This window comes from Pseudomonas sp. GW823-FHT02F05, assembly GCF_058797315.1.
The window spans coordinates 1-57671 of the sequence record NZ_JBXAJM010000002.1 but is presented as its reverse complement, the minus strand read 5'-3'; the positions used below and the strand labels follow the sequence as shown (position 1 = coordinate 57671).

41 protein-coding genes and 2 pseudogenes (1 of these 43 running past the window's edge) are annotated in these 57671 nt (G+C 60.4%); 24 read left to right on the top strand and 19 right to left on the bottom strand.

Features of this window, described 5'->3' with window-relative positions; translation table 11 throughout:
* Positions 1–607, bottom strand: partial view of an ABC transporter ATP-binding protein gene (locus AC1RAC_RS02850; protein ID WP_492616142.1) — the 5' portion only. The gene continues 1160 nt to the left of window position 1, outside the view; 607 of the gene's 1767 nt are visible here — the first part of the coding sequence; its start codon is at positions 605–607; the stop codon falls past the left edge of the window.
* 56 nt (positions 608–663) lie between these two features.
* Positions 664–1896: an acyl-CoA dehydrogenase family protein gene (locus AC1RAC_RS02845; RefSeq protein WP_492616141.1), complete on the bottom strand. Its 1233-nt coding sequence runs from the start codon at positions 1894–1896 to the stop codon at positions 664–666.
* A 343-nt stretch (positions 1897–2239) separates the two neighbouring features.
* Here AC1RAC_RS02845 and AC1RAC_RS02840 point away from each other — a divergent pair, with 343 nt between their 5' ends.
* The 7 genes from AC1RAC_RS02840 to AC1RAC_RS02810 are packed head-to-tail and all read left to right on the top strand — an operon-like array spanning position 2240 to position 10471.
* On the top strand, positions 2240–3283 hold the full coding sequence (locus tag AC1RAC_RS02840; RefSeq protein WP_492616140.1) for an ABC transporter substrate-binding protein: 1044 nt from the start codon (positions 2240–2242) through the stop codon (positions 3281–3283).
* A gap of 15 nt (positions 3284–3298) precedes the next feature.
* Positions 3299–4027 carry a class II aldolase/adducin family protein gene (locus AC1RAC_RS02835; RefSeq protein WP_492616139.1) on the top strand — a complete coding sequence of 243 codons (729 nt, stop codon included), beginning with the start codon at positions 3299–3301 and terminating at the stop codon, positions 4025–4027.
* Positions 4028–4073: 46 nt separating this feature from the next.
* Entirely contained in the window at positions 4074–5261 is a 1188-nt protein-coding gene (locus tag AC1RAC_RS02830) for an LLM class flavin-dependent oxidoreductase (protein WP_492616138.1), read from the top strand.
* Positions 5262–5264: 3 nt separating this feature from the next.
* Positions 5265–6821, top strand: coding sequence for an ABC transporter substrate-binding protein (locus AC1RAC_RS02825; RefSeq protein ID WP_492616137.1), 1557 nt, complete (start codon positions 5265–5267; stop codon positions 6819–6821).
* The gene (locus AC1RAC_RS02820; RefSeq protein WP_492616136.1) at positions 6814–7872 is read left to right on the top strand and encodes an ABC transporter permease; all 1059 of its coding nucleotides are present in this window, start codon (positions 6814–6816) and stop codon (positions 7870–7872) included. Before AC1RAC_RS02825 ends, AC1RAC_RS02820 begins: the two co-directional genes overlap by 8 nt.
* Positions 7869–8696 carry an ABC transporter permease gene (locus AC1RAC_RS02815; RefSeq protein WP_492616135.1) on the top strand — a complete coding sequence of 276 codons (828 nt, stop codon included), beginning with the start codon at positions 7869–7871 and terminating at the stop codon, positions 8694–8696. Before AC1RAC_RS02820 ends, AC1RAC_RS02815 begins: the two co-directional genes overlap by 4 nt.
* Complete coding sequence (locus tag AC1RAC_RS02810; RefSeq protein WP_492616134.1) at positions 8693–10471, top strand: dipeptide ABC transporter ATP-binding protein; 1779 nt, start codon at positions 8693–8695, stop codon at positions 10469–10471. The genes AC1RAC_RS02815 and AC1RAC_RS02810 overlap by 4 nt, the downstream gene beginning before the upstream one ends.
* A gap of 96 nt (positions 10472–10567) precedes the next feature.
* Here the strand turns inward: AC1RAC_RS02810 and AC1RAC_RS02805 are convergent, their stop codons facing one another.
* From AC1RAC_RS02805 to AC1RAC_RS02780, 6 genes are all read right to left on the bottom strand, one after another.
* Positions 10568–11653, bottom strand: a complete 1086-nt coding sequence (locus tag AC1RAC_RS02805) for an LLM class flavin-dependent oxidoreductase (RefSeq protein ID WP_492616133.1) — start codon at positions 11651–11653, stop codon at positions 10568–10570.
* 19 nt (positions 11654–11672) lie between these two features.
* Positions 11673–14234, bottom strand: coding sequence for a TonB-dependent receptor plug domain-containing protein (locus AC1RAC_RS02800; protein WP_492616132.1), 2562 nt, complete (start codon positions 14232–14234; stop codon positions 11673–11675).
* Positions 14235–14354: 120 nt separating this feature from the next.
* Complete coding sequence (locus AC1RAC_RS02795; protein WP_492616131.1) at positions 14355–15911, bottom strand: ABC transporter substrate-binding protein; 1557 nt, start codon at positions 15909–15911, stop codon at positions 14355–14357.
* Between the two features lie 4 nt (positions 15912–15915).
* Positions 15916–17121, bottom strand: a complete 1206-nt coding sequence (locus AC1RAC_RS02790; RefSeq protein ID WP_115488690.1) for an LLM class flavin-dependent oxidoreductase — start codon at positions 17119–17121, stop codon at positions 15916–15918.
* Positions 17122–17134: 13 nt separating this feature from the next.
* Positions 17135–18361 (bottom strand): alpha/beta hydrolase family protein, encoded by a 1227-nt coding sequence (locus AC1RAC_RS02785; RefSeq protein ID WP_150054155.1) that lies wholly within the window; start codon positions 18359–18361, stop codon positions 17135–17137.
* A 14-nt stretch (positions 18362–18375) separates the two neighbouring features.
* A complete protein-coding gene (locus tag AC1RAC_RS02780; RefSeq protein ID WP_492616130.1) occupies positions 18376–19452 on the bottom strand; it encodes an ABC transporter substrate-binding protein in 1077 nt (358 codons plus the stop codon).
* Positions 19453–19797: 345 nt separating this feature from the next.
* Between AC1RAC_RS02780 and AC1RAC_RS02775 the strand changes: the two genes are divergently transcribed.
* On the top strand, positions 19798–20865 hold the full coding sequence (locus AC1RAC_RS02775; protein WP_065941407.1) for a sigma-54 interaction domain-containing protein: 1068 nt from the start codon (positions 19798–19800) through the stop codon (positions 20863–20865).
* A gap of 187 nt (positions 20866–21052) precedes the next feature.
* Positions 21053–22132, top strand: coding sequence for a sigma-54 interaction domain-containing protein (locus tag AC1RAC_RS02770; RefSeq protein WP_492616129.1), 1080 nt, complete (start codon positions 21053–21055; stop codon positions 22130–22132).
* A 7-nt stretch (positions 22133–22139) separates the two neighbouring features.
* Here the strand turns inward: AC1RAC_RS02770 and AC1RAC_RS02765 are convergent, their stop codons facing one another.
* From AC1RAC_RS02765 to AC1RAC_RS02735, 7 genes are read right to left on the bottom strand one after another with little or no spacing between them, the layout of a single operon-like run.
* Entirely contained in the window at positions 22140–23276 is a 1137-nt protein-coding gene (locus AC1RAC_RS02765) for an LLM class flavin-dependent oxidoreductase (RefSeq protein WP_150054153.1), read from the bottom strand.
* A complete protein-coding gene (locus tag AC1RAC_RS02760) occupies positions 23269–24246 on the bottom strand; it encodes an LLM class flavin-dependent oxidoreductase (protein ID WP_492616128.1) in 978 nt (325 codons plus the stop codon). Before AC1RAC_RS02760 ends, AC1RAC_RS02765 begins: the two co-directional genes overlap by 8 nt.
* 16 nt (positions 24247–24262) lie before the next feature.
* Positions 24263–25240, bottom strand: coding sequence for an LLM class flavin-dependent oxidoreductase (locus AC1RAC_RS02755; protein ID WP_492616127.1), 978 nt, complete (start codon positions 25238–25240; stop codon positions 24263–24265).
* A complete protein-coding gene (locus AC1RAC_RS02750) occupies positions 25237–26217 on the bottom strand; it encodes an LLM class flavin-dependent oxidoreductase (RefSeq protein WP_492616126.1) in 981 nt (326 codons plus the stop codon). Before AC1RAC_RS02750 ends, AC1RAC_RS02755 begins: the two co-directional genes overlap by 4 nt.
* A complete protein-coding gene (locus AC1RAC_RS02745; RefSeq protein ID WP_492616125.1) occupies positions 26214–27128 on the bottom strand; it encodes a 5'/3'-nucleotidase SurE in 915 nt (304 codons plus the stop codon). Before AC1RAC_RS02745 ends, AC1RAC_RS02750 begins: the two co-directional genes overlap by 4 nt.
* Complete coding sequence (locus AC1RAC_RS02740) at positions 27125–28459, bottom strand: LLM class flavin-dependent oxidoreductase (RefSeq protein WP_492616124.1); 1335 nt, start codon at positions 28457–28459, stop codon at positions 27125–27127. Before AC1RAC_RS02740 ends, AC1RAC_RS02745 begins: the two co-directional genes overlap by 4 nt.
* A gap of 57 nt (positions 28460–28516) precedes the next feature.
* Entirely contained in the window at positions 28517–30952 is a 2436-nt protein-coding gene (locus tag AC1RAC_RS02735) for a TonB-dependent receptor plug domain-containing protein (protein ID WP_492616123.1), read from the bottom strand.
* A gap of 310 nt (positions 30953–31262) precedes the next feature.
* Here AC1RAC_RS02735 and AC1RAC_RS02730 point away from each other — a divergent pair, with 310 nt between their 5' ends.
* A complete protein-coding gene (locus tag AC1RAC_RS02730) occupies positions 31263–32255 on the top strand; it encodes a P1 family peptidase (RefSeq protein ID WP_492616122.1) in 993 nt (330 codons plus the stop codon).
* Positions 32256–32358: 103 nt separating this feature from the next.
* Here AC1RAC_RS02730 and AC1RAC_RS02725 read toward each other — a convergent pair whose 3' ends face one another.
* The gene (locus tag AC1RAC_RS02725; RefSeq protein WP_492616121.1) at positions 32359–33699 is read right to left on the bottom strand and encodes a tetratricopeptide repeat protein; all 1341 of its coding nucleotides are present in this window, start codon (positions 33697–33699) and stop codon (positions 32359–32361) included.
* A gap of 317 nt (positions 33700–34016) precedes the next feature.
* On the opposite strand from AC1RAC_RS02725, the gene AC1RAC_RS02720 reads away from it, so the two are divergent.
* The 9 genes and pseudogenes from AC1RAC_RS02720 to AC1RAC_RS02680 form a co-directional block, all read left to right on the top strand.
* Positions 34017–35600 carry an ABC transporter substrate-binding protein gene (locus AC1RAC_RS02720; RefSeq protein WP_492616120.1) on the top strand — a complete coding sequence of 528 codons (1584 nt, stop codon included), beginning with the start codon at positions 34017–34019 and terminating at the stop codon, positions 35598–35600.
* Positions 35597–36574: an ABC transporter permease gene (locus AC1RAC_RS02715; protein ID WP_492616119.1), complete on the top strand. Its 978-nt coding sequence runs from the start codon at positions 35597–35599 to the stop codon at positions 36572–36574. Before AC1RAC_RS02720 ends, AC1RAC_RS02715 begins: the two co-directional genes overlap by 4 nt.
* The gene (locus tag AC1RAC_RS02710) at positions 36574–37401 is read left to right on the top strand and encodes an ABC transporter permease (protein ID WP_492616118.1); all 828 of its coding nucleotides are present in this window, start codon (positions 36574–36576) and stop codon (positions 37399–37401) included. Before AC1RAC_RS02715 ends, AC1RAC_RS02710 begins: the two co-directional genes overlap by 1 nt.
* Positions 37398–39044, top strand: coding sequence for a dipeptide ABC transporter ATP-binding protein (locus tag AC1RAC_RS02705; RefSeq protein ID WP_492616117.1), 1647 nt, complete (start codon positions 37398–37400; stop codon positions 39042–39044). The genes AC1RAC_RS02710 and AC1RAC_RS02705 overlap by 4 nt, the downstream gene beginning before the upstream one ends.
* Positions 39037–39912, top strand: coding sequence for an alpha/beta fold hydrolase (locus AC1RAC_RS02700; protein ID WP_492616116.1), 876 nt, complete (start codon positions 39037–39039; stop codon positions 39910–39912). Before AC1RAC_RS02705 ends, AC1RAC_RS02700 begins: the two co-directional genes overlap by 8 nt.
* A 459-nt stretch (positions 39913–40371) precedes the next feature.
* On the top strand, positions 40372–42432 hold the full coding sequence (locus tag AC1RAC_RS02695) for an ATP-binding cassette domain-containing protein (RefSeq protein ID WP_492616320.1): 2061 nt from the start codon (positions 40372–40374) through the stop codon (positions 42430–42432).
* Positions 42433–42446: 14 nt separating this feature from the next.
* Positions 42447–43496 carry an ABC transporter substrate-binding protein gene (locus AC1RAC_RS02690; protein ID WP_492616115.1) on the top strand — a complete coding sequence of 350 codons (1050 nt, stop codon included), beginning with the start codon at positions 42447–42449 and terminating at the stop codon, positions 43494–43496.
* Complete coding sequence (locus AC1RAC_RS02685; protein ID WP_492616114.1) at positions 43493–44413, top strand: homocysteine S-methyltransferase family protein; 921 nt, start codon at positions 43493–43495, stop codon at positions 44411–44413. Before AC1RAC_RS02690 ends, AC1RAC_RS02685 begins: the two co-directional genes overlap by 4 nt.
* A pseudogene (locus AC1RAC_RS02680) lies at positions 44410–44591 on the top strand (peptide-methionine (S)-S-oxide reductase); the annotation flags it as partial. The gene AC1RAC_RS02685 and the pseudogene AC1RAC_RS02680, both read left to right, overlap by 4 nt.
* Before the next feature lie 304 nt (positions 44592–44895).
* Here the strand turns inward: AC1RAC_RS02680 and AC1RAC_RS02675 are convergent.
* A complete protein-coding gene (locus tag AC1RAC_RS02675) occupies positions 44896–46164 on the bottom strand; it encodes a tyrosine-type recombinase/integrase (RefSeq protein WP_492616113.1) in 1269 nt (422 codons plus the stop codon).
* 153 nt (positions 46165–46317) lie between these two features.
* Entirely contained in the window at positions 46318–47232 is a 915-nt protein-coding gene (locus AC1RAC_RS02670) for a LysR family transcriptional regulator (RefSeq protein WP_014718389.1), read from the bottom strand.
* 269 nt (positions 47233–47501) lie between these two features.
* On the opposite strand from AC1RAC_RS02670, the gene AC1RAC_RS02665 reads away from it, so the two are divergent.
* From AC1RAC_RS02665 to pgm, 4 genes and pseudogenes are all read left to right on the top strand, one after another.
* Entirely contained in the window at positions 47502–48524 is a 1023-nt protein-coding gene (locus AC1RAC_RS02665) for a zinc-dependent alcohol dehydrogenase family protein (RefSeq protein ID WP_032891964.1), read from the top strand.
* Positions 48525–49230: 706 nt separating this feature from the next.
* Positions 49231–50655 carry a hypothetical protein gene (locus tag AC1RAC_RS02660; RefSeq protein ID WP_492616112.1) on the top strand — a complete coding sequence of 475 codons (1425 nt, stop codon included), beginning with the start codon at positions 49231–49233 and terminating at the stop codon, positions 50653–50655.
* Positions 50656–50691: 36 nt separating this feature from the next.
* A pseudogene (locus AC1RAC_RS02655) lies at positions 50692–52095 on the top strand (aminotransferase-like domain-containing protein).
* A gap of 260 nt (positions 52096–52355) precedes the next feature.
* Positions 52356–53999 (top strand): phosphoglucomutase (alpha-D-glucose-1,6-bisphosphate-dependent), encoded by a 1644-nt coding sequence (pgm, locus tag AC1RAC_RS02650; RefSeq protein WP_054922183.1) that lies wholly within the window; start codon positions 52356–52358, stop codon positions 53997–53999.
* Between the two features lie 72 nt (positions 54000–54071).
* On the opposite strand, the gene AC1RAC_RS02645 is transcribed toward pgm, so the two are convergent.
* Positions 54072–54767 carry a pirin family protein gene (locus AC1RAC_RS02645; RefSeq protein WP_492616111.1) on the bottom strand — a complete coding sequence of 232 codons (696 nt, stop codon included), beginning with the start codon at positions 54765–54767 and terminating at the stop codon, positions 54072–54074.
* 217 nt (positions 54768–54984) lie between these two features.
* On the opposite strand from AC1RAC_RS02645, the gene AC1RAC_RS02640 reads away from it, so the two are divergent.
* Positions 54985–57447 (top strand): UvrD-helicase domain-containing protein, encoded by a 2463-nt coding sequence (locus AC1RAC_RS02640; protein ID WP_492616110.1) that lies wholly within the window; start codon positions 54985–54987, stop codon positions 57445–57447.
* Positions 57448–57671 lie beyond the last annotated feature (224 nt).

The following is a 57671-nucleotide window of genomic DNA, read 5'->3' as shown; positions in this document are numbered from 1 at the left end:
CACTACCGACCGCGCGATCCAGGCTCACCAGCTGTTCGGTCTGACGCACGAAAATCGCTAAGCCGGTCACCGTCAGCAACAGCGGCACCAGCCCTAGCAGCGGGTTGTACCAGCTCAGCAGGCCAACCGTGGCCAGCACCACCAGCGGTGTCTCTACCAACTGCCGCCAGAAGGTGATCAATGCGTCGCGCACTTTGTCGGCATCACGGGTGGTGCGGGTGATCATTTCACCCATGCCGTGCTGCCAGTGATAGCCCAGGTGCAGGCTTTGCACCTGGGCCAGGATGCGTGAGCGCAGGCGCGTCAGCAGTTCCTGGCTGATCACCAGCGACAACACGCTGGCGATGTATTGCAGCACGCCACGGCCCAGGGCCACGGCAAGCATCAGGCCCAGCCAGCACCAGCCAAGGCCGGCATCCAGGCTGCCGTCGCCGAGGCGTACCACGGCAAGCCCGGCGCTCACGTCATTGACTGCATGGCCGATCAGCCATTGCTGCCAGACCAGGCCCAGGTTGATGGCCACGTACAGCGCCGCCACCAGGGTGAATCGCCAGGGCATTTCCCTATAGATCGCCAGGCTGCGTAGAAGAGGGTGTCGTTCGATCATGAAAAGCTCATTGGCATAAACGGCGTATAAGGGCACACACAAAACCCTACGGTGATTTATTTGCGTGTAGCGCCCTGGGTTTCCTTGGCGTTGAGGATCGCGGTGTATTCACCGGGGTCCACGCCATTGAGGTAGTAGTTGCCCACATGGTGCAGGCGCCAGCGGATCGGGTCGTGGGTGGTGTGCACCCGGGCATTGCGCCAGAAGCGGTCGAGGTTCCATTTGCTCAGCGATGAACTGGCCCCCAGCAGCGAGAAGATATCGCTGGAGATCTTCAGCGAGGCGCTGTCCGAATGGGCGCGGGCAGTGGCCACCGAAAGGATCAGCTCGTCTTGCAGCTCCTTGTTTTCCGGGTCTTGCTCATGGCGGTCAAATATCCGTGCCGCATCGCGCAGCAGGGATTCGGCGGCGCGCAGGGCCACGGCGTATTCGCCAATCTGTTTGATGATGTGCGGCTCTTCATTGGCATGGTCTACGCCGCTCTCCACCCAAGGCCGAGCGTTGTGCTTGAGGTAGTCGACGGCCGCCGACAACGCGCCGGCCGCGATACCGGTATCAATGGCCGCGTGAAGGATCTGCGGGAAGGTCAACCCCGTACGCTTCATTGGGCCCTTGCGGCGTGAAACAAAATCCTCATCCAGCACGATATTGTCGAAGTTCACCGTGCCACTCACCGAGTTGTTCTGGCCGAAGGCGTCCCAGTCGTCCACCAGGGTCAGGCCTGGCGTGTTGCGGTTGAGCAATACGCCGGCACCGCCGTCATCCGAGGCGGCCGTGAGAGAGATCCATTCGGCCAGGTAGGAGCCCGTTGAGTAGAACTTGCTGCCATTGAGCACCAGGGCGCCGTCCTCGCGGCGTTCGACGCGGGTCTTGAGGGCGAACTTGTTCTTGCCGCCTACCTCGGCCAAGGCGTTGCCGAAACGCTTGCCAGCCAGGACATCGCTGACCAGTCGATCGCGTACTGCGTCCGGGTAACCGTTGAAAATCCCGCGCAGCATCACATTGTGGATTTGCAGCAATTGCCCGACGCCGCCGTCGGCCATCGAAATAATGCGCACGGTTTCGACGATGGTCTGCACCGATGCGCCCAGGCCGCCGAAGGCCTTAGGTACACCGATGGCGGTGATGCCGCTTTCGGACAGCAATTGCGCCTGGCGCCAGGGCAGTTGGCCATTTTGCTGGGTGTCGGCGGCAATGCTGGCGATCTCCACGGCGATTTCTCTGGCGGCGTCGATGGCCTCGGTTTCGCTGTGCAGGTGGCGGGCGGGCGCCTGTTCATACGTTGTCATTCATTCATCCTTTGGTTTGCCCCGTTTCCCCTATGGTTGTGCGTCATCGTTGACGAGCATCGCCGGCAAGCCGGCTCCTATGGGGAGGTTGGTGTTGGGAGGGCTTGAGCAAGTTCTGCGCCAACGAGCAAACCCCTGCTGTACGGGGGAGGGGGGCGTGCCGGTTTGCTGCTGGGGAAGCAGCGTCGTGAAACAGCTGCTGGAAGAGCAGCAGTGCTGTTGGCAGGCCAGCAGTCGCGTTTGGATGTTTGTTTCCATGTCCTTGTAAACCGGGGCTTTGAGCAATTGGCACGCCCTCTGCAATACCCCCTCCACTGACTTGCCCAATTTAATGGAGCTGCCCATGACGCTTTCCGCTGTCCTGCCCACGCCTGAGCTTGAGCAGATCTGGTTTACCCGTTGTCCAGTGCCGACTGCGTCCGGCATCGCATATAAGCTGGGCTGGTTGACCGAGGAGTTCGCACCCGACGGCCTGCCGGTGTCCACCTTGCAGGAGGCGCGTCAGTTGGGCCGGCACCACTATGATCACGATTTGCCGGGGCTGTTTCGCGAAGGCGGCAACGTCCCTGCATTGGCCGCACGTGCTGCGGGTGCGCCGAGCCGCTTGATCGGGCTGACCTGGATCGAGGAATGGCAGACCATCCTGGTCCGCCCGGACTCCGGCATCACCCGTCCCGCAGACCTCAAAGGCAAGCGCCTGGCCCTGCCGGCCTGGGGTGAAAACCGTCCCGGCAGCATCGCCCGCGCCATGAGCCTGCATGGCTATAAGGGCGCATTGAGCCTGGCCGGACTGGGGTTTGATGATGTGGAACTGGTGGAAGTGGCATTGCAGGACCAGGAACAAGCGCCTGACCCGCAGCAAGGTTTGCAGCGCTTGTGGTCCGGTCTGGATTACCTGGTGCGTGGAGAGGTGGATGCGGTTTACGTCAAGGGTGCTTCGGCGGCCGACGCCGCACGCCGCCTGGGGCTGGTGGTGGGGATCGACTTGGACCTGATCGCCGAGCCGCGCTACCGCATCAACAACGGCACGCCGCGTCCGATCACCGTTCACCAGAGCCTGCTGGACAACCACTTTGACCTGGTGGTGCGCTTTCTCGCGCAAACCCTCAGCGCCGCCGATTGGGCGGCCAACAACCGCGACAGCCTGAACGCCATTCTAGAAGAAGAAACTCGCGCCGGCAGTGCCGGTGTGGCCGAGGCTTATCGCGGTGATTTCCACACCACCCTGGCGCCGGACCTGTCTGCCCAGCGCCTGGAATTCCTCGATATCCAGAAAAATTTCCTCTACCTGCACGGCTTCCTGGAGCGCGATTTTGTGATCGCCGACTGGGTCGACCCGCGCCCCCTGCAAGCTGCCCATGAACTGTTGGCCAAGCGTCGCGCCTGAATCCGGAGAATCCCCATGACTGCCATTGCCCACGCACAACCGATCAGCCAGGAACTGCAAACCTTTATCGATAGGGTCCTGCTGGAAGCCGAAGAAGCCTTCACCGTATTCCGTGAAACAAACACTATCACCGCTGCTGGGACCGTCGGCTTTATCGAACGCGTACCTGGCCAGGAACTGTTGGTATCGGTGAACTACGGAGGCCCGTGGAACTACCGCAAACCGCTGCAAGCCACGGTTACCGACTTTGCCGGTAACGTGGTTTTTGGCAAAGGCAAGGGTGGTCTGGGGCGCTACACCAAGCTGTTCCAGCAACACCCGGATGTGACTACCGTGTCCCACGTGCATTCGCCGTACCTGGGCGCCTGGGCCCAGACCCACCGCACCTTGCCATTCCATTACGTGCCGGTGCAGCGCTACCAGTTGGCCCGTGAACTGCCGGTGTATATCGACCGTCGCCAACAGGAAGTGGACTTTATCCTCGACAAGATCGCCGAGAACCCCTTCAACCTGGCGATCCTGGAGGCCAATGGCGGCTCCACCGTGTGGGGCAAGCAAGGCCTGCGCGCTACCGCCGAATTCATCCTGTTGCTCGAGGAGGGTGCACAACTGCAATTGCTTGCCGATGCGCTAGGTGGCTCACGGGCCTACGGGCCGGGCGTGTTGACCCAGCAATGGAAAATGAGCGGCCTGTTCGAACAAGCCACGGCACTGGGCCTGGTTCCGGCCATCGACCGCCGCTAACGCCTTATCAGCTCCCACAGGGTTCTCTATTTCAAGGATGTTTTTTATGGCTGTAAAAATTCTTTGGTACTTGACCACGCCCGATGGCCCGTACCCATGGGAGCCGGAAGGCCGTTGGAACACTGATTTCCAGCACCTCAAGCAGCTCGCCGTGGCCAGTGATCGCCTGGGCTACTACGGTTCGCTGCTCGGTTCCAGCCCCAATGAAAGCCTGGTGGTGGCCGCGTCGTTGATCGACGCTACCCAGCGCCTGCGTTTTCTGGTGGCGCAGCACCCGGGCGAGTTATCGCCAGCGGTGTTGGCCAAGTGGGCGCTGACCTTCGACCAGTTCTCCAATGGCCGCCTGCTGTTCAACGTGGTTAATGGCAATGACGCAGGCCTGGCGACACTTGGGGTACACTACCCGCATGACGAGCGATACGCCTTCAGCCTGGAATACTGGCGGGCGTTCCAGGGTTTCTACGCCGGCGACACGCGTGGCTATGACGGTGAGTACGTCAAGCTCGCACCGCGTTCGCCGGGCGCAGCCAACCATCCGCTGGGCGGCTGGCATCCGCCTTACCAGAAGCCGGGCATCCCGTTGTGGGGCGCCGGAACCTCAGGGCCTGGCGTCGAGCATTCGGTGCAATTGCTCGACGTGTATTTGAGCTTCGCCAATACTCCGCCAAAACTCGGCGACAAGTTTCGCAAAGTCGCCGCTGAAGCGGCGAAGATCGGTCGCGAACTGACCTTCGGCACACGCTTACAAATCATCGTGCGCGAGACCGAGGAAGAAGCCTGGGCCCACGCCGAAAGACTCCTGCAACGCACCTCGCTGCAAACTGCGCGCAACGCCATCGAGCGCCAGTTGCCGGCCGGTGTGAGCCTGGAAGATTTCCACAGCGACGACCCGCAGACCCAGCGTAACGTCGAGACCATTCGCGCCGGGCGTTTGCCGACCGCGCGTGAGCTGGAGATCTATCCTAACGTATGGCTTGGCCCGAGCCTGTTCGGTTTCAATATCCTCGGGCCGGCCGCTGGTACCTACTTGGTGGGCAGCGCGGAACAGGTCGCCGAGCGCATCCGCGAATACGAAGCCCAGGGCACTTCCTCGTTCATTCTGTCTGGCTTCCCGCTGATCGATGAAGGCCACCGCGTGGCCGACCTGCTGTTCCCGCTTTTGGACCTGGACCACGGCTTTGAAGCGCCGCGTCTGGGTGTCAGCCAAAAGTCGCCGCAGCGCCAAGAGGCTTGAACCATGAGTGATGGATTTTCTCGCCGGGTGTTTCTCGGCAACAGCTTGGCCATCGGCGGTGGTTTGCTGTTGGGCGGCTGCGACAGCGGCGCGACGACTCAGGGTGCCGCCGTACTGAGCGGTAAGCCCGTCAGCGGTGGGCGCCTGCGCATTGGCATTATCGATGGCGATCAGTCAGGCAACCTGGATGCCCATAAACCGGTGGGCGGCGGGATCATTCGTGGCTGGGCGCTGTACAGCAAGTTCTGGGAATGGAACACCGATGTCAGCACGCGCCTGGCCCTGGCCGAGTTCGCCGAACCGAATGCCGATGCGAGTGCCTGGACCATCCGCATCAAGCCGGACCTGGAGTTTCACCATGGCAAGACCATCGGCGTTGACGACATGCTGTTTTCGTTGTTGCGCCTTACCGATCCCAAGCTGGCATCGCCGTTTGCCGGCCTGGTCGGTGCCATTGATCGCAATGCCTTACGCAAGCTGGATGAACGCACCATCGAAATCCGCTTCAAGCAAGGCCAGAGCTTCTTCCCTCTGGATGAAACCCTGATCAGCTTTGGCGGCATCGTCCCCACCGACTATGACCCCATCACCAATCCGGTAGGTGCCGGCCCTTATAGGCTCAAGCGTTTCGTACCCGGCCAGCGCTCGTTGTACACGCGGTTTGAGAATTACTACAAACCCGGCCAGCCTTATGCCGATGAGCTGGAAATCATCGAGTTCAAGGACCAGGTCTCCCGTGTTGCCGCGTTGCGCGCCGGACAGATCGATGTGGCCAGCGGTGTGCAGGCCGAGCACAGTGCCTTGCTCAAGGCCGACTCACGCTTGTCGTTGTGCGTGTCGCCAAGCACTTCGTTTACCGGTTTCAATCTCAACCTGGCCAAGCCGCCCTTCGATGATGTGCGGGTGCGCCAGGCGTTTCGCTTGCTGGCGGATCGGCAGGAGCTGGTGGACCGTGGCCTCAACGGTTTCGGTCGCATTGCCAATGACCTGTATTCACCTCACGATCCCACCTACAACCATGCGATTGCCCAGCGGCCGTATGATCTGGAGCAGGCCCGCTCGCTGCTGCGTCAGGCCGGGCAGACGGATTTGCGCGTGGAACTGACCACCATGCCTGGGCCCGGTGTGAACGCCGCGCTGGTGTTGGCCCAGCAAGCGAAAAAGGCCGGTGTCGAGATACGCGTGACCCAAGTGGATGGCGCTGTGTTCAACGGCCCGCAGCGTGAGCAGTGGCAAGTGTCGCCGGGTTCCACGCCGGCCCGGGGTTTCCTGGCCTCGGCACTGCACAACGACGCACCGCTGGCGATCTACAACCGCAGCAACTTCCATGACCCGCGTTTTGATGACCTCTACCGTAAAGCCCTTGCGCAGCCAGACCTGGAACTGCGTAAAGGCCTGGTACACGAGGCCCAGCAGATTCAACACGAGCGCGGCGGATTGCTGATTTGGGGCTTCAACGATGTGCTGGACGCCGCCTCGGTCAAGGTCGGCGGTTTGGCGCCAGAGCAGACCACCTTCGCTTCCTGGCGGTTTGACGAACTGTGGTTGAAGCATGCTTGAGCCGTCTGCCAATCCTCCACGCACGCCGGCTTGGTTGCCATGGTTTATCGGGCGCCTGGGTTACGGCCTGCTGACGGCCTGGGTAATCAGCCTGGTGGTATTCATCGCCACCCAGGCACTGCCATCCGACCCCGCGCGTGTGATCCTCGGCCCGGACGCGCCGCTGGAAAGCATCCTGACCCTGCAACACCAGTTGGGGCTCGACCAGCCAATCCTGTGGCAATACCTGCGCTGGCTCGGCAGCGTCTTGTGCGGGGACCTCGGGGTTTCCCTGGACTCCAACGCGCCGGTCAGCCATGTCCTGTGGGGGCGTTTGGGCTACACACTGGCGTTGCTAGTCGGAGTGATCACCGTAGTAGTGCCTGGCGCACTGGCCCTTGGCGTGGCCCTGGCATTGCGACGCGACAGCTGGCTGGATCGCTGGAGCCTTTCGTTGCTGATCTTTCTGAAAGCCACGCCGGGGTTTCTGTTGGCGATTTGCCTGGTATTGCTGTTTTCCATGCCGCACATGGATTTCTTACCCGCGGTATCGATCCTGGATCCCGACCTGTCGCTGCTGTGCCAACTCAAGTCTCTGGTATTGCCGATATTCACCTTGAGCCTCACTGCATTGCCGTACCTCACGCGCATGGTAAGGGCCGCCGTGATCGAGGCCCAGGAGTCCGATTACGTGATTGCCGTCAGGCTACGCGGCATTCCGCAGCGGCGGATTGTCTGGTACCACACTTTGCCCAATGCGCTGGTACCGGCGATCCAGGGTGTGGCGCTGACCTTGCGTACGTTGATCGGAGGCGCAGTGCTGGCGGAAGTCATCTTCAGCTATCCCGGTATCGGCACCGCGCTGAACGCCGCGATCCAGATGCGCGACCTGCCGATGATCCAGGCGATTGTGCTGGTGATCACCCTCGCGGTGGTGCTGATCAACCTACTGGCCGACCTATTGACCGTACTACTTACACCCAAGCTGCGCACCGCACGGCGGGTGACCCTGATTCAACGCAACCGAAGGGGAATAACCCCGTGGTGGCGCCGCTCCCGAGGTGATGCATGAGTGCCCGTCGATGGTTGGCCGAACCACAAACACGTAAGGGCGCGTTGATCACTTTGCTGGTGGTGGTCGTGGCGCTGTTCGGGCCTTGGTTGGCACCTCACGGGTCGACGGACATGGTCGGTCCTGTCTACGGCGCGCCTGCAGGTGATGCGTGGCTAGGGTATGACTTCCTGGGGCATGACGTGCTGTCGCGGTTGCTCAGCGGTGGTTTTTCGGTGCTGTGGATGTCGATCGCAGCCGCTAGTATTGCACTGGCGGTGGGTACTACGTTGGGGTTGCTGGCGGGTTTGTCGCGTCGGCGCCTGGATCAGTTTATTACCTGGTCGGCGGATGTGTCCCTGGCGTTCCCCGACCTGATTCTGGTGCTGCTGATTGTGTCCATGTTGGGGCGCGCACCGTGGTTGATCGTGCTGACAGTCTCCATCGCCTTTATACCGGGCGTTATCCGTTTGGCGCGGGCGAGTGCGGTAGCAGTGGCAGGTCAGGAGTTCGTTGAAGCGGCGCAAATGATGGGCTATTCGCGACGCCGAATTCTGTTCAAGGAGATCCTGCCGAACATCCTCACGCCCCTGCTGGTGCATTTCGGCAACATGCTGACCTGGGGTGTGGGCATGCTGTCGGGCCTGAGTTTTCTTGGCTACGGCGTGGCGCCACCCACCGCTGACTGGGGGCTGATGATCAATGAAAACCAGGCCGGCCTGCTGGTGCAACCCTGGGCCGTATTGGCTCCGGCGGTGCTGATCGGTGTGTTTGCCTACGGCACCAATATTTTGGCTGAAGGCATCGGCCGCAGCAGCGCAAGGCTGGGAGACAGACAAGCATGAATGCGATTACCGAAATCGAAGCCGGGGTGTTGCAGGTCCGCGACCTGCGGGTGGAATTGCCGGGGCATGTAGATGTGGTGTCGGGCATCTCGTTCAGCCTGGCTGCCGGGGAAATTCTCGGTTTGGTGGGGGAGTCGGGCTCGGGCAAGACCACCTTGGCGACTGCGTTGCTGGCACATGCCCGGCGCGGTGCACGGATTGTCGGCGGACAGGTGCACGTAGGTGACCAGGCATTGTTGAGCCTGGAAGGCGAAGCCTTGCGCCGTGCCCGTGGCAGCCTGATCGGTTATGTCGCCCAGGACCCGGCCACCGCGCTCAATCCGGCACTGCGCATCGGTCACCTGTTGCGTGAGACCTTAGCGGCGCATCCTTCTGGGCTTGACCGCGAGGCGCAACAGCAGCGCCTCATCGAGACCCTGCGTGATGTCGGCTTGCCGGACGATCACGGGTTTCTGCGGCGCTTTCCCCATCAACTGTCCGGCGGCCAGCAACAACGGGTGATGCTGGCGCTGGCTTTTGTGCTGCGCCCGCGCCTGATCGTGCTGGACGAGCCGACCACTGCGCTGGACGTCAGCACCCAGGCGCATATCCTCGCCACGCTGCGTCGGCTTTGCAAAAGCCAGGGCGTAGCGGCGGTGTATGTGTCCCACGACCTGGCGGTGATCAAGGACCTGGTGGACCGGGTGATGGTGATGTACGCCGGGCGCATCGTTGAAACGGCGACGCGGGATGAGTTGTTCAGTCGACCGTCCCATCCCTATACCCGAGGGTTGCTGGCGGCGATTCCGGATGTGGCGGGACGGCGCGAATTGACGGCGATTGCCGGGCATGCACCGGAGCCGGGGCGTCGGCCCCAGGGGTGCAGTTTCGGGCCGCGTTGTGAGCGGTTTACGGCTGGGTGCGCGGTGGCTGAGCCGTTATTGCAGATGAACGCGGCCGGTCGTGGGGTGGCTTGCCTGGCGCCTCACGATCAGGCGTTACAGGTCAAGGCACTCGCGCCAATTGCGGCCTTGAAGGGCCGGGTAGAGCGGTCACTGTTGTCGGTCAGAGGCTTGAACGTCGCCTATGACCGGCAGGTGTTGTTCGATGTCTCGCTTCAGGTGCGACCGGGTGAATGCCTGGCGATTGTGGGTGAGTCGGGCTCGGGCAAGACCAGCCTGGCGCGGGCTATTGCTGGCCTTGGGGAGAATGCCGAGGGGGCACTGGACTACGCCGGCCGGCATTTACCGTTGCACGCCCGCCAGCGCGATGCAGGCCTGCGCCACCAGATTCAATACATCTTCCAGAATCCATATCGCGCGTTGAACCCACGGCAAACCGTGTACCAGACTCTGAGTGCGCCACTGGCGCATTTCTTCGGCGTGCAAGGGGCGCAAGCACGGGAGCGAGTGGAAGCCGTGCTCAAGCGTGTGTCACTGCCGGGATCAGTCGCCGGCCTCTTTCCCCACAGCCTGTCAGGTGGTGAACGCCAGCGAGTGGCTATCGCCCGTGCGCTGTTGTGCGAGCCCAGGTTGCTGATTTGCGATGAAATCACCTCGGCATTGGACGTATCGGTACAGGCGTCGATCCTGGACCTGCTGCGCCAGCTACAGCGTGAAGGATTGACGATGTTATTCGTCACCCACGACCTGGGCGTGGTGCGCGCGATTGCTGATCGGGTGCTGGTGTTGAAGATCGGAAGGGTGGTGGAGCAGGGGGCCGTTGATGATGTTTTGGATCAACCACAGGCGGCATATACGCGCACGTTGCTGGAGCATTCGCCGTCGTTGGGGTGAATGGCTCCGCTGCACAGTGATCGCCGGCAAGCAGGCCCCTACAGGTACACAAACCCCTTGAAGGAACCGGCTTGCCGGCGATGGCTTCAGCCGTCGTTAAGCAATTTTCGCCTTGCGCCGCAACGCCTCTTCACGCACTGCGGGGATAATCCACCGCCCATAATCCACGGTGTCGTACAGCGGGTCATAACCGCGATTCAAGAACGTGGTAACGCCCAGGTCCACATAATCCAGCAGTGCCTGCGCCACCATTTCCAGTGTACCCACCAGCGCGGTGGTATCGCCATAAGCGCCCACTGCTGTCGCCGTCGGCATCCATAGCGCGCGATCATGACGATCACCCAACGCCGCCGCCGCTAACAGACGTTCGGAGCCGGTGCCCTTGAGCCGCTTCTGCCACGGACTGCCCGCCGCAAACTGTGGATTGGCCTTGATCTGCTCCAGGATCTGCTCGGCGCGTTGCCAGGCTAATTCCTCTGTTGCCCCCAAAATCAGCCGCACCGACAAACTGACCCGTGGCGCTTCAACACCCGCTGTTAATGCTGCCGCCTTCAGCTTGGCAATTTGCTCAGCCACGCCGCTTAATGGCTCGCCCCACAGCGCATACAGGTCCGCATGCTTCACCGCGATCTGATAGGCAATGTCGGAAGAGCCGCCAAACGAGATTGGAATATGCGGCTGTTGCAACGGTTTGATCGGTGAAAACGCACCCTTGATGTTGAAGTACTCACCCTCGAAATCGAACGGCTCTTCGGCCGTCCAGGTGCGTCGCACAATCTCCAGATATTCATCGGTGCGCCTGTAGCGTTCGGTCTTGTCCAGCAGAAAGTCGCCTTCCTGTGGCTCGGCGGTAATGCCGGTAATCGCGTGCAAGCGAATACGCCCGCCGCCAGTGGTATGGTCCAGCGTGGCAAACGAGCGGGCAGCGACGGTCGGCGCGGTGAGGCCGGGGCGATGGGCGATCATGAAGCCCAATCGCTCAGTGTGCGCCGCCGCATACGCGGCAATTTGCAGGCTGTCGGCACTGCCGGGGCCGCTGGCGATCAGCACACGGTCGAAGCCTGCATGCTCATGGGCGCGGGCATGGTGACGGATAAAGTCGAGGTCGAAATCCGGGCTGCGAACGCCACGGGTTTCGGACCACTGCCGAGGGAAAATCATGCCGACAAATTCGATAGACATAACGTGCTCCTGGTGCGGATCAGAATTGATAGTCGACCTGGGCCAACAAGGTGCGGCCAGGCATGGGTTGCAAAAAAGTGTTGGTGGAACCGGCCAGTCCGCTGACGAAGTTCAGTTCATTGGTCAGGTTGAGCACCCGTAACGTGGTGCTCCATTGCGGTTGGCGGTAGTACACGGCGAGATCGAGGTTGTATTCGTTCGGGATCTTTACGGTCTTGCTGAGGTTCAGGTACCAACTGCTGGTCCACCAGCCTGAAAGTTCGGCGCCAAAGCCTGAGTCGAAGCGGTATTCGACATACCCGTTGGCGGTGTATTCAGGAATCTGCACCGCGTCGAAACGCCCGGACGGCCGCTGGTTGAGGCTATTGTTATCGCCGAACACTGTGCCGTTGTCGGGAATGAACCCCGCTGAGGCAAATCCGGCCTGGGAGGTGAACTCGTTATAGGCGTTGAGCTTGGACAGGTTCAGACCGCTGCGAAGGTGGCCGTCCGGTTGATAGCGCACGGTGGCTTCCACACCCTTGATCATCAGCCGCGCGATGTTGTTATTGCTGTCAGGTGCCTGGTCGCGGGCTTGCTTGAACGCCGCCAACGTCATGAACAGCTGGTTAGGCACTGCTTCGACCTTTACCCCGACTTCATGCAGCACGCTCAAGCTCTGGAACGCCAGCGGGTTGAGCTGGTTGGCGCCACTGCCGCTGCCCCAGCCAAGGCCGTTGGAAAAGAACCCGGTGTTGACCGCCAACGAGCGGTCGAAGGTGTAGTACAGCGTGGTGTTTTCAGTCGGCTTTACATACGGGCTGACCTGGAAAGCAAACAGCCGGTAATTGTCGCTGTCCTTGCGCCGGTTGCCACCGGCGAGTACGAACGGGTTGTCGATCTCGGCCTCGATCCAGCTGCGGCTGGCGCCAATATTCAAGCCGAAATACTCGCCGTACTTGAGGTTGTGCTGGCTGAACAGGGTTTTGGTGGTCCAGGTGCTTTCAGCGGTGTAGGGCGCCACCGATTCGGCGTACAGGCCGTGCCCAGCTTCATACATGGGCGGCAGGTTGAGCCAGCCGTAGTAGTTGGAGTATTGCGGCACGCCGGGTTGTCCGATCCAAGCGCCGTTGCCGTCGGCAGGGTTGCTGGCGTTGAGGCCGAGTAAGTCACCAGGGTTTTTGCCGGAAGGGTCTTGGGTCAGGTCATAGGCATTAATGGTCGAGCCAAAGCTGTTGTTCCCAGCAATCGACTGGTTGAATTCGCGGCGGTAAATCAGGCCGCTGTTGCTGTCATCGCGCAGGGTCCAGCCGCCCAGCTGGGTCTCGTTGCGCGACCGGAACTCGAAGCGGTTATCGAAAATGTTGTCCTTCGATTGCACCTGGAATGCGCCCACGGCATCGGTGATGTCTTTGGAACGTTCATAAAACATGCTGTTGGCTACGGTGATAGTCGGCGACAGGTCGGCCTCGATACGCAGTTGCGTGGTGAAGCGCCGCGAGCTGCTTTCGTCCTCTTTGCGCTGCCCGGTCTGTGATGACAGCGACTGCTCGCCATTGCCCGCCAGCGTCGGGTCATACACCCAGCCACGCAGGCTGCCGGGGTTGGCCTGGGTATTCGGTGAGGCAGTCTGGAAGCTGCCGTCGACCACACTGTATTGGCCCTGGGCGTTGCGTTGGCGTTTTACCCAACCGAGTGTTGGCGCATCGGCGGCGCCCGAAGCCAGCACCGGCGACCACAGGGTACTGCCGTTCTGGATAATCGGTGTGGCGCGCCCGGCGTAGTATTTGCCGTCGTCTACCAGGCCCTGAGTAGCGCGGTTCCAACCGTGGGTGATGTTGTAGTCGTAGTAATTGTCGTAGCTGGCGTTCCAGTCGACGCGCACGTTGTCGTTGCGCCAGGCCAACGCGCCATAGAAGGCGTCAAAATTGTTCTCGACATTGTCATAGAAGTCCTCCTGGCGCTGCTTGGTGATGCTCACGCGGTAGGCCAGGTTGTCACTCAGAGGCCCGGTGTTGTCGATGCTGAATTTATTGGAACTGCGTGAGGTGCCGTTCGGAATCCACGAACCCAGTTCGCCGCTGAGTTTGGTCTTGAACGCGTTGAAGTCGGGTTTCTTGCTCAGGTAGTTGACGTAGCCGCCGCTGCCGGATACCGAGCCGTAGGTCACCGAGGACGGGCCGGCAACGATGTCCGCACCTTCATAGGCGTTGAAGTTGGCGGGGTGGCGCACGGCGTAACCACGCTGGCCGTCCTGGAAAATCTCCGAACCCTGGCCACGAAACTGCGGTGCGATACCCGCGTTTTGCCCGCCGCCCCGAGTGATGCCGGGCGCATATTTGACCAGGTCGTCGGCGCTATGGATCGCGCCGCTCGCCAATTGCTCGGCGTTGATTTGCACCACGGAGCGCGGCGTGTCCAGCACTTTGGTTTCCGTGCCACCGTACACTGAGGTCGGCGGGCGGGTGGGCAGTGCGTCGTCATCCGACTTGCTGGGACTTGCCTGCACGGTCACGGTTTGCAGTTGGGTATCGGTGGCAAAAGCCTGCAGCGGCAGGGTGACTGCCAGCAGCAGGGGTAAACGCAAGGCGATAGCGTGCATGGCAGAAATGACTCCTGTCGAAAATTGTTATCAATGTGATGCCCCGTAGGCGTCCCGTTGATCGGCGCAAGGCTTGAGGCCTCATCGCCGGCAAACCGGGTTCCTACGGGGAATGAGGTGTCAGGCCGTGTCTTTGAGCCAGAGCTTCTCGAAGCGCCAGGTGCTGAACAGCGACTCTTCTGCCTGGGCCCCACCGACGCGCGTGGAAATGCTGTCCAGAAGGTCGGCATACCCCCAGATCAACATGCCGCCGCGTTCGTACTGGATCTGCTGCACCTGATGCACCAGAACCTTGCGTTTTTCCAGGTCGGGCTGGGCCATGGCGGCGAAGAGCAGTTCGCTGAATTGCGCGTCGTTGAAGTGGGTCTTGTTGGATACCGCAAAGGGTGCGTCGGTGTGGATTGCACTGGCGAGGAACGGTGCACCGATGCTGCCCCCGGTGCTCAGGGTCCAATCGTTTTTCAGCGGGCCCTGGAAAGTGGCGAGGTCTACTTGCTTAACCTTAAGGGTGACGCCGATGCGCTTGGCCTGCTCAGCCAGCACTAATGCTGAACTCAAGCCTGGGCCCGGGGTGGTGATCAGTTCCACCTCTAGGTTTTCCTGGCCGGCGTCCTTGAGCAATTGCGCTGCGCGCTGAGGGGCGTACGGTCGCGGGCCAAGGCTGTGGTTGAAGGTGGGGTCACTGGGCGCATACAAATCATTAGCCACTCGGCCCTGGCCATTCAGTGCGCGACGTACCAGTTCTTCGCGGTCGGCCAGCAAGCGAAACGCCTCGCGCACCCGCGGGTCGTTGAAGGGCGGCTTGTCCAGATTCATATCGAAGGACAGCCAGTTGCCGGTCACCGACTTGATGACCTTCAACCTAGGGTCCTTCTCCAGGATCGGCAGCTGTTCGGTGGGCATCGAGTTGGCCATGTCGATCTGCCTGGCGCGCAGTGCGGCGAGGCGTGAGACCTGATTCTTGAAATCGATGATTTCGAGCTCGTCGGCGTACGGCTTACCCTCCTTATAGTAATTCTCGAAACGCGTGAACAGCGATCGCTGGCCGGGGGTGAAACTTTTCAGTTTGTAGGGGCCGGCGCCCACCGGATTGGTGACCGGGTGGTAATCCACTGGCACGATACCCCCGAAGTTGACCCAGGTTTCGGCCAGCGGCATATAGCTGCGGCCGTCGCGGAAGTTCAGGCGCACGGTGCGGTTGTCGAGTTTGATCAGGTTGTCGCGGTCTACCCAGTGCAACAGTGCCGCATACGGCGAAGCCAGTTGCGGATCGGTGAGACGGCGGATCGAGAACATCAGGTCGTCGGCGTCAATGGTCTTACCGTTGTGGAACTCCAGGCCCGGACGCAAGCGCAGGGTCCAGGTGCTGGCATCCGCGTTGGGCTCGGCAAACTCTGCCAGTGCCAAGCGCGGCTGCATTTGCTCATCCCACTCCCACAACTTGCTATACAGCGCAAAGCCGCGAACGATGCCGCTACCCACCGGTTTATGCGCGTCCAGATTGCCGCTCTGGTTGCCGTCGAGAATCCCCAAGCGCAGGCGGCCGCCGTAGCGTGGCTGGTCGCTGCCGGTGGCGGCAGCCGGTGCGTCATTCGGGCCGCAACCCACCAGCAGCAGTGCGCCGCCGGCGGTCGCGCTGTAGCCGAGAAAGTCTCGACGGCTCAGCAGTAAGGTCATGGTTTCAGGCTCCGCCGTTGGCCGAGTGCAGTTCGCGCACCGGCTCCAGCGGACGGCTCAACACCGAGCGCTCGCTGCGAAAGTGCGGCAGGATATGCTCGCCGAGTCGGTAGGCTTCTTCCAGGTGCGGATAGCCGGCGAGGAAGAACAGGTCGATGCCGAGGTTGTTGTATTCGCGAATCCGCGCCACCACGTTTTCATAACTGCCTACTAGCGCGCAGCCCGGTGGGATACCGATATAGCCGAAGCCAGCCCACACGTTCGGGTGGATAAAAAAGTCTTCGAAACCCTGCGCCTCGTTTTTCTCGGCAAAACCGTGCTCGTAGCTCAGTTTGCGCGCGGTACGCAGCCCGGCGTGGGCGGCGACGGCCTTGACCGCGCCACGGGCGATGCCTTCGTCGAAGAAACGCTTGGCTTCAGTGCGCGCCAGTTCTTCGGTTTCTCGGGTGATCACATCAATCGACAGGCCGAAGCGAATATCGGTGCGCCCCCATTTCAACGCACGTTGGCGCAGGTCGGCGATCAGAGCGGTGATTTCATCCGGGTGCTCGGCACGCATCAAGTAGAAATCCGCGTGCTTGGCGGCGAACTCCCGTGCAGCGATGGATGAGCCAGCCGTGCAGATAAGCGGCAACTGCGCCTTTTTCAGCGGCGCGCGCAAGCCCCCACCGTCGGCCTTGTAAAATTTGCCATCGTAGTGAAACGACTCGTTGTGCCAATAGCCCTTGACCACGTCCATGAATTCGGTGGCGCGCTCGTAGCGTGCATCGTGGTCGCTGTAGTCGCCGACCTGGCGCTGGATCGCGTCCGAGCCGCCGTTGATGATGTTCCATACCAGGCGGTTGCCGGTGGCGCGTTGGTAGGTCGCCGCCTGCTGCACGGCCACCCATGGGGTGTAGTGGTAGGGTTGGAACGCGGTGACAAATTGCAGGGTACGAGTTTCGCGGGCCAGCAGCGAGCACACCGTCCACGGCTCTTCGCCGCTGGGCGCGTTGACCATCAACACACCGCCGAACTTATTGATCTCGGCGGCCTTGGCGATCTGGCCCAGGTAGTCGATGTAAGTGAAGTGGTCGCCCACGCTGAACCCGGACACAGCCCCGGTGCTGTCGGGACCGCCCCGATGCCAGTCGCCACGGTTACGCGGGTCGCCCGGCAGGAACTGGGTTTCGCCGTGCAGCGGCAGGCGAGTAAAAAATTCGATGCTCATGCAAGCCTCCTGCTTACTGCGCGGTTGGGGCGCAGACTGGGGTGATCGGCTGGTCATTGATGACTTTGTGGGCGAATGGGATCGAGTCCTTGAGCGAGGCATTGACCGTCGCGCTGTGGCCCAGGCCTTTGTACAGGTGGCCTTCGACTACGGAACCGGCGTTGCAGGCGTCCTGCATCAGCTTGACCTGGGTCGCGGCGGCTGGGGTGACGTCTTCGGCACCGGTACCGATGAACACCGGTTTGGACGTTTTCAGGGTGGGGTAGGCGACTTGCGCGAGCCACGGCGCGAGCTGTTTGCCTTTGTAATCTTTCTTGGTGTTGGCAATGCTCAGGCCCAGGCCCTCCACGTCGCCTTCTAGAGCGAACAGACAGCTAGTGCGAGCCTGTTCGAAGATGGGCAGCGCCTTGTCGGTGTAGAAGTCCGCCGGGTTGATGCTCGGGTCGTATTGCTGGGCGGCGAGCAAGGTGTAGAAGCCGTAGGCCAGGGTCGGGTCGACTTTATTGCGCACTTCCTCGCTGGGGTTTTTCGCGTAGTCGAGGGTGTAGATCACGCCGGTGCCGATGCTGCCCTTGACGCCAAGGTCCGGGGCGTAAGTGGCGGCATAGGCCGCTGCGGCAAACGCGCCTGCCCCGCCTTGGGACTGGCCGACGATCAACACCTTGTCAGCCAACCCAGGTACGCCTGCAACTACAGCCTTGGCTGCGTCGAGGATGCCGTAGGCGGCCATGCGGCTGTTCAGCAACGGGTGGCCGCCGGGTACGCCGAGCCCTTGGTAGTCGGTGGCGACCACCGCAAACCCTTCTGCCAGCCAGCGGTTGAGGTACGCCACATCGCGGTAGGAGCGACCTTGCCAGGACGGCGCACACACATCTGCGACGCCAACAGTGCCATGTCCCCAGGTTACGACCGGCCAACCGCCGGCCGGCGGTGTGCCCTTGGGCAGGAACAACGCGCCGGAAACCACTACTGGGGTTTTATTATCGATGCCATCGGTGGAGGTGTAGAGGATGCGTTGCGCGCTGGCGGCGTTTGCCAGGCTGATGGTCTTGTCCAGCGGTTCGCTGCGTAACAGTTTTCCGGGAATGGCCGGAATGGCCTTTTCCCAGGTGTAGAACGCCGAGACGCGGCCATCACCTTGTAGTGGGTCCGTTTTTGGGGCGTATACGTCAGCGGCGAACGCGCTCATGGACAAGGCCAGTACGCTGAGACCGAAGGCGAAAGAATGTGGCAGTTTCATTATCAATTTCCCTATCAAGGATTGGTGCTGACCTGGCCACGCAGTGCCGGCCAGTAGTCGGTGAGTTTCAGGTCGATCAAAGCCTGGTTGGTAAAGCCGGTAGCCAGTGACGGGCCGATGTCATAAGTGTCGCGAATCAGATGGTTGGCCAGGGCGTAGGCGGTGAGGGCCTGATAGTGGGCCTTGAGTTGCGCATCACTTTTCGGCGCCCAGCGTTCCTTCCAGGTCACTGGGTCGTTTTGGTCGTCGCGGCGCAGCACGCTTTCAGCGGTACCGGCACGGGAGGACAGTTGGTAATAGGCATCCTGGTTTTGCGGTTGAGAAATCCACCACGCTGCCTTGACCCAGGCGGTCGCCAGCAATTGGGTGATGTCTGGATGCTGCTGCACGAAAGACTCGGTGCCCCATAGGTCGGAGATCAGGCGCCAGTCATTGTTGCCCTGTTTGGTCGACCAGATGATCTTGCCCACGCCTTTGTCTTCCAGGGCATAGGCCTCGCTGAGCAACACAGCTGCATCGACCTTGCCGGCAGACACCGCTGCCGCGCCGACCTGCGGGTTGAGGTTGGCGATCTTGAAGTCATCGAGTTTCAGGCCTTTGCTGGCGAGGAAGTTGCTGAATGCGAACTCCCAAGGCCGGCCACGGTGCAGGGCCAAGCGCTTGCCCTTGAGGTCTTCGATGGTCTTGGCGCTGGAGCCTTCGGGCACCACCAGGTAAATGTTGTTACCACTGCCGCCGGGCACGATCAGCTTGCCCGGCACACCGCCGGCACCGGCGATCACTGAGGGCAGGTCTCCGCGTACGGCGAAGTCCAGGCTGTTGTTGCTGAACCCTTCGTTGATCTGCGGGCCAGCGCCGGCGTGGGGTAGGGCGATCCATTCGAGTTTCACCCCGCGCTCGCGCAGTTGGGCCTCCAGCCAACCTTCTTCGATCACGCGGCCGGCAATCCCGCCAAACACTGGCTTGCCACCTTGCGTGTAGGCCACGATAGCGATTTTTACCGAGGCCGGGGCAGCCGACTCGGCGAGCGCCGCGCTGCTTGCCAGTAGGCCGAACAGAGCGATGAGGCTTCTGTGCCAGAAATTTCTCATGAGGTTTCTCCCTACCCGAATTCAAAACCCTTTGTAGGCGCGGGCTTGCCGGCTCCTACAGGGGATCGTGTTGGGAGCGAGAGAGCAGATTGCATGCCAGCAGCTGGAAAAATCCCTCTAGACCGCGTGCTGCATGGGCTGCAGCGTTTGAGGTAGCAATGGCCTGTCTGATCTGTTGCTGGTGGGCGAACACGTGGGTGCTGGCTGGTTGCTGCTCCAGCAGCAGTGGTGGGTCATGTTGTTGGTATATGCGATAATTGAATATATAAATATTAATTTATAATTAAATGGTCTAGAAAACTTCATGCACTATTGAGCACGCGCTTTTACTGCCAGGAACGCACCATGTCGCTGATCACCCATCCCAATCCTCGCGAATTGACCAAGTCGGTGCGTGCCACCGTGCTGGTCTTCAAGGACCCGCGCTCCCAGGAATTACTGTCACGTATTGAACGTCTGGCCCCCAGCGAAGCCAATACCTTGATCATTGGCGAGACCGGGACCGGCAAGGAATTGGTCGCACGGCATATCCATCATCTGAGCCGTCGCGGACGTGAACCTTTCGTGGCGGTGAACTGCGGCGCGTTTGCCGAGACCCTCGTGGAAAGCGAATTGTTCGGCCACGAGAAAGGCGCGTTCACCGGCGCTACCACCCAGAAGGCCGGTTGGTTTGAAGCCGCCAACGGCGGCACGCTGTTTCTCGATGAGATCGGTGATCTGCCGTTGAACATGCAGGTGAAGTTACTGCGCGTTTTGCAGGAGCGCGAAGTGGTGCGCCTGGGCTCGCGGACACCGATCCCGATCAATGTGCGGCTGGTGGCCGCCACTAACGTTAACCTTGCCGATGCCGTCGTTGCAGGTAACTTCCGCGAAGACTTGTTCTACCGTCTGCACGTCGCCACCATTCGACTGCCGCCTCTGCGCGAGCGGCCGGGCGATATCCTGCCCCTGGCGGAATTTTTTCTCGAAGAGCACTGCCAGCGACTGGGGTACAACCGCGCCACGTTGAGCATCGATGCTGAGCGAAAGCTGTTGGAACATAGCTGGCCGGGCAACATCCGCGAGCTCGAAAATGCCATTCACCACGCCTTGCTGGTGTGCCGCAACCAGTTGGTGCAGCCGCCGGATCTTCATCTGGTGGACATGCGATCCTCGGGTATTCGCCAGGAAGAGGCTACCCATACTCCAGCCGCCCTCAGCGGTCCCGTGGACTTGGAAACGGCCCTCAATGCGTTATTCGAACAGAATATTCCTGACCTTTACGAGCATATTGAAGAGACGATCTTTCGTGCTGCTTACCGATACTGCCATGGCAACCAATTGCAGACTGGGCGCCTGCTCAATATCAGTCGCAACATTGTCCGGGCACGACTGGAAAAGATTGGTGAGTTGGGAGCGTCAGCGAGAATTTAACTGATCTATCCGCAACTAAAGCAATGGTCGTTTTTGATCGTTCATGCGAGTAGGCGGTTGGTTGTACCTGACGCCTCAGTCGCTATGGTACAAGGTTATATCCTCATGTTTTTTTAATATTTCTTGTTATATGGCGCGAGCAGTAAAGTACTGTTAATTCCTTCATGGCCGCCATTGGAAATTGTCTATGAACATCCCGCGCGGACACCCCAGCCCGATTTTGACATTGCCTCAGGGCGATAAAGATCCTCTTTCAATCCGAGCGAAAGCGCTGGTATTTGCCGACCCCCGGTCTCGGCAGTTGATGGAGTATCTGCAGCGGGTGGCGCCCAGTGACGCGCCAGTGTTGATCAATGGAGAGACGGGCACCGGTAAGGAGTTGGTGGCGCGCTACATCCATTCGAGCAGTGGCCGCACTGGCGCTTTTATTGCGGTCAATTGCGGTGCGATCAGTGAGACCCTGGCTGAAAGCGAGTTTTTTGGCCATGAGGCCGGTTCGTTTTCCGGAGCTGTCGGTCGGCGAGCCGGCTGGTTCGAGGAGGCAGATGGAGGGACACTGTTTCTCGATGAGATTGGTGATCTGCCGCTGCCTTTGCAAGTTAAATTGCTGCGTGTCCTACAGGAACAGGAAGTGGTTCGGGTCGGCTCGCGCAAACCGATCAAGATCAACATCCGATTGGTGACGGCTACCAACGTCAATTTGGAACAGGCCATTGAAGCTGGCAATTTTCGGCTCGATCTGTTCTATCGAATAAACGTCGCCCAAGTGGAAGTTCTGCCGTTAAGGGCACGTCCCTTGGACATTCTGCCGTTGGTGGAACACTTCAGGAAACTCTACAGCGCCCGCCTTAAAATCAATGAGCCTATGCTTTCGGAGTCGGCTACTCAGGCGCTGCTCGATTATCCCTGGCCGGGGAATATCCGAGAGCTCGAGAACGTTGTTCACTTGGCTTTACTGGTGGCCGGCGACAGACCGGTCCGCCCCGAGCACTTGAAGTTCTCGGCAGGCCTTAGTGCATTGCAAGACGCAAGTTCCAACGGGGTGCAAAAGCTTCCTCAGGAAATGCTTCGCGAACAGTTTTTGCGATTGTTCGACGTTCCAGGTGATTCGCTCTTGCACGATATTGAGGAGCTGATGGTTCGCGAGGCTTTTGCCTACTGCGATTTCAACCAGTTACGCACCGCGCAAATGCTGGGTATTACCCGCAACGCCATGCGCACCTTACTGGTCAATCACGGCATGCTCAAAGGTCGAGCAAAACCCTGATCTGCGTTCAACCTTGTTTGACCTGGCTGGGTGGGTTACCTATACGGCGTAGCTGAGGCAGCAACTGCGCGCCCAGGTGAATCGCTTCCTCCAAATGGGGAAAACCCGACAGAATAAAACTGTCCACCCCCAACTGGTGGTACTCCTCGATTCGCTCTGCCACCTGCGCATAACTGCCGACCAACGCTGTTCCTGCGCCGCCGCGTACCAAGCCTACCCCGGCCCAAAGATTGGCTGACACCTCAAGTTCCCGAGCGCCGCGCCCACGGCCCTGCATCAACTGCGTCTGCCTGCTTTGCCCCACCGACTCATATGCCGCCATCTGCCGTTGTGCATGGTCAATGGTATCCGTTGGGATTTCTTCCAGCAGCCGTTCCACGTGGGCCCACGCCGCGTCGTCAGTGACAGCGGCGAACACGTGCAGACGTAGACCGAAGCGCAGAGTACGGCCTTGGGCGGCAGCCAGGTCACGCATGCGTTGGATGCGTTCGGCGATCATCACCGGCGGTTCGCACCACATCAGATAAGTTTGCCCATGGGCCGCACCGACACGCTCGGCGGCTTCGGAGGCGCCGCCAAAGTAAATTGGCGGTACGTGCGCGCCTGGCGCAATCGGCGTTTGAATGCCGCTGCGGTAGTAACGTCCCTGATGCGCGGGCGGTTGGGCTGCCCACACGGACTGGAACACCTGCAGAAATTCTGCGGTGCGTGCGTAACGTTCATCGTGTTCGAGAAAATCCCCGAGGGAGCGCTGTTCAAAACGGCTGGAGCCGGTCACCACATGCAACGCCAGGCGATTCTCGCTGAGCAGTTGCAACGTCGCCGCGCGGTGGGCGGTATAGGCTGGAAGCTCGGTGCCCGGTCGCAGCGTCAGGAGGAATTTCAGGCGGCGCACTTCCTGGGCCAGCACCGCAGTGATCAGCCATGGGTCTTCAAACCCGGCAGCGGTTGGCACCATGATGCCGTCGAAACCGGCCTGCTCGGTGGCGCGTACAATCTGGCGCAGGTAGTTCAGCGTCGGTGCACGCTCGCCTTGCTGGAACAACCCGACCTTTGGCAAGCCGCTGCTGGTGAGGTGACGGCCATCGCCATTGGTGGGTAAAAACCAGTCCAGTTGGATCGGTGGGCGTAAATCATCAGTCATGGTGCAGGCGCTCCTTGCGCAAACCCTGTTGGAAAAGCAACGGTAAAACCTGTTCGCCAAAGCGCAGCACTTCGCTGACTGACGGCCCGCCCTCCAGGATCAGGTGATTCAAGCCAATTCCGTGCAGTTCTTGCAGGCGTGTAGCGACTTGTTGCGGGGTGCCCACCAGGATCAGCGGTTGGCCGGCTTCCCTTTGCAGCAGGTTGGGATGCACTTCCCACTGGCGCAGCGGGTGGCGTGCACGGGGCAGGGTGGCCAGGGGTTCTTCGGGCAATTGAGGAGCCGATAATAAAGCGGCGGCGGTCTCCCAGGCGAGGTCTTCGCTGTCGCCGAGGATCAACCCAAACGTGCAGGCAAAGTCGAGCGTAGGTTGGACCTGTCGCCAGTGCTGTATCTCCTGGGCCAGTCGTTGTGGATGGCCAGGCGCTAACAGGCAGGTCTGGGCATGTGCCGCCACCAGCGCATGGCTCTGGGTGTCGTCCAGTAGCAACGATGGGGCGGGTATTTCGCGGCGGGTGAAGCCGGCGTTCTCCAGTTGGAAATAACGGCCCTGATAGTCGAACCCTTCGGTGTTGGAAGCCAGCAGTTGTTGCAGCAGTTCCAGATATTCGCCAATGCGTTCGCTGCGTTGGTCGCGGTTGAGCCACTCCCCAAAGGCACTGTGTTCGCTATTGGGTAAATGTAGCCGCACACGGTGGCCGCTGATCGACTGCAGGCTTTGCAGGGTAGTGGCCAGCGCGGCTGGCAGCATCACTTCCGGCGGCACACTCACCGACAACTGCACGCTGCGTGTATGCGCGCACAAAGCTGCCGCCACGCCCAGGCTGTCGGCACATAACACGCCGCTGGGAATCCAAAGGCCATCGAGCCCGGCGTATTCCACGGCCTGGGCCAATTGAATCCATTGTCCCGGCCGCGCCGCCCAGTCTGGGGTACACAGGGGCATCAACCAGCTGAATTCCAGGGGCATGTATAAGCTCCGTTATTCATCGTTTTTTCCAACCCAAGGCCGGGGCGATATCCTGCGCCAGGATTTCCAAACGTTTGAGAATTTGTGCCTGGGTCGAGCTTTCGGCCTGAACCACAGCAATCATGTAGTCAGCATATGGCAGCAGCGACGGGTCCTTTTGCAAGCTTTCGATCACTTCATCGGGATGGCCGTGGTGCACATTCATCAAGCGCAGGTGTTCCTGCAAATCCAAGGCTTCGTCGATCAGGCCCTCACGTTGCAGGCGCGGGATATGCCGCTCGATATCCACCGACAGTTCGGCCTGGGCACTGGCGCGGTCGATGGCGGGGAAAATGGCACGAACCACGCCGATACGCGGTGCGCGGTCAGTGCGCGACCAGGCTTGCAGGTAGGCGTCCGCCAAAGGCTTTTGCACGGTGAGCGGATCATGGGTAGCGGTGCCCAGCAACAGTCCATTGCCTTGTCGGGCGGTATAGACCGCGCCGTCAGTGCTGCCGTGGGAATGCCAAAGGCGTTCGCCCAGACCGATTGCAAGCGGTTGCAACGTTAATTCGCCGGTCAGCGGTTTACCTTCCAGTAGGCGCTGCAAACGTTGCTGGCGCTCGGCAAAATCCGCCTGGCGCCTGCTTGGGTCGCGATCAAAAGCGCTGAAGTTATCGAGGTTGGCGCCACCACTGCCCAGGCCCAATTGCACGCGCCCGCTGCTCAGAACGTCCAGCACACTGGCGTCTTCGGCCAGGCGGATCGGGTCTTCGAATGGCAACACAATCACCCCTGTGCCCAGTTCGATATGCCGCGTGCGTTCGGCAACGGCCGCCAGTAGCACCAAGGGTGAAGGAAGACGACCAAAGCCATTGCTTAAGTGGTGCTGGGCAATCCAGCCACCGTCGAAGCCGAGTGCTTCAGCCACTTCGAATTGTTCGATCAGGTCGCGGTAGACCTGCTGGGGGTCATCACCAAAAGCGTGGCTGAGGAAACCCAATTTGAACGTCATGAGGGGGCTCCTTTGGGCTGCCAGCCCAGTGCTGGTGCGATGTGTTGGCGGATGATCTCCAGCGCACGGATCGCCTCGCGCAACGGCGTGCTGGTGGTTTGGACTTGCAGGATCAGTTGGTCGTGGGCTGTCAATGGCGGGCCTTGCTGCAATTGCTCGATGATCTGCTCCACCGGGCCGTGCAACACACCGAGACGCTTGAGGGTGGTGTCGAAGTCAGCGTCCAGCGTGCCCTTGAGTACGCCGATGCTTTGCTGGCGTTGCACATAGGCCTGGATATCGCGGCGTGTGGCGTCGTCCGGTGCGGCGAGCAATGCCTGCACCCGTGCGACGCGGGCGGGCGTGCCGTTGTCGCCGGTCCAGGCGCTGCGGTAGCGGTTCACCAGTTCAACACCGGCTTGGGCAGACAAATGCGGATTGGGTGCCATGATCAGGCCGTGGCCACGTTCGGCTACCAGCTCCACCCGCGCGGTGGCTTCCCACACACGCAGGCTCAAACCGTTGGTGCGTGGCAGGAGGCGGGAACCGCTGTCGGTCAGCGGCGCGTTGCCAAATGCATTGAGCAGCTGTTGAAGGTGCTGCTCGTAGTCACGATGCCGTGTTTCATGCTCGCGGCCGAAGGCGAGGAAGGTCTCAGGATCAAAACCCGCACCGAGCCCCAGTTCCAGTCGGCCGTTGCACAGCAAGTCCAGCACGGCGGCGTCTTCCGCCAGGCGCAGCGGCGCCTCCTGGGGTAATACGATAATTCCGGTGCCGAGGCTGATATGCCGTGTCTGCTGGGCGACGGCCGCCAACAATACCAACGGCGACGGCAAGCGTCCATTTTCACTGGCGAAGTGGTGCTGCGCTAACCAGCCACTGTCAAAGCCCAGCGCTTCGGCAACCTTGAACAGTTCCAGGGTGTCGCGGTAGACCTTGGGATCAGCACTCGGGCTATAGACCCGGCTCAGAAACCCGAGGGAAAAGCCTGCACTCATGGTTTCACCTCATGGGCCAACTGCTTTTGCAGTGCTGGCCCTGCGCTGACGGATTCCGGCAGGCCACTGAACGGGCTGATGGTCAGGTAGCCTTTGTTCAGCCACACCGCTTCATCGTTCTGTTGCGCAGCGGTAGCGTCGGGGCTGTATTGGAAGCCGATGCCGGGTTTGCCGGGCAGGTTGAACTGCTTGAGATCATCGGTGTACAGCGCCTCAAAACCCACATAGCTGCCGACGCGGGTCAGTTTGACGCCTTTTATCTGCGTATCCTTGGGCAAGTTGATATTCAAGCCCAGGCCCGGCGGTAGCAGCGCGCCATCGGGTTGGCGGTGCTGGTCGAGGGCATGCACCAGTTTTGCTACCAGTTGGGCGGCGCGCTGCGGGTCTTTCTCCTCCAGATCAGTACTCACCGCCAATGCCGGAATGCCCGACTGCAACGCCACGCTGGCGGTATTGAAGGTGCCGGAGGCCATATTGATCGCGCCGAGGTTATTGCCATGGTTGGGGCCGACGATCACCAGGTCGGGATGTGGCAGGACTTTGTTCAGGCCCATCAGCAGTGCCATCACCGGCGTGCCGCTGATTTCGATCTGTACTGCTTTGCCGGCGCACTCGGTGCTCTGGCATATGCCTTTGTCGGTGGTGCTTATGTAGTAGCTGTCGGGGTAAGCGGGGTCGGTATCGCGCCCAACACTCACTTCGCGACCGAAAAAGAACGAACCGCCTCGGGCGCTCTGATCACTCTGGGGCGCGGCGATTTTCACGTTATGGCCCTGGGCTTTCAGCACTGTGTAGAGTGCGCGAATGTTCGGATGCTGATAGCCGTCGTCATTGCTCAGCAAGATGTTCAAGGCGAAGGCTTTGGGGGCGATCAAGCTGGCGAAGGCGAGCATCCAGGCGCTGCGTTTCATGCCCTCTCTCCCGTAAAGCGGTTGTCCGGGCGCGGCAGGCCGAGGTTTTCGCGCAGGGTGGTGCCCTCGTATTCCTGGCGAAACAGCCCACGCGCCTGCAGCAACGGAATCACCTGATCGACGAACACGTCGATGGCGCCAGGGAAGTAGGGGAAGAACACATTGAAGCCATCGCAGGCGCGTGCCTGGAACCATGTCTCGAAGTGATCGGCCACGTCCTCGGCGGTGCCTATCACCGGGTTGCCGCCCGCCAGGCGCAGGTACAGTTGGCGGATGCTGAGGTTTTCCGTGTGCGCCAGTTCCAGCACCTTGTCGCGACGGCTGCCACGTTGGCCCACCGGTGTATCCGGCAACGGGCCGTCAAGGTCATGGCCGGACAGGTCGATGTCATCGCCGAGGGTATCGGCCAGCAGGCGCAGGCCCAGCACTGGGTCGATCAGGGCCTGGAATTCCTCGAACAACGCCTGGGCCTGTTCGCGGGTGTCGGCGATAAATGGCGTGACGCCGGGCAGGATCTTGACGTGGTCCGGGTTACGACCCAGGGCGGCGGCACGGGCCTTGATGTCCTGGTAGAACGCCTGGGCGTCTTGCCGATGATGGGCGTGGGCAAAAATCAGCTCGGCCACACGGGCGGCGAGCTGTTTGCCCGGCTCCGATGCACCGGCCTGCACCAGCACCGGGTGGCCCTGGGGCGGGCGCGCCACATTAAGTGGGCCGCGCACGGAGAAATGCTCGCCGCGGTGGTTGAGGGTGTGCAGTTTGGTCGGGTCGAAATACTCGCCGCTGGCCTTGTCGCGGGTGAAGGCGTCGTCGTCCCAGCTGTCCCACAGGCCCTTGACCACGTCGTGGAACTCTTCGGCGCGCTGGTAGCGGTCGCCGTGGTCCACATGGTGTTCGCGGCCGAAATTCCAGGCTTCATCGGAGACGACCGAGGTCACCAGGTTCCAGGCGGCGCGGCCTTTGGACAGGTGGTCCAGGGAGGCGAACTTGCGCGCGATATGGTACGGGTCGTTGTAGGTGGTGGTCGCGGTGGCGATCAGGCCGATCTTGTGTGTGACGGCCGCCAAGGCCGACATCAAGGTCAGCGGTTCGAAGTGCTCGGCACGGGCGGTACGGCTGAGCGCGTCGTGATGATGCCCCCACAGCGCAACCACGTCGGCGATGAACAGGGCGTCGAACTTGCCGCGTTCGGCGGTTTGGGCGATGTGCTTGAAGTGCTCGAAATCCAGGCTCGCATCGGCCTGGGCCAGTGGGTGGCGCCAGGCGGCGACGTGATGGCCGCTGTTGGCGAGGAAGGCCCCCAGTTTGAGTTGATCGGTACGGCGGGTCATGGACAGGCTCCCATTTGAGTCAGGCAAGGGGCCGGCGAACCGGCCCGTGGAGCGGGATCAGAAGTTGTAGGTCACGCCGGTGTACCAATAGCCGCCGGTGGTGCCGTACGGCGAGAAGTTGCCGTAGGGGAACGCGCCGGAGCTGCTGGCCAGCTTTGTGCGCTCCGGGTACTGGTTGAACAGGTTGTTGGCACCGGCATTCAGGGTGATTGCCGGGGTCAGGTGGTAGTCGATGTTCAGGTCAGTGATCCACGCCGGCGAGAAGGTGCGGTCGAAGGCTTCGGCGGTGCCGTACTGGGTGTATTCGCCGTAGCGGGTCAGGTTCAGGCCCAGTTCGAGTTTTTCGTAGGTCCAGGTGGTGCCCAGCAGCAATTTGGATTGCGGCAGGCCGTACTTGAGGTTGCCCTGGCGCTGGCGGTCATAACCACCGGTTGGGCCGAGGGCTTGCTGGGCCACGCTGGAGGCGTGGATGTCGTCGATCTGCGTGGTGTTCCAATTGAAGCCCAGGGTGTAGCGCAGGTTGCCGTAAGCACCGATGCTCTGGCGGTAGTCGCCCACCAGGTCGACGCCGCGGGTGGTGGTGTCGAGGGCGTTGGTGAAGTAGGTGACGGCCTGGTTCGGGTTGAGGCCGGCGGCGGCGAGGATCGCGCTGATCTGAGGCGTGCCGCCCAGGTAGCCGGTTTGTGCGATGCGGTCCTTGATTTTGATCTGGTAGGCGTCGAGGGTGATACTGGTGGCGTCCGTCGGTTGCAGGGTCAGCCCGAGGCCGAAGTTGGTGGATTTTTCAGGCTTGAGGTTTTCGGCACCGAGGGCCTTGGCGACATCGGAGTTCACCGCGACGTTGCGGTAGTCGAACAGTTGGCCGTTGACGCTGGTTTGCGAGGTGGAGCTATAGATTTGCTGGGCCAATGACGGCGCGCGGAAACCGGTGCTGAAGGAACCGCGTACCGCCAGGATCGGGGTCAACTGGTAGCGGGTGGCGAACTTGCCATTGGTGGTGGTGCCCGAGCCATCGTTGTAGTGCTCGTAGCGACCGGCCAGGTCCACGTGCCATTTATCGGTGAAGTCCTGGCCGATCTCGCCGTAGCCGGCCAGGCTGGTGCGACCTTTTTGCGCGGCATCCTCAGGCGTGGTGCCGGCCCCCGAGATGGTGCCCGGTGCGATCAGGCCGCCGTTGGCGCCGGTGGTGAACGGGCCGCTGGCGTAGGAGGCGTAATCGCCTTTGCCGATCTTGTAATTCTCGTAGCGCTGTTCCAGGCCCCAGGAAATTTGTGTGGGCTTGTGCAGGCCAAGGTCGAAGGCGCGGGTCAGGTCGAGGTTGTTGGTCCACTGGCTGAAGGTTTTCACACCGGTGTCCACCGAGGTCGGCGAATCCAGGCCATAGCTCAGGTTGTAGGTGTGGCGCAGGGTGGCTTCAGCGTGGTCCTGGCCGTAGGTGCTGGACAGGTCGTAGTTCCAGCCGGCCAGTTCGCCCTTGCCGCCGAACGCCACCTGGAAGTCATTTTCGATAAAGCGCAGGGTGTCTTCGACGCCTTCGGTGAACGGCGTGGCGATGCCGTTGAAACTCGCGGGTTGGTGGAAGGCCAGGGGTTTTTCCGAGTTGCGCCGGGTATAGGTGGAGAACGAGTAGAGGGTGAAGGCGTCGTCCACCGGTAGCTCGGCGTTGTAGCCGAAACTGAAGTTGCGCGCTTCGGGCAGTCCGGTGCCGTAGTAGGTGTGCTGCAGGCTGGTGTTGCCGGCAGAGTCGGTGTACGGCGCGTTGTCGGAGCGGTCGGAAATCTTCTGTTTCTTCACGTCTAGGGCGAGATTGAGGAAGCCGTCATTGGGCAACGCCAGGCCGATATTGCCGGTTTGCCGCGCGGTTTCGCCGTCGCCGTTCTCATAGTTCTGGCCGTAGCTGGTGGATAGGCTGCCGCCGTGGTCGGTCTGCTTGAGCACGATGTTCACCACTCCACCGATCGCATCCGAACCGTACTGGGCCGAGGCGCCGTCGCGCAGCACTTCGACGTGATCCACCAGGGCGGTGGGGATCATGTCCAGGTCGACTGGTTGCGAGCCAGAGTTGAGGTAGGTGCCGTTGTTGAGCAGCGCGCTGTTATGGCGGCGCTTGCCGTTGACCAGTACTAGCACCTGGTCGCCATTGAGGCCACGCAGGCTGATCGGGCGCACCACCGAGGTTGAGCCGAAGCCCGACGACGCCGGCTGGTTGAGGGATGGCAGCACTCTGCTCAAGGCGCGGGTCAGGTCGCCCTGGCCGGTAGCGAGCAGTTGTTTGGACGAGATCACATCCACCGGTACGGTGCTCTCGGCCAGGGTGCGCGCCTGGCCACGGTTGCCGATCACCACAACGGTGTCCAAGGGGTTATCGCTGGCCGGCGCGTCGGCGGCGAGAGTCAGGCTGCTGTAGCTGGCGGCTTCGTACAGGGCAATAAACAACAACGTGTGGGCGAAGGCCTTACTGGGTCGGCGACCTGTGGCGCGTGATGCATTCATGATGGGAAATACTCCAGTGGTTTAAGGTGTTGGGCCTTGATAGAGGACGGCTTGTTGAGTTCAAGCTCTGGTGGGAAGGCTGGAGAGCAAGGGCTGTGCCATCTGTTAAAAGTGATTAAAAACATAGGCTTATTGCGTAGTAAGCGGGGGTGTTGGTGTTTTTTTAACAGGCCGAAGGGCAGGGTGTTGGTTTTTGTGCAGGGGTTTTCATCGGCAACCGGGTATTGAGCCGTAAGGCTTGGGTGGTTGTGCTTGGCACACGACTTGCTCTCCCCACGCAACACCCTGAACCCAAGGAAGCTATTTCTGTATGCCTAGACCCGGCCCGCGCAATGCCCTCACCGATATCCCAGGCCTCACGGTCGGCCACGCCACGGACCTGCGCGTCGACACCGGCGTCACAGTGATTCGCCCCAAAGGTTTCTGGACTGCCAGCATCGACATTCGCGGCGGTGGCCCTGGCGGGCGTGAAACCGCCGCCTTGGAGCCGGAAAACATGGTCGGCCAACTCCACGCTCTGGTTTTCGCCGGCGGCTCGGTGTTCGGCCTGGGCGCGGCGGATGCCGTGGCGGCAAAACTGTCTCAGGACGAGGTGGGCCTGCACTTGAAACCCGGCGCCCCGGCAATCCCCATAGTGCCCGCCGCCGTGTTGCACGACCTGGCCAACGGCGGCGACAAGGACTGGGGCCTGGACCCGCCTTACCGACGCCTGGGTTTTGAAGCGCTGGCCAATGCTGGAGAAGATTTCGAGTTGGGCTCGTTGGGCGCCGGCCGTGGCGCCATGGCCGGTGTATTGAAAGGCGGGCTGGGTACCGCCTCGCTGGACCTGGGTGACGGATTGATCGTCGCCGCACTGGTCGTCGCCAACCCCATTGGCTCGGTGTACATGCCCGACGGTAAAACGTTCTGGGCCTGGCCCTGGGAAGTCGCGGGGGAATTCGGTGCCCGGCGGCCTGAAGCCGAGATGGACTGCAGCGACCCGATGCCGGAGTTGTCACGCCTGGATTCGATGGGCCGCCTGCAAGCCGGGGCCAACACGACGCTGGTGGTGGTCGCCAGTACCGCTCGGCTCACTGTGGCTGAGTGCAAGCGCGTGGCGATCATGGCTCAGGACGGAATTGCCCGTGCGGTGCGTCCGGCGCATTTGCCGTTTGATGGGGACACTGTATTTGCCTTGGCGTCGGCGGCGGTTGAGTTGACCGATGGCCCACGGCGGCAGGTGGAGATTGGTTGTATTGGCTCGGCGGCTGCGGATTGCGTGGCGCGGGCGATCGCCAGAGGGGTGTTCAGTGCCAGGGGCTAGCCACTATCCACTGTAGGAACCGGCTCGCCGGCGACGGCGGCGGTTTAGCCTGCGCCTGTGTTAACTGACAGACCGCTAACGCCGACAAGCCGGCTCCTGCTGCTCAGGTGAAAGGTGATAGGCGCGTCTGTGCCTTTGCCGCCAGCTCCGGCAACTTCAACGCCTCATACACCCGTACCAAACTCCGATTCGTCGGCACATCCCACCCGTCATACCGGCGCCGCAATTCCAGTGTCTGCTGCGCCCCCAACCAATCCCCGGCCTTCACTCGTGCATCCAGCTCCACCAGCGCAAACAGATCGCGCTGTGCGTGGCTGCCACCAATCTCATTCAGCCGGGGAAGGGCGATCGTCAGTTGCGCCAGCGACTGTTGCCAGTTGCCACGTGCATGGGCCAATAAGCCCTTCGCCAACGGCAGGGTCACTTCGCCCCACACCGGCCGTGCGTCAAAGCTGTACTGCCGCAGCGTCGCCAGCAACCTATCCGCCTCCGGCTTGCCCGCCCGGGCCAAGCCATACAGGTACTGCACGCTCAGGAACGGCTGTACCGTATCGCAGACCCGGCGTTGCAGGTACGGTGCCAGCGTCTGCCAGCGCTCGCCCACATCGATGCCGGCCAGTTCCAATCGCGCGAGCAAGGACACGGCGCCGACCTGGTCCTGGGAGTATTCCGGGAGAATGCCCCACACGTGTTGGTCGTAAATCTCCAGCACGCGCTGATCCTCGCCCCGCGCCAGGTAGAACAACGCCAGGTGCCACCAGTTGTGGGTGTACATGAACGAGTTCAAACCGTCCCAGTGATGGGTCACGCTTTCCAGGAATACCGTGCCTTCCTCGATACGTCCCTGGGTCAGCATCACATGGGCCAGGGCGTGCTGGGCCCAAGGCTCCGAGGGTTGCAGGCGCAAGGCTTGCAGCGCGCTGGCTTCGGCTTCTTCAAGCAGGTGGCATTGCTCGTAGGCGAAGGCCAGCAGACCGTGGCTGTGGGCAATATCGGGTGCGCCAGCGGTGGCCTTTAGGCCGATGCGCAACAGGGCGGGCCAGTTGCCGCGGTTGAATTCCAGGTACTGGTTGAGCTTGGCGGCGAACAGGTCGCGGGGGTAGCGGTCGAGCAGGTTTTCGCTCAAATGCAGGACTTGATCGAGGTCGTCCTTGATCCAGGCTTGCAGCACGCCAAGGTACAGATGGGCGCGCGGGTGAGCGGCGTGCGCCGCACGTTGGTGGTATTTTTCCGCCAGCGCCGGGCCCTCGGGCGACTCGATGAACATCAGCAGCAAGCCGGCAAACGCATTGGCCAGCGCGGAGCCGGGATCGGCATCGGCGGTGGCAAGGATGCGTTCGGCACGGGGCTGGTAGCCGAGGAAGCCGCCTATGAAGTCGTCCAGCCCTTGGAGGGTGGTGGGGTCGGTGGTGTCGATGGGGTTGCCCAGGTAATCCAGTGACATAGTGGCGAGGCTCGTTTATTCAGATGACGGTTACAGGGGCAAACCTTGTGCCATCGACCAGCGATGAACCTCTGTGGGAGGGGGCTTGCCCCCGATAGCGGCGTGTCAGTTGGCTCATTCATTGATGACCGACCGGTATCGGGGGCAAGCCCCCTCCCACATTTGAAATGCCTTGCTGCTGCTTTTTGCACACTCAGGCGCAGCTCTGTGGTTTTTTCATCAGCGCGATCACCACCAACCCCAGCAATACCCGCCCAACCGGCCATGGCACAACGCTTGCAAAACCCTCGTTATATTTTTCAATTCGAGGAGACTCCATGCGCTCATTCTCTTTCCGCCGTGCCCTCACGTCCGTGGCACTGTGCACCACGTTGTTGGCCGGACAGGCTCAAGCGCAACCCCAGGAGGGCGGGGTGCTCAACCTGGTGGCCCAGCCGGAGCCGCCCTCGCTGATGCACGGCGTAGTCAGCCATGTGTCGACCCAATACGTGAGCGGCAAGGTGCTCCAGGGCCTGCTCACCTTCGACACACACCTTGCGCCCAAACCGGTATTGGCCAAAGCCTGGACTATCTCCCCTGACGGCCTCACCTATACCTTCGACTTGCAGGACGGCGTGCACTGGCACGACGGTCCAGCGTTCACCGCCGATGACGTGGTGTTCAGCTTCCAGACCTTCTACCCCGAGGTGGACAAGCGCCTTGGCGGTATCATCACCGAGTACGTCGAGAGCATCACCGCCAAAGGTACGCTGCAGGTGGTCTTCCACCTGAAGAAACCTTTCGCACCGTTGCTTTCGGCCTTGGGCAGCGGCTTGCGCCCGGTGGTGCCGAAGCACCTTTACGAGAACACCGACTTTCGTAACAACCCCTATAACCTAAAACCGGTGGGTACCGGGCCGTTTGTGTTCGTCGAGTGGAAACGAGGCGCCTATATCAAACTGGCTAAGAACCCCAACTACTGGAAAAAGGGCCTGCCGCACCTCGACAGCATCATCTTCCACGTCATTCCTGATGCCTCTTCGCGTGCCGCCGCGTTCGAGCGTAACGACGTGCAAGTGCTGCGCAGCGGCGATGCGGATTACTCAGACCTTAAGCGCCTAACCGCCTTGCCCGATGTGCAGTCGTCGGAGAAGGGCTGGGAGTTGTACTCGGGTCTGGCCTTCCTGCAAATCAACACGCGCAAGCCACCGTTGAACAACCCCAAGGTGCGCCAGGCGATCCTGTATGCGCTGGACCGACAGTTCATCGTCGATAACATCTTCTTCGGCTCGGGCAAGGTCGCCCAGGGGCCGTTTGTGTCCAGCTCGCCTTACCACGATCCCCAGTTGCCGCAGTACGCCTATGACGTGAAAAAGGCCAAAGCGCTGATTGCCGAGTCCGGCGTGGATGTCGGCGCGGTGCGCATTCGCCTGCTCAATGGCGAGAAGGGTGGTGCCTGGGAGCGCCTGGCCGAATACACCAAGCAGTCCTTGCAACCCCTGGGTTTCAAGGTGCAGGTGGTGACGTCCGACGCGGCGACCTGGTTCCAGCGCGTGAGCGACTGGGACTTCGACCTGACCTACAATTTTATCTTCCAGATCGGCGATCCCTACCTGACCAGCGCCTATCTGTTCCGCTCTGACTACATACTCAAAACTTCGCCGTTCGCCAACGTCAGCGGCTACAACAGCGCAGAGGCCGATGCCTTGTGGGCGAAAGTCGCCGATACCCCGGAAGGCCCGGAGCGCAAACAGCTCTACAGCCAGCTGGAGAACGTGCTGAACACCGACCTGCCCATCGCACCGATCTTCGAAATGCGTTACCCGACGCTGTTTCACAAACAGGTGAAAAACCTGCTGCAGACCGCTACCAGCCTTAATGAGGACTACGAGAGCGTGTACCTCGAGGCCCTGGCGCCATGAACGGCGTGTTGTATTTCAGCGGGCGGCTCGTCAAGGCGTTGCTGATGGTGATGGTGGTGCTGGTGCTGAGTTTCCTGCTGATTCGACTGGCGCCGGGCGATCCTGCATTGCTGTTGGCCGGAGAGGCAGGAGTGGACGATGTGCAGTTTATCGAACAGCTGCGCCAGACCATGGGCCTGGATAAACCGCTGCTCCAGCAGTTGCTGATATACCTGGGCAATATTGCCCACCTGGACCTGGGTTATTCCTACCGAAACCAGACCTCGGTGTGGTCGCTGATCGCCGAGCGGTTGCCGGCGACGCTGGCATTGATGGGCTCGGCCTTTGTGGTTTCTTCCGTGCTTGGCGTGACCTTGGGTGTGCTGGCGGCGCGGGCACGGCAGAAGCAGCATTGGCTGGACGGCGTGATCGCCCATGGTGCTTTGTTGCTGTACGCGATGCCGCCGTTCTGGCTGGCGATGCTGATGATTTTGCTGTTCTCCGTAAGTCTGGATTGGTTGCCGGCGTTCGGTATGGAGACCGTGGGCCGGGACTTCTCGCTGCTGGATCGCCTGCGGCATCTGTTGTTGCCGTGCCTATCCCTGAGCGTGCTGTTTCTGGCTCTGTATATCCACCTCACCCGAGCCGCCGTGCTCGATGCTCTTGGTCAGGAATACGTGCGCACTGCCCACGCCAAAGGCCTGTATCCACGGCGGATTCTGTATGTACATGTGTTGCGCAATGCACTGCTGCCGGTGGTGACTTTCGCTGGTTTGCAACTCGGCCAACTGGCCAGCGGTGCGTTACTGGTGGAGGTGGTGTACTCCTGGCCTGGCATTGGCCGCTTGATGTATGACTCATTGGCCCAGCGTGACTACGGTGTGTTGATGGGCGGCTTTCTGGTGATCTCGATTTTGGTGGTGGGCTTCAATGTGTTGACCGATGTGATTTGCCGTTTGCTCGACCCACGTATTGGCGCTGGAGGACAGGGCTGATGGCGGTGCTCACACGCTTTATTCACCAGCCGTCGGCGCTGGCCGGCGCGTTGTTTTTGCTGGTGTTAGCAGCACTAGCGACTGCCGCGCCGTGGCTCACCAGTAGCTCGCCCTGGGAAATGAACACCCAGCCGATGCTACCGCCGTTCCACGATTCGGCGCACTGGCTGGGCAGCGATATGCTAGGCCGCGACCTCGGCAGCGGCTTGCTCTACGGCGCCCGTGTGTCCCTGGCCGTGGGGGTGTTGACCAGTCTGGCGACCTTGCTGGTGGGGCTGCTCGTCGGCGCTGTCGCCGGTTATTTCGGTGGATGGCTCGACGGCGCGCTGATGCGGATAGCCGAGTTCTTTCAGATCATTCCGCAGTTAGTGTTGGCGGTGATCCTGGTGGCGGTGCTGGAGCCGTCCCTGGGTTCCATCGTGCTCGCGATTTCGCTGGTAGCGTGGCCGGGCGTCGCGCGGCTAGTGCGCAGCGAATTCCTTACCCTGCGACAACGTGAGTTTGTGCAGGCGGCGCGGGTGCTGGGGCAATCGCCATTAGGCATCATCAGCCAACAAATCCTGCCCAATGCCTTGGCGCCGTTGTTGGTGACCATGACCTTTGTGATGGCCACTGCAGTTCTCACCGAAGCCGCGTTAGCGTTTCTCGGCCTGAGCGACCCTGAGGCCATGAGCTGGGGTTACATGATCAACGCGTCCCGTGGGCTGCTGCGGGATGCCTGGTGGATGAGTTTCTTGCCGGGGGTGACGATTGTGCTGTGCGTGCTGGCGGTGAACCGGGTGGGCGAAGGCCTGCGCGTGGCCTTTGAACCGGGGAGGTCGCTATGACGTTGCTCAGTGTGGAAAACCTGCGTATCGCCTTGCCGGCCGGTGCCGACCGCAGTCACGCGCTGTATGACCTGTCGCTGCAATTGCGCAGCGGCGAATGCCTATGTGTAGTGGGCGAGTCCGGCTCGGGCAAGTCGATGTTGGCCAAGGCATTGTTGCGCCAGTTACCGACGCCGCTGAGCGTGGAAAGCGGGCGACTGGTGTTTCGTGATGAAGACCTGGCGAAGCTCAGTGAAACCGCGATGCGCCAGCTGCGCGGGCGAGATATAAGCATGGTGTTCCAGGAGCCCATGAGCGCGCTGAACCCGCTGCTGCGCGTGGGTGAGCAGATCGATGAAACCCTGCGCGCCCACGGGGTGAAATCGGCCCAGGAGCGTCGCCGACGGGTTGTGGAGTTGCTGGGTTATGTCGGCCTGCCCGAGCCTGAACGCCTGCGCCTGGTCTATCCCTTTGAGCTCTCCGGTGGCCAGCGTCAGCGCGTGGTCATCGCCATGGCGTTGGCGTTCGATCCCTCGTTACTGATCGCCGACGAACCCACCTCGGCGCTGGACGTGACCACCCAGGCGCAGATCATCGATCTGTTACGCAAGATTCAACAGGACAAGGGCATGTCGCTGTTGTTCATCACCCATGATTTCGCCGTGGTCGAGGCAATTGCCGACTGCGTGCTGGTGCTGGAAAAAGGTCAACTGGTGGAGCAGGGCAGCGCCCATCAAGTATTGCGCAAGCCTCAGGCGCTTTATACCCAGCAACTGCTGGCAGCGGTCTCGGCGCAACCTCGGGCCCCGCGCACGACGGTGGACGGGAGTGTGGTGCTCAAGGCCGAGCAACTCAATAAAGTGTTTCGCAGCAACAGCGGTTGGTGGCGCAAGCGTGCCACCCAGGCCCTGGCGCAGGTTCAGTTGACCCTGCGCGAGGGTGAAACCCTCGGCATTGTTGGGGAGTCAGGCTCGGGGAAATCCACTCTGGGGCGTTGCCTTGTTCGGCTGCTACGTGCTGACAGTGGTCAAATTCAATGGCTGGGTCAGGATGTAACGGCGCTTTCCGAAGGGCGTTTGCGAGCATTGCGTAGCGATGTGCAGATGATTTTCCAGGACCCGTTTGCCTCGCTCAATCCGCGCCAGACCGTCGGTCGTATCGTCATGACCGGCCCGCTGGTACAGGGGCACTCAAAGGCCGAGGCCGAGCGGCGCGCGCGCTCATTTTTGGCGTTGGTTGGGCTACCCGCCACGGCGTTCGAGCGCTATCCCCATGAGTTCTCCGGTGGCCAGCGCCAACGTATCGGTATCGCCCGTGCCTTGGCTGTGGAGCCGAAAATACTCATCGCGGACGAATGCGTTTCCGCTCTGGATGCGCTGATCCAGGTACAGATTCTCGAGTTGCTTGAAGACCTGCAACGTCGGCTCAAGCTGAGCATTGTGTTCATCACCCACGATTTGCGAGTGGCCGCCAGACTGTGTGATCGCATTGCCGTGATGCAGGGCGGGCATGTGGTGGAGCAGGGGGAAGCGGCAACGCTACTGGTCCATCCGCAACACGCTTATACCCAGACCTTATTGCGTGGTTTCTCCAGAACCGTCCTCCCTTCGACAGTCACTCCTCAAAACCTTGAATTCAAAGAGGCTTGTCCCACTCATGGCTGATTTACACGCATTTTCTGATTTACCTCTGGTGCGGGGCGAGCGGGTGGAAATCCGTCCAGGACGGTACCTGAGCATCGCTTATCAACCAGGCACGCATCAGGCAGATACAGTCTTGTTCTTCGGGCATGGTGGTGGTGGTCACAAGGATCAATGGCGCGAGTTATGGCAGTCGTTGTCCGATCAGGGATACAGCCTGGTGGCGTGGGACCTGTTGGGGCACGGCGATAGTGAAAAGCCGCGCCAGCCGCAGGCCTATGCCTGGTCGGAACTGGTGGCAGATCAGCTGGAAATACTGAGCCGCTACGCTGCACGTCGGAATATCCTGGTTGCACATTCCTTTGGTACCGGACTGGGGTTGAGTGCCTTGCTGGAGCTTCCACGCAGGTTGCCGCAGGTGACCATAGATGGCGCCCTGTTGCTAGGCACACAACTGCATCGCCCGTTGAGCCGTGGTGGTCTGATGTCTCTGCCTGCCTGGGTGTTGGAGCTGCTGCGGCCGTTGCTGGCCAAGGGCTTTCGTCAACGTGCGTGGCACTCCGCAGCCGATCCCCGGCTGGTGGCCTACGAGGAAAACCTGACCCGTCGCAATCGTCTGTATGTGTTCAAGTCTCTACTGCAAAACGCCCAATGGCCCGACGCCGATGCCCTGGCCCGACTGACGTTGCCGACTTATGTGTTAGCGGGAGACAGCGACGGGCTGACGCCCTCCAGTGGGGGTGAAGCGCTCGCCCGACAGCTGCCAACGGGTAGCTTTGAGGTGTTGGAGCGGTGTGGTCATCAATTGATGTTGGAGCGGCCTGCGCAGGTGCTGGCGGCGTTCCAGAGGCTGATGAAAAAACTTGATCAGCGTCCAGGTTCGTCCGGTTGAGCTGGCTTAAGTTGATAAAGCGCGCAGCTGAGAAATGCACCGTTGGCGCTGACCAGGCGTTTGCTCGGCTCGCCGACAACACGGCCACGCCTTCGAAAGCCCAATGCTCGAGAAAGGCGGTCTCCGACACTTTTATAACTATAAATTCATATTTTGTACTTATTGATACCTTTTAGTTATTTTTATTTTAATAATCAGACGCAGATAGCCGGCGCGAGAAGGCTTAAGTTAATTCCAAAAAGATATTTATTTGTTCTTTTTAAGATCGATTAGCTTTATGTCTCTGGAAAGCGTTGCGCTCCCTGCGCGGCGCTTTTTTTGCTTCAGGACACGGTGTTCGGATCATGGCCTGAGGCTCAGCCAATTTTCTACTCTGGGGCGAGCGCGTTGCCCGCATCCAGGGGTCGCTTGCCCGGAGCTCCTGTGACACTTATTCAAACCTCTTTGGCAACTGCCCGGATCGACTCATCTCAACAGCGTGCGCAACCCTCCAGCGATCACGCCAATGAGGTCGACGTTGTGCTTGAGTTGCGAGACGTCACCAAAGCCTATCTGCGCAAAGGTTCGTCAGTGCTGCCGGCCGTCAGCAATGTCAGTTTGAAGGTGCGGCGCGGTGAAGTTCTGTGCCTGATGGGCACATCAGGAAGCGGGAAATCCACGCTGCTGCGGCATATCAATCGCTTGATTGAGCCCTCGAGTGGCGATGTCTTGATCGAAGGGCAGACCATCAGCGGTTTGAGCCACAAAGCTTTGCGCGACTTGAGATCGCGCCGCATCGGGATGGTGTTTCAGCATTTTGGCCTGTTGCCCCATCGTACGGTGCTGGACAACGTCGCGCTGCCCCTCGAATTGCGTGGTGAACCCGAGTCGATTCGTCATGCTGCGGCTATTCTGCAGTTGCAGGCGGTAGGTCTGGAGGGGTGGGGCGAACATTATCCCCATGAGTTGTCCGGTGGCATGCAGCAACGGGTTGGCCTGGCACGCGCATTGGTGACTGATCCCGACATTCTACTGATGGACGAGCCGTTCAGTGCGCTGGATCCGACCATTCGACGCGATCTGCAAAGTCATTTCCTGGCACTGGTGCGTGAGCGCGGTATCAGCACATTGCTGGTCACGCATGACCCGGCCGAAGCCATACGCCTTGCTGACCGCATCGCAGTGCTACGCCGAGGACGGCTGGTGCAATTGGGCACGCCCAAACAGTTGCTCGAGCATCCGGTTGACGCCGAAGTTGCCGACTTTTTCCGGGACTTCAATCCAACCCATACACCCCTTCACAGCGTCGACAGCGTTGGCCTTCAGCCCCCCGAAATCGCTCCTCGTGGGCCGCACGTCCAGCCCGGCTTGCGCGGGTGGCAGGCATTGTTGCTGGGGCCTGCAGCGCTTGCTGCGCGAGGCAAGGGCGGTTTGTTTTGGCTCGGCTTCGCCGTTGAGCTCGCAGCGCTAGCGGCACTGGCCCAGGGCATTGGCAGTTCATCATGGCTGGCGATTCTGTCGGCGGTGATGGTGTTCGCGGCCAGTCGTTTCACAGCGCTCTCGTTGAGCCGCCAGCCTGTGCTGCGCAACGTATCGGGTTGGGGCCTGCCTTTGGCTGTGCTGATGGTCAGTCAGGCATTGGTGATCTGGCGCGTTGTCACACCTGACGCCACCAGTGTGCTGCTGCAGTTCCCGGCCAATCGCCAGGCCTTGCTGCTGGCGGCACAGAGCATTGATGAATTCATTGGCTGGTCGCAGGTGACGTTCGAGGGGGCATTCGTCGGCGTGATCGTTGCCGTTCGCACCGTCATCGAAGGCATTGAAAACCTCCTAGGTTGGTTGCCATGGCCGGTTTCGGCACTGGCGCTGGTGTTTCTGGCGTGGCGTTCAGCTGGCTTGGCGCTGGCACTGACCAGCAGCGCAGCCTTGTTGTACATCGGCCTGTTTGGCTTTTGGGAGCGAACCATTGCCACGCTGGCGCTGGTCGGTTCTTCGGTACTGATTGCCCTGGTCATTGGCGTACCCACCGGCATCCTGCTGGCGAAGCGTCCGCTTGTACGGCGGGTGATTACGCCCCTGCTGGACGTCATGCAGACCCTGCCGACGTTTGTGTACCTGATTCCTGCCGTGGCGTTCTTTTCTGTCGGCAAGACCCCCGCCGTGATCGCGACCGTGATTTTCGCCCTGGCGCCGATGATTCGTCTGACGTCGCTGGGTATCCAGGAAGTTGCGAAGGATGCTGTCGAAGCGGCGGTGGCACACGGAGCCAGTCCTTGGCAAACCCTGATCAAGGTGCAGCTGCCCTTGGCTCGCCGCTCGCTGTTATTGGGGATTAACCAGACCATCGTCATGAGCTTGTCGATGGTGGTGGTCGCTGCCCTGATCGGCGCCGGCGGCCTGGGTTATGACGTGATGACGGCGCTGCGCAACATCAAGGGCGGCGAAGGCGTGCTTGCCGGCGTGGCGATCGTCCTGTGTGCACTGATCCCTGACCGAATCATTCAATCGAGCTTGCGTAAGCAAGACCACCGGCACAACTAACTGAGAGATTTATCGTGAAGACACATCTGTCGCGTACATTCGGTGCGGCCGCATTGCTGGCCTCCTTGATTCTCCCGGCCACCGTCTTCGCCAAGGACAAAATTGTCATTGGCGAGCAGAACTGGACGGGGGCTATCGCCATTCAACACATCCTTGGTGAGGTAATCAAAAGCCGACTGGATGGCGATGTGTCGTATCTGGCCGGGGATGTCGCTGTGCTGTTCAGCGCAGCCGCCAAAGGCGACGGCTCGGTCGACGTACTGACCGATATCTGGCTGCCTAACCAGTCGGCTGCCTGGGCTAAATACGTCACGGGCGGCACCCGGTCATTGGTGCCGAACACTCATCCGTATGCGGGGGAACAAGGGTTTTACATTCCCGGTTATTTGCAGGACAAGTACGGGGTCAAATCCATCTACGACCTGAAAAAACCTGAAGTGGCCAAGCTCTTTGAGCCACTGGGCGGCGGTAAGGCGGAGTTGCTGGTGGGGCCGGCGGGCTGGGAGTCGACTTACATCGGCCAGATCAAGGCCAAGGATTACGGGTTTGCCGATAAATTCGAGTCGGTGTCCACCGAAGCCTCGGTGACCTACGCCAAACTCGCCTCGGCGTACAAGGCGCAACGTGGCGTGGTGTTCTATGCCTACACCCCGGACTGGATCTTTTCGGCCTTTGACCTGCGTCGCCTGGAAGAGCCGGCATTCGACGGTTACGCCCAGGACAACAAAAAAGATGACCCGCTGTACAAGGCTGATGGTTGCTGGAAATTCATCAGTCCGACCGTCGACCCGGACTGGCTGAACAAGAGTCAGATCACCTGCGCCTTCCCGGATGCCAAGGTGCATATCCTGGCCTCCGCTGTCTTGCAGAAACGCGCACCGAAAATTGCCGAGTTCCTGCGTAATGTCGCGATCGAACCTGCGCAACTCAATGAGCTGATCCTGAAGATCGAAAAGGAAAAACAGCCAGCGGACGTCGCGGCCAAGGCGTGGGTACAGGCGAACAGCGCCACGGTTGATCAATGGCTCGCCGCCTCGGCGCCGAAAGTGAGCGCGATCCAATGAGCCAGGCGTCCTTGCGTTTGCTCGATGGTGGCATGGGCCGCGAATTGCAGCGTATCGGGGCACCGTTTCGCCAGCCTGAATGGTCGGCCCTCGCGTTGATCGAGGCGCCTGACTATGTGCTGCAGGCTCATCAGGCATTCATTGAGGCCGGTGCGCGAATCGTCACCACTAACAGCTACGCGGTGGTGCCGTTTCACATCGGTGATGAGCGCTTTGCCGAGCAGGGCCGTGCGCTGGCCGAACGGGCCGGACGCCTGGCTCGTCAGGCGGCGGCCGGCAGCACCGAACCGGTCACGGTGGCCGGATCGTTGCCGCCGGCGCTCGGGTCTTATCGACCTGACTTGTTTGATCATCAACGTTCGGTCGTGATCCATCGCGAGCTCATCGCCGGATTGCAGGCGCACGTTGATGTGTGGCTGGCGGAAACCCAGAGTTCCATCGCTGAAGTCCGGGCAGTCGTCGAGGCGCTTGGCGCAGAATCGAAGCCGCTTTGGCTGTCGTTCACGCTGCTTGATGAAGCCGGCGAGCCACCGCGATTGCGTTCCTCGGAGTCAGTCGCCCAGGCGGTACATGTAGCGGTCGAATTGGGGGCGAGGGCGGTGCTGTTCAATTGCAGCCAGCCGGAAGTCATGGCGGCGGCGCTGGCGGTGGCGCGGCATGTCCTTCTGCACCTCGATCAAAGCATCGAGCTTGGGGTTTACGCAAACGCGTTTCCGCCTGTCAGCACCGAGGCAAAGGCCAACAGCACGCTGCTGGAGATTCGCCGCGACCTGGGCCCTGAATCCTACCTGCACTGGTCCAGAACCTGGGTAGCGGCGGGTGCCAGTATTGTCGGTGGATGCTGCGGTATCGGGCCTGAACATATTGCGCAGTTGCATGCGCATCTGCTGCCAAACGCAGCAGTTGTAGGTGCATGACTGATTTTCGCCAAGACGTAATTGTTGAGCAGGCGACATTCGGTGCTGGCTGTTTTTGGGGGCTGAAGCGGCATTCAGGTCGTTGCCGGGCGTGCTCGACACGCGGGTGATTTTCTACCGCTGTCTGATCGAACATTTCTTGACACTGCGCGATCCAACCTCATTGGATCGCCAGGGCGCGGATGTTGAGTCGCCCTTGCTCTCGGAGACGTTTTACGGCATCAAGGTGAGGCTCTTTCGAAGGTCTAAGGACTTACACCACCGGCTTGATGATCCGTCGTCCGATTGGCTTTGGGTAGAATCCAATAGCCTTGCTTGGAATTACCCCTTTTTTCGCTCTTGAAAACACCCCAAAAACAAGTCCAGAATTGAGTCTTTTCCTGCTTCGGCAAGAAAATAAACCCCTTAGATTTCAATGGGGCTGACGCCAAATGCGAGTCTCGTTTCCCCCTCCAATCTCCTAGATTGTTTTCGCTGAATCGTCAATCCGCCAACGCTCGTGCTGCGTTTTGCCGCAATTGGTCTAAGTAGTTTGCCCATTGCTGAGCAGCCTCCCGGCGCTGTACTAACAGTTGAGCGCGCGCGTACACAGCTCCCAGCGCACCTGGCATGCGGTGTGATAACGACAGTTCGAGCACGATTGGGTCAATACCCAAGTGTTCGTGGGCAATGGTGCGGTAGGTAGCGCGAAAGCCGTGGGCAGTGATGTCGTACTCCGGCCAAATACGCTGAAAGGACTTGAGCATAGAAGTTGGATTGATGGAGCGACCCGGATAGACCGGTGAGACGAACACCCATCCTTTTCCTTCTTGATCCACCACACGGGTTTTACTTAGCTCGCGTAACAGAACCAGAGCTTGCTCTGGCAACGGCACGATGTGCTTGCTCTTGTCCAGATGCTTGGTCTTACTCACGACATAGCGCCAATCGGCGCCCACCAAGTCGACGTCTTCCCAGCGCATCTGCACCAGTTCGCCAGGGCGGACCGGCAACATCACCAGTAGACGCATAGCGGTGGCAACGCTGCCGTCGTTGCATTCATCCAGCCTTAGAAGAAACCTGCCCAGGTCTGCAGGTCTTTCGATCGCGGGGTTGCTGGTCACGACGTGGCGAATTTTCAGCTCCTCGATGTTACTGAGCGCCACGTTGCGCTCCACCCAGCCGCGACCTTCGGCAAAGCCCAGAACGGCACGGATGATGGTACGCACGCGCCGAGCCATGGCCATGATGCGCTGGCGGCGCAACTCAGTGATTATCGTAGTGATGTGCTCCAACTTGATCTCGCTGATCGTTTTTTTGCCAATGGCAGGCAAGATGTGGTTGTTCAGCGCTCCGGTAAAGCCCGAGATGGATTTGGTCACCAATTCGGCAGACTTGAATGCCAACCATTGCTCGGCTACGTAAGCGAAGGTGCGCTCTTCATTGAGCAACTGTGCCTCGATCTTGGCGGTCTTGGCCTTGAGCGGAGCGGTGTGGTTAGCCACGTCGCGGCGTGCGCTGCGGGCAATGTCGCGCGCCTCCTTGAGGCTTATGTCGGGGTAAGCGCCGATGGAGAAGCGGTTTTCCTTCCCATGCAGCCGATACTTCAATCGCCAAACCTTGGAAGGGGATTTGCCGACCTTACTCGACGCCCTCACCTCCAAGTAGAGGCCAGGAACTTCGCCATCGGCGTGTTTGCCAGGTTCGGTCAGTGAGCGGATCAAGGCATCGCTGAGTTTTCGTTTGAAAACAACCGCATTATCTGGGGGCATCTGTGGGGGCATCCTTTTTAAGGAACCGAAATTTGCCCCCAATTATGCCCCCATGGGTCGTGGAATCCATTGGAATTAGACAGACGGCCATGGACGTTATTTTCAATTAACTTGTTGTTATTAAAAGGTTTTATGGAATTTAGTGGAATTCCGTTACAGGCTATCGGGGTCCCCAAAAAACATCTGAATCCGCGACCTCAACCACCGCTCCCCCGGATCATTATCCTGCGACCCCCGCCACGCCATGTGCAGCTCAAACGAGCGCACCGGCAACGGCGGGTCCTCGGCACGCAAACCACCCGCTGACGTCAGCGCTTCCGCCGCATAATCCGGCACGGTGGCCAGAATGTCCGTACCCGCCAGCAACGTGCCCAGGCCATTGAACTGTGGCACCGCGAGCACAACGTGGCGCTTGCGGCCGAGTTTTTCCAGCTCTTCATCGATAAACCCGCTCAAGTCACCGGCAAAGGACACGAGCGCGTGGGGCCGTGAGCAGAAGTCATCCAGGCTCAGCGAGCCCGGTACGCTGTCGGCGCGCAGCAGTTTGGGCAGGCTGCGGCGCAGTACTTTGCGCTTGGCGTTGGCGGGCAGGTCGGCGGTGTAGCTGACGCCAATGGAGATTTCACCGGAGGCCAGCAGGCCGGGCATCAGGATGTAATTGACGCGGCGTACCACCAGCACAATGCCGGGGGCTTCGGAACGCAGGCGTTTGAGCAACTGTGGGAGCAAGGCGAACTCGACGTCGTCGGAAAGGCCAATGCGAAACACGGCGGTGCTGGTAGCCGGGTCGAATTCGGCGGCGCGGCTGACGGCGGTGGAGATTGAGTCCAGCGCCGGGGAGAGCAGGGCGAAGATTTCCACGGCGCGGGCCGAGGGTTCCATGCTGCGCCCGGTGCGCACGAACAGAGGGTCATCGAACAACCCGCGCAGGCGTGACAACGCCGCGCTGATGGCCGGCTGGCCGAGGAACAATTTCTCGGCGGCGCGGGTCACACTGCGCTCATGCATCAAGGTTTCGAATACGATCAAGAGGTTAAGGTCGACACGACGCAGGTCGTTACGGTTCATCTTGTGTCCTGGAAGAGTCAGCAAACTTGATGTGAGCGGTCACGTAGCAACCCCCTGAGGTTCGATTCAGAAGGATGACCGGCATGAATCTTACGGGGAAAGGCTGGTACTCTGCACCGGCTAATTGATTTTTCCTACGATAGTTGAGGTGTGTTCCTCGCTCGCGGAATCAATGACAGGCATGTCGACTATTAATGGTGACCGGTGGTCTTACCCCCAAAGCCCAGATAAAGTTCATGGCATTAGAGGTTACTTTGACGAGGTTTGCGATGTCCCGCACGATCCGTTTTCACAAGTTTGGTCCGGCCGAGGTGCTCAAATGCGAAGAGCATGCGGCCGCGCAGCCCGCACCGGGCGAAGTGCAGGTGCGTGTCGACGCGATCGGCATCAGTTGGTACGACATTCTGTGGCGCCAGAACCTGGCGTCTTCTCATGCACGCCTGCCTTCTGGCCTGGGCCATGAGATGGCCGGGGTTGTGGTTGCCCTCGGCGACGGCGTGGATGACTTGGCGGTGGGCGATAAAGTCGCCAGTTTTCCGGCCGAGAGCCCCAATGATTACCCGGTGTATGGCGAGCAGATCGTCTTGCCCCGTTCGGCCCTGACCCGGTACCCGGATGTCTTGAGCCCGATTGAAGCCAGCGTGCATTACACGCCGTTGCTCATCGCGTACTTTGCGTATATGGACCTGGCGCGGGTCAAACCGGGCCAGTTTGCCCTGGTGACCGACGCCAGCCACTGTGCCGGCCCTTCGTTTGTGCAGTTGGGCAAGGCGCTGGGTGTGCGGGTGATTGCCGCCACCAAGGACAGTGCTGAACGTGAATACCTGCTGTCCCTCGGGGCGGAAAAGGTCATCGTTACCGAAGAACAGGACCTGCTGATGCAGATCAACAAGTTCACGGACAACCGTGGCGTCGACGTGGTGTTCGATGGCCTGGGTGGCCCGCAGATGTCGCTGCTCGGTGACGTCCTGGCGCCGCGTGGCAGCCTGGTGCTGTATGGCCTGCAAGGTGGCAACCAGACGCCGTTCCCGGCCTGTGCGGCGTTCCAGAAGAACATTCAGTTCTTTGTGCACTGTATCGGCAACTTCACCGGCAAGCCGGAGCTGGGCATTATCCAGGACCAGGTGGCGTTGCAGCGTGCGTTGCGCGATATCAACCAGCTGACAGCCGACCGTGTGCTTGTCCCACTGAAAACCACGGTATTTCCGTTCAGTCAGTTCGTCGAAGCGCACCGATACATGGATGAATGCCCTTGCCGCGAACGGGTGGCGTTGCAGGTTGAAGCTGTTTGAGCTGTAGGAGTATTCGCAAATGAATACTCCGGCGCCTGAGCTGATGAGGCAAATGCGCCATTTGACAGGGCTTAACCCGCATCGGGGTTGAGCCGCCGCACGGGCGCTGCGCCCCGTAAACAATACCGTTATTGCCCTCCGCCGCCCTGAAACCCAGTGCGGCGCTGTTGTGTGGGCGTCATTTAAGTTGGGTTGGCAGGCCATCTGAACTGCTTTTCGACGCTGTTCTGTATCTGTTAATCATTGTTTGAGTGCCGATAATTGAGCCTTCTTTGTCATCTCAAGGATTGAGCCATGATTGAATGCCGGGCATTAACATCTCGCGCTTGCGGAACTAACGATGGTCTGATTTTTTTTTCGAAAAGTACAAAGTGTGCACCCCGTCGTTTTGCAAGAAGCCAGGATGAGTGGATGATTAATATTTGTCGGATGCTTCTCTAATTTCTTAGTTAAAGCAGTGTAGGACGTTGTCAGAGCCTTCCTAAGGCTGGCGGTCTTTGGCGCTGTAAGGCGCGCAGCTACGTGGTTCACGTCCTGGGATAGTCATCGACTGTTCTTTTGGTTGTACCTGCACTTTTGTTGCAGAGTGCTAATGTTGAATCCATGTCGTGCTGCGCAACGGATGACAAGCCTACAAGTGTAATAGGTCGAGCGCTCCTGTGTGGTAGTTGCTCGAAACTAATATTTCAACTCAGGTAGTAGAACGATGAGCACTATTCACGAACAAGCCATGAGCTATGTTTACCAGCAAGTTTTGCAACGTTTAGTGGGGCACTTTACCCGTGCTGAACGTACGGTGCTTCAATTGCTGATCCAGCGAATCGTGGTGGCCGCCGGTGGCATGGAGCAAGTGGGGAATTACAAAGTACTGATCGGGCACGGCGGCGGCGCAGTCAGCAGCTACACCTTGGCGATGCTGCGCGCTGCGCAACTGACCATCGCTGGGCGCGCGCCCAAGACTTTTCATTTGCGTGTGGCCACGTTGCGGCACGCGGGTATGACTCAGGCCACGCTCGATTCGCTGCACCACGGCTACGGCGCGCTATTTTTCCACGATGACCCACGGGTGGAACTGTTGATGGTGGAAAACCACGAAGTGCTGCCCTTCAATCATCAACGGCCTGCGGCCAGTGCCGGGCGTGAAGTGAGCCGGCGCAACAAGCTGATGATCGGGCACCTGACGTCCGGCGACATTCGTGCCACCCTGTGCAACGACACTTTTTTGGCCCTCGGCGATTTCTACCAGCAGGTCGCCACCTGGAATGGCGGCGTGCATGCTCTGGTCAGCGGCGACTCGGTGCGCAAGCAAAGCCAATATATCGCGTGGCTGAAAAAAAGCGCCTTGGCAACCGGCCTGACATTCGCACCCGCTAACCCGTCGTCGCTCAGTGCATGGTTTGCACGCATGGAGGAATGGAGTGTCGGTTGCTACCGCCACCTGTATGGCGAGCACTACGCAGGCGCTGAGAGTCCTGGCCGGGGCGGGCACCGTCATGTGGCATATATCGGCATTGCCGACCTGCTTGACGACGTGGACGTTGCCCAAGCGCCACTGCTCACTCAATTCCTCGCCCACAAGCGGGACCCATTCGAGTTCCACTTCAGCCATCCTGCTTACCCCAACCCTTTACTCATGGCGCATATGCATGGGTTGCAGGCCCAGTGCCTGCGCGAACTCTCCTACGAACATGGCGTCGAGGGGTTCTTGCGTCAGGCGGCGGACTACCTGCATCGAAGACAGGTACCTGTTGCGTTGATCACCGAAGCGTGTGCTCTGCAGGGCCAACTGTTGTCTACAGCTTGTGCTCAGGCGTTCTCTGGCCTGGACGAAAGCCAATTGACCTGCCTGGTGTTCGCGCCGTTCGTCCAGCATGGCGAACGCCTGGAGGGTTACTTGCGTCAATGCCATCCCGGCATGCTGGTAGCGCTCCCCGAGCTCCACAAGGCCCTGCAGGGCAAGCCCGTCGCGGACATGCTGCACCAGTGGCTGATGGATATCAGCGGGTTGTCGCTGCCGTTGTTGCAGCACCTGTACCGCAAATGCCCGCTGCCGGGCAAACGCAGTGCGCGTGTATGTGAACCTCGTTTCAAGCGGTCCAAGGCTCGTATCACTCAAATGTCGGGACGCTAGTCGCGTGTATTCACCTATGGAAACTGGTGATCAGCGATGAACCTGAGGGGAGAGCGACAGGCAGACTTTGCCTATCAGGCGGTGTATCGCTACATGATCAACCTGATCAATGAAGTCAGCCGGGAAGCACCGGTCAAGCTACCGTCCCTGCGCCAGTTGGCGACGCGGTTGAACGTGTCAATCTCGACGATTCAGTACGCTTACTCGCTGTTGGAAAAAGAAGGGCGAGTGTACTCGGTGGCCAAGTCCGGCTACTTCGCCTGGCCCGTGGCCGCAACCATGCCCATCATGGCGGGTACGGACTTGCTCGAGCGCTTGTATACAGCCGCCCGGCGCCCGGCGATGGTTGTGCTCAGCAATGATGAACCGGCGCTGTTGGGGTCCCTCGATGGCGCGTTGCTGGCGCTGGAGCGCCAACTGGTGCGCCGGTATCCCCATCATCTGCAACCGTCGCAACCTTGTGGCGTGTGGGAGTTGCGTGCTGCATTGGCAGCCCGTTATACCGCGTCGCCCACCCATTGTTGGCAAGCTGATGAGGTGTATATCGGTGCCGACCTTCAGGGCGTTCTGGAAATTCTCGTTGATGCCCTGGACCTTAAAGGCACGGTGGTGGTAGTTGAATCGCCGTGCGATTACCTGGTCTTGCGCCTGCTACAGGCCGCTGGCGTGCGGGTCATTGAATGGCCCTGGCGTGCCGACGGCCGCCCGGACTTGACCACATTGGAGCACCTGCTGCGTCATGAACCAGTGCACCTCGTGCTGCTCTCATCCGTGGTCAGCATGCCTTCGGGTAACGCCATGACCGACCCCGAGCGGCTGCACGTAGCGCGTCTGCTCGACCAGCACGGCTGCTGGTTGCTGGAGAACGATACCTTTGGTGACCTGAGCTTTGCGCCGCCCGGATCGGCCTTGCGCAGCCTGGTCAACCCAGAGCGGCTGATCGTGTTTTCTTCGTTCGAAAAGGTTTTGGGCCCGGAAGCGCCCTTTGGTTACCTGCTGGCGCGGCAGATGAGCAATGAATTGCAACGCCAGTTCTTGCTGCGTTCGTTTTGACTGTCCGCCATTCGTCAACGCGCCATTGCGCGGCTGTACGAAAGCGGTCGGTTCGACCAGCACCTTCACACGCTGCGCCAGCGCCTGCATGAGCAGGCGCACGCCATGAGTCACCGCTTGGATGCGCGTATGCAAGGGTGTGTGCATTACCGCATGCCCGTGGCCGGGGCGAGTTTTTGGTTGCAGTCGACGGCGCCGGTGGATATGCGCCTGGTGTTTCAGCGCATGCTCGCCCAGCAGGTGGTGATTGCCCCAGGCGAACTGTTCAGCCTCAGTGGTTTGCATCACCAGCATATGCGCTTGAGCCATACCTTCAGCGGCCATCCCAACCTGGACATCGCCCTGGATACGCTGGCGCAGACGCTCCTGCAGGCGCAGACCGAGTAGGAGCGAGCTTGCTCGCGAAAAACGTCAACGATAACGCGCGCTGCCTGAATAAACGCGGCGCCTGTGAGTTTTTCGCGAGCAAGCTCGCTCCTACAACTATCCAATGTGTGAGCCGGCTTGCCTGCGATAGCGGCCTGACAGCCGATCAGGATGTAGCGTATGAAATTTCTCTTCAGACCGTCGGATCGATACCGTCGCGCAGTAGTCCAAGTCCCAGTAAACTGTCATTTTTTCCGAATCCTTCTTTGCGAGGTTTATGCATGACTATCAGTCCTTTTGCGGGCAAGCCGGCACCAGCCCAGTTGCTGGTGGATATCCCGCGACTGGTCACGGCCTATTACACCGGCCAGCCTGATGCAGCGATCTCCACTCAGCGCGTGGCTTTTGGTACCTCCGGGCACCGTGGCAGTTCGTTCGAACTGAGTTTCAACGAGTGGCATGTGCTGGCTATCAGCCAGGCCATTTGCCTGTACCGCGAAGCTCAGGGCATTACCGGCCCTTTGTTTGTCGGCTTGGATACCCATGCATTGTCGACGCCAGCCGGTGCCAGCGCCTTGGAAGTACTGGCGGCCAACGGCGTGCACGTCATGCTGGCCGAGGGCGACGAGTACACGCCGACGCCGGCGATTTCCCACGCCATCATCTGCTATAACCGGGGCCGTACCAGCGGCCTGGCGGACGGCATTGTGATTACACCGTCTCACAACCCGCCGCAAAGTGGCGGCTACAAGTACAACCCGCCTAACGGTGGCCCAGCCGATACTCACGTCACCAAGTGGATCGAAGCCAAGGCCAACGAACTGCTCGCCAACAAGCTGGCCGGGGTCAAGCGCATCACTCACGGCCAGGCGCTCAAGGCCGACACCACCCATCGCCATGACTACCTCAACAGCTATGTGGCCGACCTGATCAATGTGATCGACATGGACGCGATCCGCAGCGCCGACCTGCGCTTGGGCGTGGATCCGCTGGGCGGAGCAGGGGTGCGCTACTGGTCGGCGATTGCCGAGCACTACCGTTTGAACCTGGAGGTGGTGAATACCGAGGTCGACGCCACCTTTCGCTTCATGAGCGTCGACTGGGACGGCCAGATTCGCATGGACCCGTCCTCCAGCTATGCCATGCAAAGCCTGATCGGTCTCAAGGAGCGTTTCGACGTTGCCTTCGCCTGCGACCCGGACCACGACCGCCACGGCATCGTCACGCCTTCCGGTGGTTTGCTGGCGCCCAACAACTACCTGGCGGTGTCCATCGACTATCTGTTCCAGAACCGCCCGGACTGGCGTGCCGATGCGGCCGTGGGCAAGACCGTGGTCAGCAGCGGCCTTATCGACCGCGTCGCGGCGCGCATCGGCCGTCGCCTGTACGAAGTGCCGGTGGGCTTCAAATGGTTTGCCGATGGCTTGTTTGAAGGTTCGTTGGGGTTTGGCGGCGAAGAAAGCGCCGGTGCCTCGTTCCTGCGCAAGGACGGCAGCGTGTGGAGCACCGACAAGGACGGCCTGATCCCGGCCTTGCTGGCCGCGGAAATGACCTCGCGCAAAGGCCAGGACCCGAGCCAGATCTACCGTGGCTTGACCGATGCCCTGGGTGAGCCCTTCGCCATTCGCGTGGATGCCAAGGCCACTCCCGCGCAAAAAGCCCTGCTTGGCAAACTGTCACCGGAGCAGGTGACGTCCACGCAATTGGCCGGGGAGAGCATTCAACAGATCCTCAGCCATGCGCCGGGCAACAACCAGGCAATTGGCGGTTTGAAAGTCATGACCGAAAACGGCTGGTTTGCCGCACGGCCCTCGGGCACGGAGGACATCTACAAGATCTACGCCGAGAGCTTCATTGGCGAAGAACACCTCAAGCAACTGGTGGAAGAGGCTCAGGTGTTGGTTGATGGTGCAATCAGCCAATAACTGACACTCATGCGGTAGAAGTGTGGGAGGGAGCAGGCCCCCTCCCACATTAGATAGCAACAAGAGTGGAGATCAGGCCAGGTCCACCAGCACGATTTCGCTGTCCTCAATCGCCGTCACCCGCAGTACCTGTTCATCCTCAACCGCCACGCCGTCTCGCGCCTGTGCCCGCACACCATTGACGTCAATCACGCCCGTGGCGGGCACCAGGTATGCCCGGCGGCCGCTGTCCAGCCGATACTCCGCGCTTTCTCCAGCTTTCAGGTTAGCTGCCACCAAGCGTGCATCCGCACGAATCCGCAAGCTTTCAGTATCGCCAGCCTTGCCGCTGGCCAGCGTCACAAAGCCCTCGCGGTTGCCTTGCGGAAACGGTTTGGCGCCCCAGGACGGTGGCAAGCCGGCTTCATTGGGGATGATCCAGATCTGGAAGATTTTGGTTGGCGTGGCCTTCAGGTTGTATTCGCTGTGGGCAATGCCGGTGCCCGCGCTCATTACCTGCACATCTCCGGCTTCGGTGCGGCCTTTGTTGCCCAGGTTGTCGGCATGGCTGATGGCGCCTTCGCGCACATAAGTGATGATTTCCATGTCGCGGTGTGAGTGCTGGGGAAAGCCGCTGCCGGGGGCGATGATGTCGTCGTTCCACACCCGCAGGTTGCCCCAGTGCATGCGCTGGGGGTCGTGGTATTCGGCAAAGGAAAAGTGGTGATGAGCGTCAAGCCAGCCATGGTGGGCGCCGCCCAGGCTGGTGAAAGGTCGAAGTTCAAGCATGATCGTCTCCTGTTGATGAGCCCATCATCCCGCAGCGCATGATCGATAAAAAGCGTAAAAAATGCCGGTTTATGATCCGTTTTTTCGATGATTATTCCCGATGTTCACTTTCACTTCATCGCCTAACTGCATGACAGCAAAGCAATTGGCTGGAACTGAGCGGCGTTTCCGGCGACCATGGCGCCTTGGTCAAAACAAGCTCACCGCAGGAGTCCGCGTGTCGCAACAACAGCCTGATCTGCCCCCCGAACTGCGCCCCTTGGCTGAAATGCCGCTGTTGAAACGGCTGGCCGCGCGCCTGTTCGGTCATGGCCTCACCCGTTTGCGCGCGCAGCACAGGTTTTCCTGGTTACATGGCCAGGCCGACGGTTTTCGCAGTGGGCATGAGGCGGGCGTTGAATACGGTTACCGCGAGGGTAAGGCTGATGGCATCGAGGAAGGCCGGCAAGTCCTGCTGATTCGTGACTTTCGCCCTGATGAGCACAGCGCACCAAGCATAGATGACAGCCTGTTCGACGACTGGCGATTGCCGCTCACCGCGGAGGTGAAGAAGCGCATGAAGGCCGATGTCGCGCGCCTGCTGCCAGCCCATGCGCAGCCAAGCGCGGCGCAATGGAAGATGATTTTCAGCGACACCCCCTCGACCTCGGTGATTGCGGGTGCTGGCGCCGGCAAGTCGACGTCCTTGGTGCTGCGCATCCTGCTGCTCAGCCATTACCTGGGCTTTGAACTGAGTTCGATGACGGTGGTGACGTTCACCCGCGAGTCGCGCAAGGACTTCATCAACAAACTCATGGAAATTCTCAGCCTGTGGGGCCAACCCCTTGGCAGCAAGGAAGCCCAGGCGGTGGTGCGCACCTTTCACTCGCGCATCCTGCCCATGGTGCGCAGCCTGCCGGGCTTTGAACGGCTGCAGGCTTTTGAGAACCTCAGCGATGGTTTTGAAGACGCCGACAGCAACGCCTTCGACCTGCGTATCAGTGACGCCCAGCGGCAGCAGATGAACGCTTGTTATCACCGCTTGTATGGTCGCCATCAGCGTTTTCGCGAGTTGATTGCCCCCTTGGCCCGTCATGGTCTCCAGCTCAAAGAGCTAGAACGCGATCATCCGGACGTGCAAAAGCGCATGGCCGTGACTGAATTGGCGGCCAAGCGCGATGAAGAACTCTGTGATGTGATCGAAGACCTATGGTTTCGCGCCGGTGCCTGGCCGATCAAGGGCATCGAACCCAGCCGCCAGACCTTTGAAATCAACGGCGCGCAATTTCATTGCCACGGCTACATCCGGGAGTTGGATGCCTGGGTGGTGCTGGGGTTCGATGGGCGCGAAAACCCTCAGATCAGTCGGCCGAACTCGAAACTCTCGGTGCGCGCTGAATGGGCAGTGAAACGCACCCTGTTTCAAGCTTTCTGTAATAAGCCACTGATATGGCTGGATAATTACGAATCTTCAAAGCGCCTTTTGAGCAGCCTGGGCGGCGATGCCACGGCCGGGCCAGGCTTTGATTACAAGGTTAAAGGTGAACTCGCTTCAGCCCCCCTGTTGGACAGTTTTGTCATGGCGGCCGGGTTTATCGAGAACCTCGGCCTGGATGTGCCTACGGCGGTTGGCCAGATGAGCTTCGCCAAGGACGACCCGGACCGGCTGTTCTTCGAGGCCCTGAGCATTTTCTGGAAGGCCCTGGAAGATCACCTGTTGGAGCAGTCGCCGCCGATCATGACCTACAACCGGATGTTTTCCCTGTTTGGTGAAAACACCCCTGAGAACCTCAAGCTGCTGAGTGATCCGTTGCTGCGGCCGATGTCGCACCTGATGATCGATGAATTCCAGGACGTATCGCCGCAGATCGTGTCCTGGATCCGCGCCAGCCTGCGGGAAATCCGCAGCCGCGGGCCGGCCATGCACGTCGGGCGAGGTGCGCAACGCTCATCGTTGCTGTGCGTGGGGGACGATTGGCAATCCATCTACGGCTGGCGTGGCAGTTCGCCCAAGTACTTTATGGAGTTCAACAAGGAGTTCGTTTCGCCCAGCACCACCCGCGTGATGCTGGGGGAGAACTACCGTAGCCACCAGCACATCATCGACGCTGCCGAACATATCGTCCGTAGCGCGCCGGCCATCCCGGGCAAAAAGGCCAGGGCCAGTGGCGAGCCCAAGGCGCTTGTGCCCGTCACGGTGTTGGAACGTGACGACGCGGCACTGGCGCAGCGGTTGCTGGAGCATTATCAGCAGGGCGATTCGATCCTGATGCTTTATCGAAAAAGTAGCGATAAGTTATTGATTAACGAGCATATTCATTCTGTCGTTAATGTGGATTCTAGCTTGGCGCCTCAGGCGCGCAGGTTGAAACAGCTCACGTATCACAGTGCCAAGGGGCTGCAGGCGGACGCGGTATTTTTGCTGGGCGATTGTCAGCATGTCACCAGCTCGCCGTACAAGAACCAGGTGTATCGCATGGCGGGCTTGGGTAGGGATGGCGACAGTGAGCCTTATGACAATGCCCAGAGAGACGAAGTGTTGCGACTGGCCTATGTGGGGATTACTCGAGCGGTCAGCCATTGTTATTGGTATGTGGAAAAGCCGGAAGGCCAGGGTGTGAATGTGCCCAGGGCGTCTGAGCGGGTGGATGGCAGGAAGGTGTTTTTTGATGATCAGCGTGCAGTGAAGGGGGCTGGCTGATCTTCGATGAAGGCCCGACGCCGACGCGTCTCTACCTGACAACACGGGGTCGAAAATGTGGGAGCTGGCTTGCCTGCGAAGGCGGCCTGACAGTCAACACAATTGGATTGTGTACATATCCATTCCTGCGGTAACGGCCACTTAGGATTCCGCTCTTACAGCGGGTCACTTTTGGAAAGGCCCAAAAGTAACCAAAAGGCCTTCGCCCCACCACTCGGCACCTC

Bases quoted from the DNA above. Each gene is read 5' to 3' on its own strand.
- AC1RAC_RS02845 (WP_492616141.1), bottom strand. From the start codon at position 1,896: ATGACAACGTATGAACAGGCGCCCGCCCGCCACCTGCACAGCGAAACC.
- AC1RAC_RS02840 (WP_492616140.1), top strand. From the start codon at position 2,240: ATGACGCTTTCCGCTGTCCTGCCCACGCCTGAGCTTGAGCAGATCTGG.
- AC1RAC_RS02835 (WP_492616139.1), top strand. From the start codon at position 3,299: ATGACTGCCATTGCCCACGCACAACCGATCAGCCAGGAACTGCAAACC.
- AC1RAC_RS02830 (WP_492616138.1), top strand. From the start codon at position 4,074: ATGGCTGTAAAAATTCTTTGGTACTTGACCACGCCCGATGGCCCGTAC.
- AC1RAC_RS02825 (WP_492616137.1), top strand. From the start codon at position 5,265: ATGAGTGATGGATTTTCTCGCCGGGTGTTTCTCGGCAACAGCTTGGCC.
- AC1RAC_RS02820 (WP_492616136.1), top strand. From the start codon at position 6,814: ATGCTTGAGCCGTCTGCCAATCCTCCACGCACGCCGGCTTGGTTGCCA.
- AC1RAC_RS02815 (WP_492616135.1), top strand. From the start codon at position 7,869: ATGAGTGCCCGTCGATGGTTGGCCGAACCACAAACACGTAAGGGCGCG.
- AC1RAC_RS02810 (WP_492616134.1), top strand. From the start codon at position 8,693: ATGAATGCGATTACCGAAATCGAAGCCGGGGTGTTGCAGGTCCGCGAC.
- AC1RAC_RS02805 (WP_492616133.1), bottom strand. From the start codon at position 11,653: ATGTCTATCGAATTTGTCGGCATGATTTTCCCTCGGCAGTGGTCCGAA.
- AC1RAC_RS02800 (WP_492616132.1), bottom strand. From the start codon at position 14,234: ATGCACGCTATCGCCTTGCGTTTACCCCTGCTGCTGGCAGTCACCCTG.
- AC1RAC_RS02795 (WP_492616131.1), bottom strand. From the start codon at position 15,911: ATGACCTTACTGCTGAGCCGTCGAGACTTTCTCGGCTACAGCGCGACC.
- AC1RAC_RS02790 (WP_115488690.1), bottom strand. From the start codon at position 17,121: ATGAGCATCGAATTTTTTACTCGCCTGCCGCTGCACGGCGAAACCCAG.
- AC1RAC_RS02785 (WP_150054155.1), bottom strand. From the start codon at position 18,361: ATGAAACTGCCACATTCTTTCGCCTTCGGTCTCAGCGTACTGGCCTTG.
- AC1RAC_RS02780 (WP_492616130.1), bottom strand. From the start codon at position 19,452: ATGAGAAATTTCTGGCACAGAAGCCTCATCGCTCTGTTCGGCCTACTG.
- AC1RAC_RS02775 (WP_065941407.1), top strand. From the start codon at position 19,798: ATGTCGCTGATCACCCATCCCAATCCTCGCGAATTGACCAAGTCGGTG.
- AC1RAC_RS02770 (WP_492616129.1), top strand. From the start codon at position 21,053: ATGAACATCCCGCGCGGACACCCCAGCCCGATTTTGACATTGCCTCAG.
- AC1RAC_RS02765 (WP_150054153.1), bottom strand. From the start codon at position 23,276: ATGACTGATGATTTACGCCCACCGATCCAACTGGACTGGTTTTTACCC.
- AC1RAC_RS02760 (WP_492616128.1), bottom strand. From the start codon at position 24,246: ATGCCCCTGGAATTCAGCTGGTTGATGCCCCTGTGTACCCCAGACTGG.
- AC1RAC_RS02755 (WP_492616127.1), bottom strand. From the start codon at position 25,240: ATGACGTTCAAATTGGGTTTCCTCAGCCACGCTTTTGGTGATGACCCC.
- AC1RAC_RS02750 (WP_492616126.1), bottom strand. From the start codon at position 26,217: ATGAGTGCAGGCTTTTCCCTCGGGTTTCTGAGCCGGGTCTATAGCCCG.
- AC1RAC_RS02745 (WP_492616125.1), bottom strand. From the start codon at position 27,128: ATGAAACGCAGCGCCTGGATGCTCGCCTTCGCCAGCTTGATCGCCCCC.
- AC1RAC_RS02740 (WP_492616124.1), bottom strand. From the start codon at position 28,459: ATGACCCGCCGTACCGATCAACTCAAACTGGGGGCCTTCCTCGCCAAC.
- AC1RAC_RS02735 (WP_492616123.1), bottom strand. From the start codon at position 30,952: ATGAATGCATCACGCGCCACAGGTCGCCGACCCAGTAAGGCCTTCGCC.
- AC1RAC_RS02730 (WP_492616122.1), top strand. From the start codon at position 31,263: ATGCCTAGACCCGGCCCGCGCAATGCCCTCACCGATATCCCAGGCCTC.
- AC1RAC_RS02725 (WP_492616121.1), bottom strand. From the start codon at position 33,699: ATGTCACTGGATTACCTGGGCAACCCCATCGACACCACCGACCCCACC.
- AC1RAC_RS02720 (WP_492616120.1), top strand. From the start codon at position 34,017: ATGCGCTCATTCTCTTTCCGCCGTGCCCTCACGTCCGTGGCACTGTGC.
- AC1RAC_RS02715 (WP_492616119.1), top strand. From the start codon at position 35,597: ATGAACGGCGTGTTGTATTTCAGCGGGCGGCTCGTCAAGGCGTTGCTG.
- AC1RAC_RS02710 (WP_492616118.1), top strand. From the start codon at position 36,574: ATGGCGGTGCTCACACGCTTTATTCACCAGCCGTCGGCGCTGGCCGGC.
- AC1RAC_RS02705 (WP_492616117.1), top strand. From the start codon at position 37,398: ATGACGTTGCTCAGTGTGGAAAACCTGCGTATCGCCTTGCCGGCCGGT.
- AC1RAC_RS02700 (WP_492616116.1), top strand. From the start codon at position 39,037: ATGGCTGATTTACACGCATTTTCTGATTTACCTCTGGTGCGGGGCGAG.
- AC1RAC_RS02685 (WP_492616114.1), top strand. From the start codon at position 43,493: ATGAGCCAGGCGTCCTTGCGTTTGCTCGATGGTGGCATGGGCCGCGAA.
- AC1RAC_RS02675 (WP_492616113.1), bottom strand. From the start codon at position 46,164: ATGCCCCCAGATAATGCGGTTGTTTTCAAACGAAAACTCAGCGATGCC.
- AC1RAC_RS02670 (WP_014718389.1), bottom strand. From the start codon at position 47,232: ATGAACCGTAACGACCTGCGTCGTGTCGACCTTAACCTCTTGATCGTA.
- AC1RAC_RS02665 (WP_032891964.1), top strand. From the start codon at position 47,502: ATGTCCCGCACGATCCGTTTTCACAAGTTTGGTCCGGCCGAGGTGCTC.
- AC1RAC_RS02660 (WP_492616112.1), top strand. From the start codon at position 49,231: ATGAGCACTATTCACGAACAAGCCATGAGCTATGTTTACCAGCAAGTT.
- pgm (WP_054922183.1), top strand. From the start codon at position 52,356: ATGACTATCAGTCCTTTTGCGGGCAAGCCGGCACCAGCCCAGTTGCTG.
- AC1RAC_RS02645 (WP_492616111.1), bottom strand. From the start codon at position 54,767: ATGCTTGAACTTCGACCTTTCACCAGCCTGGGCGGCGCCCACCATGGC.